Raw genomic sequence first — 57,671 nt, 5'->3', positions numbered from 1 at the left:
GCAGCACGATGTTGCCGGCCTGGTTCAGTTGATGGGAGGACGAGACAGCTTCAACGCCAAGCTGGATCAACTCTTCGTCGAACAATATGGAACGTCGAAGTATCAATATTTAAATCAATTTCCTGACTCGACTGGTCTGGTGGGGCTTTATGCGCAGGGCAACGAGCCTGGCTATCACATTCCGTATCTCTACGATTTCTCCGGGCAGCCATGGAAGACGCAGCGGCGCGTGCGCCAGTTGATGAACGTCTGGTATGGAGATGGTCCGCTTGGGATTCCCGGAGACGATGATGGGGGCGAGACCTCGTCGTGGTATGTGCTGAGCGCGATGGGATTCTATCCCGTCTGTCCCGGCAGTCCGGTCTACGAGATCGGCAGCCCCATCTTCGCGAAGAGCTCGATTCGCATGGCGAATGGAAAAGAGTTCACGATCATCGCAAACCATGTCTCGGCGCAGAACAAGTACATTCAGTCCGCGCAGTTGAATGGAAAGAGCCTCAACAACCCGTGGTTTGCTCATGCAGCGATTGCGAATGGCGGCACGCTGGTGCTTGAAATGGGAGATAAGCCCAACAAGCAATGGGGAAGCACGCCGGAGGATGCGCCGCCTTCCATGTCGCCGATTGCAGGAGGCGCGAGTGCAGCAGCGTTGTAAAAATCTGGAGAAAATGATTCTGCTCTACTGGAGGTTTGTGTGAAATATCTTGTTGCCTCGATTCTGTCTCTCTCGCTGTGCCATGGTGGCTTTGCGCAACAACCATCAACTGGAGACACGCGCTCCAATCAGACGACAGCATGGCACGCAGGGGGATTTCATGTTGACGTAGCGGGTGTGATTGGCCGTTCGGATATCGTGCTGGGGCAAGCGAATAAAGATGCCAGCGAAGCTCTGCCACTCGGCAACGGACGGTTGGGAGCAGCGGTGTGGGCTGCGGATGGACTGACGGCGCAGTTGAACCGTGCCGATACGCTGCCAGATCGACTTTCTCCGGGGCAGGTTCTCGTTCCGGGGCTTACGGCGATGACGCAGGCTGAAGATTTTTCAGGACGACTGGATCTCTACAACGGCGAGATAAAGGAGCAAGGCGGTGGGCTGCACGCAACGGTCTATGTACAGCCCGGCACGGACACGCTGGTCATTGATGTGACCGGCGCGAATGCTGAGGTGCAGCAGACAGCAAAGCTGATGCTCTGGGAGCCGCGCGTACCGCACGCAATCGCCAAGAAAAAAGTGGGATTGCTGCGGGAGGCGTGGATCGATAACCAACAGCCTGAGTCTTCAGGACGGCGCTTCGGTTCTTTATCTGCAATTACTGCACAGGGAAGAGATGTCTCGGCTTCGGTTGTCGATGCGCGCACTGTGGCTGTCTCCTTCAAGCCTTTTGCCGATGGTCATTACCGCATTCTTGTCGGATCACCTCACTTCAACGGGCAGCAGGATGCGTATGCGACGGCGGTTCACGCGCTCACGGATGCGTCTCCTGAAGCGCATCGCATCTGGTGGCACGATTACTGGCATCGGGCCGCGCCTATGAAGATCGAGTCTGCGGATGGCACTGGCGAGTACATGGAAAATTTGCGCGCCATCTATCTTTTCGCCGCTGCGGCGGAGAAAGGGACGGAGTATCCAGGATCGCAGGCAGGTGTTGCCGATATGTTGTCTTCGGCGCGCGATGCGCATCGCTGGGCGCCATCGGCCTTCTGGCACTGGAACCTGCGGATGATGGTGGCGGCGAATCTGGGCGCAGGTGTGGAAGGCTTGAACGCGCCATACTTCAATCTCTATCGAGAAAATCTTCCAGCGATTGAAAGCTGGACTCGAACCCGGATGAAGGGAAGTCCAGGCATCTGTGTGCCGGAGACGATGCGCTTCAACGGTCGCGGCATAGAGTATGAGGGGAATTGGAAGCCGGCTACGATCGGTTATAACTGCGACGCTGGTTTCAAACCGTACTACAACGCGCGGACACTCTCTACCGGTGCCGAGGTTTCGCTTAGGATCTGGCAGCAGTATCTGGTGACGGGCGACCTCCGTTTCCTGGCCGAAAATTATCCCGTTATGCTCGCATCGACGCGCTTTCTGCTTGCGTACCAGAAGGTCGGAGCCGATGGCTTGTTGCATACCAGTCCGTCGAACGCGCATGAGACGCAGTGGGATGTGATCGACCCGACGACCGATCTCTCTGCCGAGAAGGCTCTCTATCCGGTCATGATTCAGGCTGCCACGTTGCTTCATCGAGATACGGATCTCGTGCGCCAGCTTGAGAGTGCGCTACCGAAGCTGCCACCGTTTCCGCGCATTCCAGAGCAAGGGGCGCGCACGCTGCTGCCTGTCTCGGCGGACGCCGATGGGCATGATGTTATCGCGGAGTCCTATGTTCCGTCCGCAGCGATTCATAACGTTGAAAATATAGGGCTCGAGCCGGTCTGGCCTTACGATTTGATCGGCGAGAGCTCTCCAATGTTTGAACTGGCGAAGCGCACTTATGCGCATCGGCCATCTGTGGCCACCGCCGATTGGAGCTACGATCCGGTGCAGGCGGCGCGGCTGGACTTGGGCAGTGAGGTGCGGTCCATGCTGCTTAAAATAACGGAGAGTACGCAACACTCCATCAACGGCTTTGCCAATTGGGACAAGGAGTATGGCGAGTTTTACGTGGAGCAGACTGGTGTCGCGGCGGATGCGTTGCAGGAAGCTCTGGTGCAGGACTACGACGGATTGATTCGACTGGCGCCTGCTGTGCCGCAGGGGTGGAACATCGATGGAAGTGTCAATGTTCGCGGGAGGACTCGTGTCGATGTTCAAGTGAGAGAAGGGAGCGTCACAACTGCCGTCATCGAAGCCGGTACGACGGGACCTCTTCGGGTTCGTAACCCCTGGCCTGGTGAGGCCGTCGACGTTGTTTCAGGAGCAGCAATGGCAAAGGTTGTGAACGGTACCACTGATTCGGTGATCGCATTTCACGCCGTGGCAGGCACAAGCTATTTGCTCAAGCGACAGGGAACTAGTATTGACGACGAGAGCTTTGGGCCTGTGACGGGTACCCCTGCGGTTACGGCGAAGAGATTGGGAAGAGTCCAGATCGGTTTGTTCTCTTCAAATTCCACTTCAATGCAAGAGGCTCACGGCACTGTGGTGACGCTTGGTGCTTCAATCACGGCAGGAGTGAAAAGTACGCCCGATACAAGCCGCGACTGGCCCTCGGTCCTGGCTGCGAGGCTGGCAGATGAGGGATCGCATATCTCGGTGCTCAACAAAGGGATCAGCGGAAACCGGTTACTGGTCAACGGTGCTGGCCCGAGTGCGTTGTCTCGTTTTGATAGAGATGTGCTTTCGCAACCCGATGTTCATTGGGTGATCTTCTCCGACGACCCGATCAACGATTTAGGGTCGACCCGTCCAGCACCAACGGGCGACCAGTTGATTGCGGGTATCCAGCAACTCATCGCTCGGGCTCATCAGAAGGATATCCAATTTTTCTGTTCGACTCTCACACCATATGAAGGGGCTAATTACTGGACATCTTCTGGAGAAGTTGCTCGCGAACAGGTCAATGCGTTTTTGCACAGTGAAAAAAGCGGCTGCGATGCTGTCATCGATCAGGATGCCGCAACCCATGATCCCGCTCATCCCACCCGCTATCTCCCTGCCTATGATAGCGGCGACCATCTTCATCCCAATGATGCCGGCCATCGTGCGATAGCAAACGCGATCGATCTTTCCCTCTTCTCAGATTCGGACGAAAAGAAAAAATGAATGAGCAGTTATCAGGGCTGCAATGTGCGAACCGACGATTCATCCTCTATCTATCACTTGCCCAGATCATCCGAATCGCAAAGTCCCAGTCCGGCACAGGAATCTGCTCCACCTGTGTCGTAACGACACGAATTTCGGGCGAGTATCCGGTGATGGCTGGCCAAACTCCTCTGGCCGGTGGCTGTACATTCAGGGACGCTTGCGGTTCTAAAAAATAGCGCTGTCAAGCCGGTGCGGTGCGAGCGTGGAGCATTTGCTCCACGCTCGTATTATTTTCCCGAGCTTATTTATTCCTTGGGAATGTGTCGTATCTGATTGATCCTCGCATGGTTAAAACAGCTCCCGATCGCCTCGGTTGAGACTCAGCGAGCAATGCTTCCCATGAAATAGCAGCCTTGTTTGCCATGATTTGGGCCATCCAGACTGATTCTGACTAACAGCTTGGGTGAAGCTGTGCAGCAGTATTCCTAAACCCTATGACAACAATAAAAAAGCGAAATAGATGTAATTATTTCTAAAACGCTTCAAGAAGATGGAATAAACTCCTTGTCAAGAAACAAAAGATAACATAAGCTTACTCGCATTCGGATTTCTCTCATTACCCGTCAGCGCTATTCCTGGAGGTTCCCCCATGCACCTGCGACATAGAAGTGATTTCTCCCAGCGATTGAACCTGTCCAAAGTCATTCGGTATTTTCATTCCGTCGCCGTTCTGGCTTTTCTATCCTTCGCATTGAGCACAACTGCATCTGCTCAAACGGTCAATGCTGTTTTGCGCGGAACCGTGACCGACGTGTCCGGCGGAGTCATTCCGAATGCCGAACTTCGTCTGTTGGAGCCGGCCACAGGTCAAGTGGTACGGCAGGCAACGTCCACATCAACCGGCGATTTCGAATTTGATGAACTCAAGCCTGGAACGTACGAGCTTCGCTGTACGTCGGCTGGGTTCAAGCAGTTTGTTGCGAGTAGCATCCTGCTCGATAGTGGACAGATTCGTCGTGTCGATGCGCACCTTGCTGTTGGAGGGGCCACCCAGGAGGTCAACGTCACTGCTGGGGCCGCCGTCATATCGACCGAGTCAGCAACACTGGATGGTACCTACAGCTCAAAGCAGCATGACGAGTCGCCACAGGTAACCATCTATCCCACAAGTTACGCCATGCTGACGACGCAGTCCGGCGTGCAGGGAGGCGATGGAACAACTGTAGTTGCCAACGGCCAAACCCGCTCGCAGCAGACATTGACCTTCGATGGCATTCCAAATGATCTCAACGGAGAGCAAAGCAACAACGCAAATCTCTTCTCGGAAGTATCCGCGACCTTGTTCAATGCTCCGGCTGAGAGCGCGGTCCCAGTACAGATCAATCAGATCACCAAGCGCGGCACCAACTCGATTCATGGAAGTGCGAGCTATCGAATCTACGACTCTCTGTTCAATGCAGAAGGGTACTTCGATACGCAGAAGACTCCATACCTCCAGCATGAATGGAATATCGAGGTCGGTGGCCCCATCTGGAAGGATCACACCTTCTTCTATGGACAGTGGTTTGCTCAGCGGATTCCGCTTGGCACCGCATATCGTGCCAGCGTGCCAACTACCGATTGGAGAAACGGTGTCTTTGCCACAACGATCATTGACCCAACGACAGGACAGCCCTTCCCCAACAACACCATTCCGGCGAATCGAATCAGCTCTGTTGCCAAGGCGTTTCAGGATAACTATCTTCCCGCTCCAAATGTTCCTGGCAATAACACGTCTGTAGACAACTACGCGTTCCACTTCCCATTCAATAGCGACCTTTATCGCGGCGACTGGCCGATGGGGCGTATCGACCACAACCTGACGAAGAACAATACAATCTTTGTGCGTTGGCTGATGCGCCAGACACCGTATGTGCTCAACAACGGTCTGCCAAGCTTGATTTGGACACGATTGAGACGCGATCAGCAATGGGCGGCGGGAGACACTCATATCTTCACTCCACAACTGCTCAACAACTTCAGATTTGGATATTCCACGGATTACGTTTCGGACGGACAACAGGAAGGCGGCCAAACTCCTCCCGATGGCAGTAAAGTGCTTGCGACGACGGGCCTCGAAGGATCGAATCCCAGCGGTTTGACCGGACAGGGATTTCCTTCCATCACGATTAGCGGCTTAACTGCTCTGAGCAATGTTCCCGGAGGTACGAAGGCCAACGATCATATCCTCAGCCTTAATGATTCCATCGATTGGCAGGTCGGGCGCCATGTCATGAAATTTGGCGCAAGCATCGAACGCTATACCAACTCAGAGGGCGTTGTACCTGACTATGGAACCTTTATCTTTGATGGTTCGATAACAAGCAATGCATCTACAACAGGAAATGCATATGCGGATTTTCTCTTAGGCATTCCACAGACCAGCCAGCGAACAGATCCGCTGGGTACTCGGGAGCAGGTGCTTACGGAATACGGCTTCTATGCTGAAGATTCATTCAAACTCACCCCGCGTCTCAATATCAATTATGGAGTTCGATGGGATATATACGGAACACCGAATGAGTCGGACCATCTTATGTATAACTGGGATCCATCGACCCCCGATGAGGTTCTCGTTGATCCTGCGGCAATATCAAAAGTCAGCCCTTTATTTCTAAAACTGAACATTCCAGTAAAAGCAGCTAATGTAAGGGCCGTCACCGATAAAGATGATATTGCCCCACGGGTCGGCGTAGCGTATCAACTCTCCGATCACTCAGTAATACGTGGAGGGTACGGCATTTATACGTCGCGGCTGGACTCAGCGAAATACTTAGGGAGCTTTCTGCCGATCAATCCTCAACTGGGTTCCACCGGCCCCTTCTCACTTAGTGAAACCTATCAGAATCTACGCGGTAACAACCAACCGTATGTGACCTTTCCAGACCCTTATCCGCAAACTACCTCTTCGGCACAGGTATCAAGCCAGAGCGTGAGCGGTTATCCGCAACATATCAGCCATGGGCGAATTCAACAGTTCAGCGTTACTTATGAGCGAGAAATCAACAAGACTGGCTTGCGGGCTTCCTATGTCGGGTCTCGCAGCTCAGGCCTTAATTACTCCCTGAATACCAATCTGCCTGCTCCGAGTCTAACGTCGTTCACGGTGGGCAGAAGGCCCTATCAGAATTTCGTTGACACAACACTTCTTCGTTTCGACGGCGGCGCAAAGTATGACAGCTTACAAGTCGCGGCCAATCGTCGGATGAGCAGTCTCACTTTCAATGCAAGTTATTCTTTTTCTCGCAGCCTTCTCAACTACCTGGATACGGAGAACCCTTATGACGTTCTAAGTCACTGGTCCAATGATGGAGTTACTCAAAGGCACTATGCATCTGTCAGTGCAGTTTGGAACCTGCCATTTGGTAAAAGTCATCGCTATCTGTCGAGCGGTGGAGGCGTAATGGAGAGGGCTGTTGGCGGATGGTCGACGAATGTGATGACCTATCTTGGATCCGGCGAGTGGTTTTCTCCGTCGTTTGATAGCCTTGACCCATCAAACACTGGAACTCTTGGCGGCCTCCCCGATAAGGTTGGAGATCCCAATAACGTCCCAGGTGGCAAGAGCAAAGCGAACTGGTTCAACGTCGCTGCCTTTGCGGTGCCGCAACAAGGTCATTTCGGTAATGCGTTACCAAATAGCCTTGAAAGCCAGCGTCTATACGTGACGCATATCTCGCTGATCAAAGCAGTTCCCATTACCGAGCGCGTCAAGTTCAACTTTGTGGCGCAAGCCTCTAACCTCTTCAACCATCCCTATTTTCTGCCACCCAGCGGAGACATATCGGTGGATGGAGGAAACCAATTTACAAGCCAGGTCGATACCTTCAGCTCGTTGGAGATTGCGAAGCCACGGCAGATTACATTCCAAGGAGTGTTTGTATTTTGAAATCTGCAACCTGTAGCTGATTTCAGTTCCTTGTGATGAATCCACTGCGGTGGATTCATTATAAGGAAACTGAGATTTCATTTTCAATAACAGCAAATAAGATGGCAAAAGGCTATTAGTGATTTTGTCATCACTGAAGAGGCTTGTTAATGAGCATCCTTACACGTCGTGAGTTTATCCAGGCAGCGGGAGGAGCCACAATGAGTCGGGCTATTGTTCCTCATGTTCCTTTTGGTACGCGAGCGGCGATAGCTCCAGCTATGAACTTCAGTCGCAATGATAATACTGCAAACACCCCAATCCAGTTCCTTATCTTTCCAGAGCCAAGAGAAATCTCCGCTTCGCAAAATAATTTTGTTCTCGATAGCCAGGCACGTGTTGTTATTCCGTCTAATGCGTCAGATGAAGACCTATTCCTTGCGAGTTCTCTCGTCAACGAAATAGGTGATCAGTTTGGTCTTTATCTTAAAATTGAGAGGGTGGAAAATCTCAATGGTCAACAGCGCACCATTCTAATGGGATCAATAAGCAATCCCTTGGTACAGCAATGCTGTTCTCATCTCTCGCCGTCTGCAAACATTGATACCCTTGGCCCAGAAGGTTATATTCTCCGCAGTGAAGAGAACACCATTCTTGTGGCTGGCAGTGACGAGCGCGGTGCATTTTATGGAATGCAGTCTCTTCGTCAACTACTTATTAGCCAGGATAACCGTCTCTCCTTTAAAGGTGTCCATATACGGGATTGGCCCGATAAGCCTTTTCGGGGAATATATTTGTTTCTTCCTGGCCGCGACAATATAGCTTTCTTCAAGCGGTTCGTGCGCGACTACATGGCGTTATATAAATTCAATACCCTAATCATGGAGATGGGTGCGAGTATGCGCCTCGATAAGCACCCTGAGCTGAATTATGGATGGGTGCAGTTCGCAAGGGACGCAAACTATAGCTGTAGAAATTATCCTCCTAGACCTTTTCACGACATCGAACAGAACTCTTCTCACCAGGACACGGCTGATGGTGGATTTTTAGAAAAGGAAGAGGTCGCAGATTTGGTGAGATGGATTGAAAAGCACCATATAGAACTTATACCAGAGATTGCTTCGTTTACTCATAGCTACTACCTTTTGACACGACAAAAAGAACTGGCTGCGATTCCGGAAAACAAATGGCCAGACATCTATTGCCCCACAAATCCGAAGGCCTACTCTTTGGTATTTGAGGTCTATGACGAGTACATCGATCTTCTTAAGCCGAAAAGTATCCACATTGGCCATGATGAATTATTCCTACCTGTAGGAGCATCTCCGCATTGTGCAGATGTAGACATCGGCGAACTCTTTGGAGAAGATGTTCGCAAGATTCACGACTATCTAGCTTCGAAGGGTATCAAAACACAGCTTTGGGGCGACATGCTGCTTGAATCAGTTCGCGGTGTAGGTCTAAAAAAACAGGTCGCCCCGGACGGTTGGATTTATCAGACTCCCGGCGGCATGACACCAGAACAGGTGGGTCGGCTCATCCCAAAGGATTGTCTAATCTTTAATTGGTTTTGGAGTAAAGGAGAGGGGACTGAGAGCAACGCAGAATTAAACGAGGCTACTCTCGACAAGATGGGCTTCCAGCAAGTATTTGGGAACTTCACTCCCGACATTGAAAATTATGAGTCGAGAAAAAAGCGCACCACTCTTTTAGGGGCAGCTACATCCTCATGGTCCGCGACCAATGAATTCAACTTTGGCAAGGACCTGATGATCAATTTTTTAGGATCCAGCAGTATTCTTTGGTCTGGTCAGGTCATGCAGACTGAAAAATTAGTCGATCGAATCCAATCGATGCTTCCAGGTATCCGGGGACGACTATCAGGAATAGTTGTTCCAAGTCTCACTGAGAAACTCATCATTCCCATAGATATTTCAGAGAAATTTAATACAAGCGAGACTTTAGCTTCGCTAGGTACGGATTTAGCCGGCCTAAAAACAGGATTGGTGTATCTTCAAAAAATTCCATTCGACTTGAAATCGGTGAATGGAAAATGCGCGATTGCTGTAGGAGTAGAGGGAAGAGGCAATTCTGGACTAGCTGACGCTGTTACGGGCATTCGTGTCGGAGAAGCAGCAACCAGTCTGATCTTTCTTCATGCAGCAGCAAAACCTGCTTCTAACAAGGAGAGCTTCAGACTCATCTGGGACCAAGAAGACACAGCGGATCTATTGGGATGGTATGAAATCGTCTATGAAGATGGATTTATTACTAGTATCCCGATTCGCTACGGTGTCAATATTCTCGAATGGGATTGGGGACGAAGACCTACTGCACATAATTATTGCTATGGCGCAGATGCCCTGTCTGTTGGAAGCCATCCAGACAGTAATATTTCATTTTTCGCTTTCGAGTGGATAAATCCTAGATTAGGTAAAGTGATTGAAGAGGTCCGACTAAAAGGAACTAAGGATTTCCGCGGTGGCTCGAATGATTTTAATAACAGCTACGGTCCAGTGATAGAAAGCAACGCTGTGATCTTAAAGGCAGTCAGTGTAGTCAGGAAACGGACTTGATTGCGCCTTTCATGTTGAGTAGCAATAAATTGTAGTTTGACGGAATTAGCACAGAGGAGAATCGATGGTTATCGCACATGTCCGCAAGTTTATCCTGATTGGCGGCTTCGCAATTTGTCTTGCTCTCGGCACGTCTGGGACTGGAAATGCCGCACCTGTGGCAGGGAACACAACTCCCGCGTGGAACGGTCTTGCACCCACTCCACCCATGGGATATAACAATTGGTCGTATTACCAGTGCAATATCAACGAAGCGTTGATTCTGGCGCAAGCGAAGGCATTGGTCAGCTCCGGTCTTGCCAAAAAAGGATACGACACCATCACCATTGACGATTGCTGGATGGCAAAGAAGCGCAACAGCGATGGAACGCTTGCTGGCGATCCACAGAAGTTTCCTCACGGGATGGCATGGATGGGGCAACAGGTACACGCACTAGGCCTCAAGTTCGGCATCTATGAAGATGCGGGTGACAAGACGTGCGCGGGATTTCCGGGCTCGTGGAATTTCTTCCAAAAAGATGCGGACACCTTCGCAAAATGGAATGTGGACTACATTAAGCTCGATGGCTGCAACGTACCAGCGGTGCCGGGTAAAACAAACGAAGAGGCATACCATTACGCATATAAGGCGTTTAGTGATGCCATCCTACATACCCACCGGAAGATGGTGTACTCCGAGTCTGCGCCCGCTTATTTTCAAAATACTCCTGATGACTGGTATCTGGTGTTGGGGTGGGTTGCGAAGTATGGAAATCTGTGGCGCGAAGGTGACGATATCGCGCTGGGACAGTACTCTGGCGCAAGCAAGTGGAAGAGCCTTAACTATAACTACAGCTACAACGTTGGCCTTTGGAAGTACGCCGGCCCGGGGCATTGGAATGATCCGGACTTCCTGTTAGTTGGTGACAGCGGTCTCAGCGGCGATGAGATGCAATCTCAGATGTCCCTATGGGCAATCATGGCTGCGCCGCTCATCAGCAGCACAAATATCGCAAAGATCAGTCCAGCGGCGCTCTCTATATTGAGCAACGCGGATGTAATTGCAGTCGATCAGGACCCGGCAGGCGTTCAGGGCCACATTGTGCAGTTCGGGGAGACCTATGATGTGCTTGCCAAGCCGCTCTCAAACGGGGACGTGGCAGTGGTGCTGTACAACAAGGGGAGCGCTCCGAAGAAGATTGCCACGACGGCTACGCTCGCGGGATTCAAGAGCCCTTCATCCCTGAAGCTCAAGAATCTGGTATCGAAATCGATCACGACATCGAAGGGGACGATTGAGGCAATTGTGCCGCCGCACGGTTCCGTCATCTATCGGGTCACCGCACAATAAATCCAAGGGTTCTGCGTTTCTCCATGGCACTTCTTCCTGAAGTGCCATGGAGAATCGCTAATCCTGGCGAAATGCCGATCCAATCCTGTTGAAACAATTTGTATTAGAATGACTTTATAGCGGAGAGGTGGCAGAGTCCGGCTGAATGCACCTGACTCGAAATCATCCTCCCGGTCCCCTGATATCTAAATCAACCAATTCAAAACAAACGCTTTATAAGCCAATGCCTGCACGGACTGTTGCATCATAAATCCCAATAAGTATGGGTACGAACGGATGCGTTTGGTCACACTTTTGGTCACAGCGGCACCGAGGATTTGCTGTAGTTGCTGTAGTGAACTAGACGCACATCGTCAGTGCGGAGCTTGTACTTTCCGTGACCAAATAATGTTCCTGGATCTATTCGACGATGAGCTACACAGCGTTCCAAGTCGACCTCGGGATACTTCACATTCGTGAGCCAAAGTTTGGATAAACGGAGGACTGATCCGTGAACATCGCCAACTACGAGGGGGCTGGTTGCACTCCGAGGAATCAGCTGCATCAGACCAGTCTAGGCGCGATTCTAGTAGAATTCCCCATCGATCTAATACATGATTCAGGAGATGCGAACTTGCTCGAACGCTGCATAAGACGGCTGAGGGGGATCTGTGGCCCTGATGCGAAGGCATTTGTTACAACTTTCTTTCTCTTACTTGCATGCGTTTCAACAGTCAAGGGGCAGGAGCGCCTGATTGACAGCGTCGATCCAATGATCGGCACAACGAATGGCGGAAATACTTATCCGGGAGCAACGCTGCCCTTCGGCATGATCCAGTGGAGTCCAGACACGGACCAGAACTTCTACTTTTATGACCAGAAGAAGATTCGCGGTTTCAGTTTGACGCATTTGAGTGGTGGTGGATGTCCGCTATTTGGAGACATGCCGATACTTCCATTGAGTGTGCCGCCGAACGCGACGCGAGATCCGAAGCAGCTTGAAAGTGTAGCATTCAAGCACACCGATGAAGTGGCGCAGCCCGGGTACTATTCGGTGAAGCTCGCCGATGGAACGATTGTCGAACTAACTTCATCTGACCGTAGCGGGATGGCACGGCTCACTTTTCCTAAAGGGCGTCATGCAGGTGTATTAGTTAATGGCCCCGGCAGCGCTTCGGCAGATGTGCATATATCTTTTCTGCCACCGCTTGGCCGAGAACATGATGGAGAAAGCCTGAGTGTTGGAGGCGACGGCATTCTAAGTGGAACGGTCACGGCAGGTGGATTCTGCGGGTCTCCGACCAAATATACGCTGCATGTGGCCTATGCATTCCAGTCTAAGCCTCGCGCTATATCTCTCTGGCAGGACGATGTTCAGCAATCTTCGAAGCAACATGTTGCCGGGAAGAAGGCTGCCGCGTGGGTTGACCTAGGCGACGATCAGACACAGTTGATAAAGGTGGGATTGTCTTATGTAAGCGAAGAAAAGGCTCGAGCAAACTTACGGGCTGAATTGCCGGGATGGAATTTTGATGCGACTCGGCGGCATGCTCAGGATCGTTGGGAGAATGCGCTTGCGAGTATCAAGATTGAAGGCGCAAATGCGGCCGATCGCAAGATCTTTTATACCGGGCTTTATCATGAATTGATTGGGCAAACTCTCTTCAGTGATGCCGACGGCGAGTACATGGGGCTCGACAATAAGGTTCACCATCTGCACCCGGGCCAGACGGGGCAATACACAAACATTTCTGATTGGGATATCTACCGCAACACGGTACAGCTTCAGGCGCTTCTGTTTCCTCAGGAGGCCAGCGACCTTGCACAGTCGTTGGTGAACGACGCTGAGCAATTAGGGTCTTACCCGCGATGGGTAACGGCGAACGATGGTTCTTACGTTATGGGCGGCGATTCGCCACCGATCATCGTCTCGTCCATCTATGCATTTGGAGCGAGGAAGTTCGATGCGAAGTCAGCCCTGAAGTATGCAGACAAGGTGGCAACGATTCCCGGCCTTGGACAGCATGGCCGTACCGAGCGCGATAATCTGGCAGACTATCTAAAGCTGGGGTATATCCCGTCGAGCAATGTCATCTCAGTCTCTGAGACACTTGAGTTTGCGAATGCGGATTTTGCTGCCTCGCAGTTGGCTAAGTCTCTCGGCGATAAGGCGTCGTATAACCTCCATCTGAAGCTCGCGAGTAACTGGCGCAATCTTATGGACCCGACTACGCACTGGATGAGGCCGAGGCTCGCCGATGGCTCGTGGCTGCCTGGGTTCGATGCAGAGAAGTCGTTGCCGCATAGACCCAAGGCCTCGGTGCCGACCGATCAGCTTGGTTTTGAAGAAGGAAACACCTATCAGTACACGTTCATGCTGCCCTTCGACTACCAGGGATTGTTTGCTTCGATCGGCAGCAATGAGATGGTCGAGAAACGGCTGGATCGGTTCTTCTCCAAGCTGGTGTGTTGGGGAGAGCCATGTTTCAACATGGCGAACGAACCTGACTTCGTGACTCCCTACGCTTATACGTTTTTGGGTAAACCATGGAAGACGGCCAGCCTGGTTACCCGGATTGAAGACGAGACGTTCAACGCGACGCCGGGAGGCATCCCGGGCAATGACGATCTGGGCGCTACATCAGGTGTCTATCTCTGGAATGCTCTTGGTATGTATCCCGCCATCCCTGGGCGCGATGGAGTTGTGCTGGGTACGCCCCGGTTCTCACGAGCGACCTTGCGACTTAGTCGAGGCAGGACCCTTACTGTGGTTCGCAATGGTAAAGGAAACTATGTGGAGGGAGTGAAGATCAACGGCAAGGCGCACCGTAGCTCGTGGCTATCGCTAGACGAACTGCAAGGCTCAAGCGAGGAGATCGATTTCGATCTTAGTGACACGCAAGGCAGCACATGGGCTACTCAACAGCCTGATCTGCCGCCTTCGATGTCAACGGAGATCGCACGTCATTCAAAATGATCTAGGATGGCAGGAAATTAGTGCCCCCATTCCCAGAAAACGACAGGTTCTCCCTGAGCCTGAATCAATGCGGGTTGTTCGAACGGCGCCGGCACGCCAGACACAGGTGAAAATTTTGGCACTAGACTAGCCTTTCCTAACGCACGCGACTGCTAAACTTCACGCATGGAAAATCTTAGGGTTATCGACGAAGCTGGCAATCGACAAGACTACAAGACTGAATTTGTACCGCGTATCGGAGAACGTATCGTTCTGGAATATGGCATCGCGGGCGCGCCCGTCAGAACCCATTACCTGCGGGTAAAAGACGTCGCCTATCACTTGGACCAACCGACCGCAGTGCAGGCCCAGATCTTCGTGATTGAAGAAAATGAGCCTGAACTCTGGCCAAGTTGATATTCTTCCGCTGACAGGTGCAGGGCCCAACTTCAGAAACCAGTCGGAATTGCATCCCGAAAATCAATCCTTAGAGATGTAGGCATTCACGCCAATGGTGACGTTCTTCCCCTCCACCATGGCGTCTGTTGTGACGTTTCCGCGTGTGGTGGCGACAAGCATGGTCTTGCCGCTGCTCGATAGCTTTGGCGTTTCGAGCGGCAAACGGATTACGAGCTCATTTCCTTCGACTGTTACCTGCATGGTGGTCTCCTTATGCAGTTCTGGTGGTGGGTTCGGCTTCGAATAGATCTCCCGGCATAGTGACGGCCGGAGCGGTGATGTATCTGCCTCGATACTCGAGCGGGCATGACAAACACTTTATCCGCTCAGGGAATACGTGGCCGATGATAAGTTCTTTCTTGAAATAGACCACGTTCATATAGCCACATCTGCATACCCAGGTGGCACGATAGGGCGCGACGCGAACCAGATCCTTCTGGCCCGCGACTGAGCGCTGCAGAGTCTTATGTTTTCTAAGGGCTTTACTTGGCATTGCCTACCCCCTTTGCACGTCTGGAGGTGGCGCGGCGGGCATCGGCGGCGTGAGTGCTTGCAATCCCCAATGCTGTAGAGGATTGAAGCTCTTTCGCTGTATTCGGGATGAAACGATCTGGAGAGACTCGCCCCGCGTTGTATCCTCTCCAAACTGCTGTCATGAATGCGTATTCGTCGCCGGCATCGGCCGCCTTCACAAAAGCTTCGCGTAGTTTCCAATATGTGGGTGAACGGAACAAGTCGAAGAATCCTTGATCCATGTCGTCCATGGTCAAATCGTCTTCGGCCTCGCACTGAGCAGCCAAGGTGAAATCAGTATTAATTTGTGACGAGGCGGATAAGAGCGGATCTTCGTTCCCGTAACGCCATCCTCAACTGAGCTGCGTGCCGAGCTAATCAGCGAGAGAATGGCGTGTTCAACCTCCTTATGGTCATCGACCTTGGAATGATGAGAGGTCATGACTCCGACAACGGGAAGAACCGGATCCAGCGGCGCGTATTGTGGGTTTGTAGCGAGAAGTTGATAAGGTGCGCCTAGTGTGCAGGCATACTTGCGGAAGACGAGTGACTGGCCGGGCAGGCCTGCGACTACAAAATCACCATCTTTTGGCTTTCGGTATGGATCGATGATGACGGTGTCGCCGACGTTGAAATTGGGAAGCATTGTGGCGCCGAGGATGTGAAATGCAAAAGGCTCTGTCCAGCAAAAGTAGGTGGCCGAATCTTTGCTCTGTTCAACATACGGAACGGCGTTGCGGACGATCTCGGAGGTCTTGGTTTTGTTGGTGGTTTTTAGTGCAGATGCACTTATAGCGCTGGTATTCTTGGTCTTAGCCATTATGGAGTCCTATCCGACTTCGTTTGGTTAGCCTCGGACTTGTGCTAGTAACACAGGTTCGGGGCGCTTTTGCGTTTACGGGCCAGGAAGAGTTGAAGAATCAATTCACCGAGCACCATCGTGTGTGTATTCATACAGCGTCACATTTGTACTTGTCAACATCATGCGGTAAAGATGTTATATTGAACCTCTAAGGGAGAGCCAAAGTGCGTAAAGGAACTGGCAAAAAGATAGTCAAGGCAACAGCACCGGCAACTGCTACCGAAGGCGGTCCCCCCGAGTTTGTTGCCTCGTCGCTGAGGATAGAGAAATCAATCCATGATCGTCTCAGAAAGCTTGCATTCGATACCCGCATGCCTATGCAGACATATGTGAATCGCGGTATAGAGATGGTGCTTAAGGCTGAAAAATACTGAGGGTGGAAGATATGCGAGACCTGCGTCTATCTCTGGCATCGTGGCAGATGCTACAACGTCTCAATCAGGACGGAGTTGCGATTTGGTATTGCGACACTGACGGCCGCTTTTACTTCACTCTGGATGAACTTACAGTCGATCTGGTGCGCACGAGCACGATGGATACACTCACGCGCCTAGGGTGCGTCAGGAGAGAGCGATCGACTGAGCCATGGTATTCCATCTCGGAAAAAGGCCGAACGGCCCTACAGAAGCGTATAGCGGCCGAAAATATGCTCACATTCGTTGAGGGTGATCTCAGCACGTCAAGAATGGAAGAGTCTTATGGATGACCAAGTGAATCCCCCGAAAAAGAGATCGGCTAAGGTCCCAACATTCCTGACGCCGGAAGAAGCTGCCGCATTGCTCACGAGGCCGGTCGGCACAATCAACCGATGGCGGGCAGAGGGTAGAGGTCCTCGGTACTTCAAGCTGGGAGGCCGCATTCGGTATGATGAAGCCGATTTACTCGCCTACATCGCCGAATGCAGCCATGACCCGTCCGTACGAGCGTGACCGAATTATATGACAAACCGAAATGCTCTCACCTCGAGGCAATCACACAGAAGTGCCAGCGACAGATGCTGAAACCCGCATAGACTAATCGCATTCCCCCACTAGGCAACGCTTAGAGAAAGAACCCGATATGCAACAAGGGCCCCAGTCTGATCACAAAAAACGGAAGAAAGCTAACTCGAAATATTCCAACACTGCGTTGACCTTCGATTCCGATTCAACGCTGGAAAACGCAGCGTTTGCGCTCGCCACAATGCGCGAAGCTTCCGAGGTCGACGATGTAGTCTCCGTCATCACCAACCTTGCATACTCGCCCGCCTTTTTGCTTATTGCCGAGGAGTATCGCCAGGCGCTTCAGGAGCAAATGAAGCTTGGTGAGAAAGACGATAATGGCAATGATTTCGACCTGCGCCTTCTTTGTGCGCGATGTTTCATTGCCGGTCACACTCTGAGACTGTAGCCAAAGCGATTCGCCTTATCTTAGAGCGACGTCTTCTTTGCTCGACGTTGTTCCGTGGATACGATCCGAGATTTGATTAGTTCGGCCGGGTCTATCCTGCGATCCGCCGCATATCGCTCCAAGTCGACCTCGGCATATCGAACGTTTCGCGGGCTGAGTTGAATAAATGGCGGCCCAATTCGCGAACAGCGCCAACTGCGCAGGGTCGCTGGCTGCACGCCAAGGAATGCTGCGGCTTCTTTTGTCGACAACATACGGATCACATCCAGTGGAATTTTTAGCGGGGTAACTGTTCAGCGTCCCAGGGCGAACTTGCCCATTTCTTGCCATCAGATAAGCAAAGGCTGCTGGCCATCTACTCGACGGCAAAGAGTACCACCAGTTCCCAGCGGTGCCGCGATGAAGTTACGTGATCGGCTGTACTTCAAAATCGTCTGGTACCGTTATCGGGTGAATGTCCCTAATAAGGCTGCCGATCTCTCCATCGCGGAGATATCGCTCGCATTCAATAAAAGTCTGCTTGGTGACGGGGTAATGCATTTTTATCCATTCCCACGATCTATTTGGAGTCAGTGCAATCGGATTGCCGCTCCATATTCCGGTGTCGGGATGTTGCGGATAGATAAGAATCCGCACTTCGTCGGGGAAATTGATTGGTTCGATGGCGAGCGTTCCATAGACTTTGATGTCTCTCATATTCCGGGCCTTTCACTTATTGTTCAGCATCTAGGGGCCGCTGGTGCGGTAGCGACCGCACATATATTAGCGGTCCCTGATCAGGGAGATAGTTATGTTTCCCGCCAAAAAAGAGAACTCTCGTCGGCTTACCTCAAATCCTTTGCCATTGATATAAACCGTGTCACCGGGCAACGGAAGTATATGGGATTCGTCTGCGGAAAGTTCTGTTTCGGCAATCGGATGTCCCAGGTTGTCGCTGTATTCAAGGTTGAGTTTTGTCATCCCGAAAGCCTACCACTTCAGAGGACAGCATGAGCCAGATAACCATAGAGCGATTGAAAGAGATCGCTGAGACAGAATACGAAGACGTTGACCCGCTGATCATGGCAGTGCGCGAGATAGCGCTGGGCTTGGCTCAGGTGATGGAGTCAGGATCGAAGCCAGCCTCGGCGCCGCCGGCACAGCAACAGTCGTCTGGCGGCCGCGTGATGGGTAAGCCAATACCTCCGGACTTGAAGCGAACAACCTGCCGTTCCTGTCATGAGGATGTGGTGGTGTTTATCAGCAAGCGAACCCAGAAGCCATATCTCTGCGACGTCCGAGGTCGAGGGGATCTGTGAAGAGACGATGAGATCAGATCAGTAGGGATCCGTACCGTTCGATCGATCAAGGTGAAGAATAGCTTCGTCAATCTTGAGGTCAAAATTCTCCACGATAGCTTCAACCGTGTTGTTAAAGAGATAAGCCAATTCCACGAGTGCAACTACGATGGCAATGCCGACCGCCTCAATGGGTTGAAAACGAAGATACTCCGCGGTGTGAATGACGACGATTGTGAGCATTCCCGCTACGATACCGAGCCAGAGAACATCAAAGAATTTTGTTTTATTCATGCAGGCATCGTCTCAGGGCAAAACACCAGTGGCAAGCCATTAGTGGTGTTCTCTCATGTCACTTATTCGACGGTGTGCCGGTGAGGCGCGTAGGCGGATAACACCCTGCACGCTTCATCTGGATGAGCTCGTAGCCGTTCCAAGGCCAGCCGACGCCGCGTTTGAGCAGGGCGTGTAGCCTAAATACCACGCTTCACTGGCCCCTTCTATTATTTAGCTTGTCTGCTGGTTTAGGCTTTTTGACGGCATACCACTCAGCGTAGTGCTCTCGTGCCCAAACCTTTCGAGCATTTCTAAATTCAGGTGTGTTCTCGCGATCTCGACGACTGCAAGCCTTCGAACAGAATTTCTGATCGATCCGGCTAGCAAGAAACCAATGCCCGCACGGTCGAGGCTTTTTTACTTCACGCTCACCGCGCTGACTTGCAACGGGAGCATTGCATTTCCGGAGCAAGTGAAACCGCTGATCTTGAATAAGCTTGACTAGATCAGCGACTGCCTGTTGTTCCCCGAATGGAAATCTGCCCGTCAACACAAAACTTAGTAAAAGACCGGCGGTTCCGTCGGTGTCTATCTTGCGCGAATCGCGGATTTCGGCCGCCAGGTATTTCTTGGGGATGAACTTGTCGAACGCCGGCTGACGTAGCTTGTGGTGGGTGTCGATGCCGTATTCGCCGCGATAGGCGTGAAGGCGCCGATTTACTTGTCGGTAGGCCGCCAAGAGTTCGGTAGGTGGATTGTCGAAGAAGTCTCGATCTGGCCATTTCTCGAGGCAATTTTTTAGCGTTGCGCCAGCCCAGGCGAAAGCCTCGATGAGTTTTATCACTCGTTGTACAGACACGAGCGTCGGGAGCGCGGTGCGATCCGGGCCTGCATAGATGAATCCTGGCTTTCGCCTAGGTTTTATCCAAGCTGGCGACTGCTTGAGGGCCTCAAAGTTTCGGTTGATCCATTGGAGTAAGTTGGCCGCTCGGGGGTCGCCATTCTCTGCGGATCCAGCTCGAAGGAGCAGATATTCATTGCTCTCATATGGATTGAGTTTCGAGTTCACTTTGCGCACCGTCATCATGGCCTCATTCCGTTTCTTGACATGCTCTTTGGTTAGGATAGAGCCAGTTGAGAATGTTGTAAAGCTAAATACGATATTGAGCGACCATTGCAGTCAATGGAAGTCACGATACTGAGGTGGAAGCATGGATAATCTCTACTCGATAAATGCAGCAGCGGAGAAGCTCGGGGGAGTCAGTCCCGGAACTATAAAACTTTGGCTGTCTCAAGGGAAATTGAAGCGCACAAAAATTGGCCGACGAACGATGATCTCCGAGAATGAACTTCGGAGGTTTCGAAATGCTGGCGGAAGCGCCGCGTTACCGAATATCTGCAAGCCCGCGACAAACGAAACGACGGCGGTGGGATAGATGGGACCCGGTGAGTTCCCCACTCAAACCGGGTCGCCAAACATCCTTGCTATCACAAGCAGGATCGTGCCACCGATCCGGACTCGATGCCGCTATTCTACTGCCTTTATCGGCGTAGATAAACCGCGTTTATTTCAGCAGAGCGAAGTTTGCCAGCGCCAGCTTGCGCGATGGGAGATCTCTGCATGGTGACCTTGTTAGGACTAGCGTTCAAAGGCGGTCCGACGAATAGCAGCGACCTTTTGTTGTACCTCGCCCTGGCAGATCATGCCAACGAAGACGGCGCATGCTACCCGAGCGTAGAGAGACTCGCTATGTGGTGCCGACAGGATTCCAGAAACACGCGGCGCAATATGCCGAAGCTGGCAAGAGCGGGATGGGTGAAGGTGGTGAAAGTGGGACGTCGCAAAGAATACGTTCTGGATGTGCCGAAGCTCTGCCTCTCAGCGTTGGAGAGTGGCATCAAGCTGAGCTCCGAAGAGCTTTCATTCCTTGCGAGAAAGATACCGGGCAAAATGTCCGCAATGGAGCAATCAGCCACCCCTTCAACACCGGACAATATGTCCGCTGTCACCACCGCTTCGGCACACTCAACACCGGACAAAATGTCCGCTATTCAACCGTCGATACCGGACATCCACGTAGCTCGATACCGGACATTCACGTCATCGATACCGGACATTGACGTCACTAATACCGGACATTCACGTCATCCCTATAGAGAACCGTTAAGAACCGTCATAGAACCGTCAAGGGGAACCGTCACGGAAACCAATAACTCCCCTGCGACTGTCGGTGACACTTCTGAAACAACTCTAGCGAAAGCGATGCTCGAGAGACTGGCGATCATCAGTACCGACAAGATTCTTCGATTGGCCGCGGAGGCAATCCGTCTTCAGGCTGGCGCTTTGGCAACGACTGCCCATAAAGCGATGTTGCTGATTGAACGGCAGGCCTCCCTATCGCAGGAACGCGGTGAGCCGGTGAATTCGTTTTGGTTTGAGGATTCGAAGTGGAAGGGTGCGCCATCTCCCGCCGCGGTGGGTGTGTACCAGGGTGATGACAAACCCGCCGAGGTGGAAGCCGAGTCAGCGCCTGAAGGTGTCGACACCGAGCTAGGTGCGCGGATCTGGACGGGCATGAACAAGGCGCTGAAGAGCGAGCTAGGAATCCAGAGCTATGAGACCTGGATCAAGCCGATCAAGCCGCTCGGGGCGATGAACGGAGAACTTTACCTGCAGATTCCATCGCCTGACTTCGCGCATGTCGCGGATCGATACGACATCGCGAGTTTTTTGCCGGCAGGTGTTGAGCAAGTTCACCTGCTGAGTGCGACGGGAGCGGCGGCATGACAGCGAATGAGCGTTGGAAGACGATTAGGCAAATAGGGGAAGGACAGAGATTTGCAGTTTCCTCGCTCGGCAGGGTTCTTGATCTAACCACGGGCAAACTGCACAAACCCACGCGTCTATCCTCTGGTCTGCTCATTGTTCGGGATCGACATGGAGAGATACGGAAAAACTTCACATTACACCGGCTGGTCGCAAAGGCGTTTCTGAGAGGCAAGCCGACGTTCCCAGTGATTTTCAAGGATGGTGATCGATCGAATTGCGCGGTCTCGAACCTGGAATGGGCGCACGGTGACAAAAAGATCATTCGGTATCGCAAGCTGACAGACGCAGACGTTCGATACATCCGCGAGCAATGGCCTGGTATGACTCAACCGGAGCTTGCAAAGGAACTTTCCGTTTGCAGACAGACCATCTCCGAGGTGGTGACACGCAAAACGTTTGATGGACCGAAATGGATGGTTTCAAAATCTGCAGACGATTCGCACGGATTGGAGCAAGCGTGATGGAGCAGCGGAGAGACATAAACGTCCAGTCGGCACATGGAACCCGGCCGAGGTTTATTTCAGGATGTAGGTGCGTGGCTTGCAGGGCAGCGAACGCACGCTTTCGCCAACGCTGCCGTCTGGTGCGTCGTGGTGGTGGTGGTGACAGGCTGGTGTCGTCTGAGCGCTGCCGCGAGCACCTGAGGCGTTTATCGAGCGCTGGCGTAGGTCGTAAGGCCGTGGCTCAAGCCAGCACTCTTGGAGAATGCACGCTGAAGGATATCCGGACCGGCAAAAGACCTCTGATACGCCAAAGCACCGAGGCGCTGATTCTCGCTGTAGATAACAATGCGGCACGCAAGGGTGCGCAGGTGGAAGCATCAGGAGCCTGGGCTCAGATCGACGAGCTCATCGCGGAAGGATTCAACAGAGCACACCTTGCACTGCGACTCGGAATGAGGACGCCGAAACTCCAGTTCCGACGATCTCGAATGACGCAGGCAAACGTCGACAGAGTAGATGCGTTCTATCGGATGATCATGGCAGGAAATTAGAGTCCCCGCCCTCTCCAGAAAACACTAGGTTCTTCCCGAGTCTGAGCCATTGCGGGTAATTCGAACGGCGCCGGCACGCCAGACGAAGCTGTAAATTTTGGCACTTTAGTTTACTTTCAAACCGGACAAAATGTCCGCTATATCGCTGACCTGCAATACCTTGCAGTGAGATAACACCTCAGCGACAGTCGCGACTGAAAGCGCACGTCCCGCCTGTGTCTCCAGTCGGGATCAAAAACCGTACCTGTGGCCGCTCGGGCCCCTATGTCTATTGAAGATTTCGGAATATCGAATCCGCGAAACTTGGGGCGTTTTGCAGGTCTCATGAGACGGCGAAAGATCGTTTTGTGAGGGTTTCAGACGTCACTTTACTTTTATTTGAGGTAGTAACGACAAGGGCTTCAGCGCATTTTCGACTATTCGTTTCTCACATAAAAAGTCCAAACGGAGGATTTGAGCAATTGGGCACGGTGGCTTTCAGAAAGGGACAATCGCTCTTTTTTGACATGCTCTTGAAGCGAAAGAGAGCCGGTTGAGAATGTTGTAAAGCTAAATACGATATTGAGCGACTATTGCAGTCAATGGAAGTCACGAAAGGATAGCCTCGATGTCAACGATAAGCCCAACGCAACTACGCGCCATACTGGCCCAGGAGACAAGCGAAGTCTTCCTGATGTGCCTGACGATATCGCATCCAAGTTTCATCTCGCCATACCTTCTCGTGACCGACACGATGCCGCTGGTTCGTAGCTCCGGAACCTTCGAACCCTTCGCATTCTCGCTCAATCTACCTAATCAGGATGATGACTCACTGCCTCAGGTTCAGCTGGTGATTGACAACGTAGATAACAAGATCTTGCTGGCAATCCGTAATCTGCCCGCCGGCACGCGCCCAAACATCGTCATGGAGGTCGTGACAGCTTCGGAGCCCGATACGTTAGTTTCGGGTCCGATAGATTTCAAGATGCTCTCCATCGACTATGACGACGGCACAATCACCGGCACGATCGGCCTCGAGGATGACATCTTGAATACCGCAATCCCAGGATCAACTTACACACCCACAAATTCGCCCGGACTTTTCATATGAATAACCTCGCAGAAATCGTTGTCCATGCTCGCCCACATCCTTTTTCTATGGAAATTGTTCATGCAGAGTTTCCGGCCGGATTGACTGTAGCGGAGATCCTTGGTCCAGCGGCGACGGCCTGCAACGTCGAAATCGGCGGCATGACGATACCGCCTGAATGGTGGACACACATCCGGCCTAAAGCTGGCCATGCCGTGATGATCACCCGTTTTCCAGAGGGGGGGAACGGCAAGACAATCCTTCGCATCGTTGCGTTTGCCGCTCTCGCTGTCGGAGTCATTCTGACAGCCGGTTCGACGGCTCCTATATTCGCATCCATAGGTTCGTTTCTGCATGTGAGCGCAGCGGTCGCGGCCGGTCTTGCGGCGGCTGGACTCGGCCTTGTAGGTTCGCTGGTGATTAATGCTCTCATTCCCCCGCAGACCTCCAGCGCGATTACGAGCGCATCAGCAAGTACTAACCTGCTGAGTAGTATCACCGGTACAAGCAACCAGGTGAATCGCTACGGTTCTATCCCATGCCCCGTTGGGTACGTCCTCTACTACCCGCCATACGCCGCGCTGCCCTATACGGAGTTGAGCGGAGATGATCAGTACCTCCGGTGCTTGTTTGACCTTGGCTATGGCGATCCTGATCCCTCTGATATGAAGATCGGCGATAACGATCTCGCCAACTATACCGACGTTGAGACAGAGATCGGCACTAGCCCCAGTCTCTTTTCTCAGGACATTACGGAGGCGACTGCCGGCGATGCGCTCAATACTGATGGAACCACGGCCACGCGCACAACGTCAGTCTCGGCAGACGAAGGCTCCATAGACCTTTGCTTCGCATCCGGTCTCTTTGGCCTGGACAAAAACGGAAACGCCGTCACCGTGACTTGCAAGGTAAGGGTGGAATATTCGCTTACTGGTACCGGAATTTGGACAGCCATCGTGCCTTCGTCATCTGGGCTCACAATCAGCACGTCGGCAGCGACAGCGAACGTCGACGGCACAATCCACGTTGTAAACGGAGAGCGGAAGGCTATACGCGTTGGCGTTCGGTGGAAGTTTCCCTCTCAGGATCAATATGACGTCAAGGTGACACGCATCTCGACTGATTGGGGCTCATCCGACTCGTCATCTGAGGTGGGCGACCTGACCTGGACCGTCATCCGCAGCATTCGCTATTCGGTGGTTTCTTCAACCGGAACGAAGAAGCTGGCGATGCGCATCAAGGCGACGGACCAACTCAGCGGCAATATCGATCAGTTCAACTGCATCATTTCCCAGCCCGTTCCCGTCTGGCATGCCGACACGTCGACGTGGATTACAGAGTTTAGCGATAACCCGGCATACGTCTTCCGCTGGCTGTTGCGTGACTGCCCGGCGAATCCGCGCAGGATTGATGCATCGCGCATCGACGATGACGCCCTCATTGCTTGGGCAGTCGAGTGCGACGATAAGGAATTCACGTATTCCAATACCTTCGATCAGTCCACGACACTTTATGCGGTTCTGAAAGACATCGCCGGCGCGGGCCGCGCCAGCTTCAACATCAGCAACGGCAAATATGGTGTGATTCGCGACGAGCTGCAGAGCACTCCGGTGCAAGTGTTCACACCGCGCAACTCTTGGGGCTTTGGGGGCAATCGAGCCTTTCCCGATGCCGTTGACGCTCTACGCGTTCAGTTCATCAACGAAGAAGCGAGCTTTCAGCAGGATGAGCGAATTGTTTACGACGATGGATTCGGCGATGAAGATATGGTGGCAGCGGACCCCACGTTAGCCCTCGCGACGAATTTCGAGCAGATGACCATTGCAGGATGCACCAACGCAAATGGAGCATGGCGTCTCGGTCGCTATCATCTGGCGGTTTCCCGGCTTCGTCCAAATACCTATTTCTGGAACGCCGACGTCGAGAATCTGGTGTGCAGCCGCGGTGACCTCGTCCAGTTCGCAAACGATGTCATTGGCGTTGGACTCGCCCAGGGCCGCATCACCAAGACCGTTGAGACAGATCCAACCGACCCGACTAACCCGTTTCTCTCAGCGATAGTTCTTGATGAGCAGGTGACTGGCGTAGAGGGGACGGCCTATGCGGTCAGGATCCGGAAGCAGGATGGAACTACTGCGCTGGTGTCAGCCACGCCAGGTGTTTGGGGTGAGCCTACAAATCTGATCAATCTGACGACTGCTCTCGAGGGCATCCTCCCAGGTGACTTGGTTCTGTGGGGTGAAGCTGGAAAAGACAGCATCCCGCTGGTGATAACGAAGATCGAACCCGCTGCTGACTTCGCCGCGAAGATCACGGCCGTCGATGCTGCCTACGCCGTGCTTGATGCTGACTCAGGAACGCCGCCGACGTGGACATCGCAAATCACCGGCCAGCCGTGGCTGGATGCGCCAGCGCCGCCCGACCTTCTAATTATCGATTCAAGCCAATTCCTTTCACCTCTTGACGATTCGGGAAATACCACATCGGTGATGAATGTGACAGTTATCGGTCCATGGTCGGGCACTTCGGGAGCATGGCAGCAGTCGAGGGCATAAATGCAGTCCATCAATCGGAGGACGTCGTAGTGAAGCTCGAGATGAAATTAGTACACGGTCTGACACGCATAGGAGCTCACAAGCGCATGGTCCTGTTCGCCCTGGCGTTTGACGCCAGACATGGTGGAGCAGGTATCGCATCCGACAGGCGTCTGCGGAACGCTACCGAATTGGGAGCAGGTACTTTGACGAGAATTCTAGGCGAACTCGAATCAGAGGGCTGGATCTTTCGTACAGACGAGTACTTCAGGCTTGCGATACGCAAGATGGAGGCCAATCAAAGAGTTGTGATATCCGCAGCGCGGGTTGCGGCATTAGGCGACCAGCCAATATTCGATAACCCGGATGCCTCGGCACCCCTCAACCGTTCCACGAAAGGATCACTATGACAATGCTCACCGGCCGTCCTGGCAATTTCGTTCGAATCCCCGAAAGCCAATATACGGCAGACATCGCCGCCGCAGAGGAACGGGGCCGTGCAAGTGCATCCCAAACCGCACAGTCGAGTACTGTCGCAGCAGCAGCGCCGACTGCAGCAGAGGCCGCCGAACCCACAAGAGAGCAAAAAGACGCCGTGGAACAGGTCAAGGTTTTACAAGCGGCGGAAGCAGCTCGCAATGCAGACGATCCAAAGGCGCTCGCCGAGAGAATCACCGCGCACATTGCAGAGCAGAAAAATGGCGGTCGGCGAATCGGCTACGCGCTCGCAGCAAAGGAAGTACTAGCAAATAAGTAAGCGCATCCTGGCGCTGCTCGCACAGGGCGCCGCAATGCTATTCACCTTCATCGCAGCACAAATTTAGAAAGACGGAGTGCAATTATGCAGACAGCTTGGATACGGAAGGCCGCAGAAAACTATGGTCAACATCTGGTTACACAACGCAGAGAGAATGACCAACTGCTTCGCGAAGAGGAGCTGAGACGGTCGCGGGAGAATCGCGTGGCCACGGAAGGTCCCATAGTGGGGCAAAGGCTCTGGGAAGGATTGCAGGCTACTCTCAAGGGCCATGTAGCAGAGTTCAATCAAGAATATGGCGAAGAAATGATGCGGACCAAAGCATTGGGTGACGGGACCTTCGAAGTGCGTCTCGGGGAACTCGGGGGCCCAGAGAGAATAGCCGCTTTGACCTATGTTTCCGCTCCGCCCACGTTGTCATGGCAAGTCTTCGGAGGCGCGAAGTCAGTTCCATTGTCGGTAGGGCTCAAATCCGCTTCTCACGGGACGGCAAGCGTGGACGAACTTCTGTTCACTACCGGGCGAAGCTATCCCAGCCTGGACGAGCTCAGCCAGCAAGTTATTTCGACGCTTTTGCCTTGCTGATGCTTTGAGTGGCGCATTTTGGGACCCAGTGAGGGTTTTGTTGACGTGGTGGAGGCGGGGGATACGGGAAGGGAAACATGGCTACACTCGATGCGACAAAAGCTGCGGAAAGGCTGGGAATACCGCGGGGGCGTCTGAAAAACTGGAGAAATTCCGGAATCGGGCCCCCGTTTATCCGGCTCTCCCACAAGACCGTGGTCTATGATTCAGATGTGCTCGACGCGTTCCTACGTTCATGCACCCGCCAACCGTCCGTGCAGGCATTCATGGAGGAGCGGCATGTCAGTAAAGCCTAAAAAGGGGAGTCGGTTTCTCTGGTACGACTTCTATGTCGCCGGCAAACGCCATAGAGGATCGACCGAACAAACCACGGTCCAGAAAGCAAAGCAGGCTGAAATCCTGCTCATCCAGAAAGCGATGGCCGGGAAGCTTACGACCATCCACAACAAAGCACCATACCTTCGGGACTATGCGGTGACCTTCCTCGATTTTGTTGCAAAGACTCGTTTGAGCGACAAGACGAAGGAGTATTACCGCAACGGCTGGCGACTACTTGAGAAGGAGGATATCTCCGGAATGAGAATCGATGCTATCAAGCGTTCGACGACTCAGATCCTCAGTATCCCTGGCTCTGGGTCGAGCGTGAATTGCGCTCTGCGTACTCTGCGCAGGATGCTTTCGCTGGCTGTCGAGAACGAACTCATCACCAAACGGCCACGGATCACCATGGTCGAAGAGGTAGAGAGGAAACGGCTTGTCGAGGCTGTCGAAGAGTCGCTCATCCTGGCTAAGGCGCCACGGACGCTACGGGATGCATATCTGCTCGTCGCTGACCTAGGCATCCGCCCTGATGATGCAGTGTCTATCCAATGGGACCACGTCGACTTCTCCCGAAATGACATCCTCATCATGGGAGGAAAGACGGGTATCAAGGCGAAGCGTTATATCTCCATGACGACTCGCGTGCGAGAGATGATGCTGGAACGTGCCAAGTTGACCGTCGGTTGTATCTGGGCTTTTCCATCCAGAAAAGGGAAGCGGGCTGGTAAGTCGATGACTGCCCATAGCATCAGCAGCCGCTTTAGCAACTTCAAAAAGAAGGAAGGATTATCTGATGATTTAGTGCTCTACTCGGCCCGTCATACCTTTGCCACGGATCTGACGGAAGCGACCGGCAACCTTTCGAAGACACAGAAGGCCCTCGGTCATACTGCACTTTCAACCACAGCACGATACAATCACAGTCGGAGCGCTGATATTGCTGCCATCATGAACGATCGAAACTCAAGTAGGCACACTTTCGGTCACAGCAGCCAGATGGTTCAGTAGTGGAAGTTTTCCAAGTCGTTGAGTTGATGTAGGATAAAGGTACGGAGAGGTGGCAGAGCCCGGTTGAATGCACCTGACTCGAAATCAGACATAGTCGCAAGGCTATCGGGGGTTCGAATCCCTCCCTCTCCGCCATATCCCTGAGAACCCTTATTGAAACCCATAAAATGCTGAAAATAAAGGCAGATCAGCGACCGTGGATTCGCTTAGGTCGCCCTGATGCTCGGCCTTGCTCCTGATTTGTGGGCCTAAGGCGGAACCGCACGCTGTGCGTGATACTGCTCAGCACCTCAGTTGATCTTAGATATGCTCGAAGGCGGCACATCGTCTCCCGGCTCTATATCTGTCGCGCCCATAGATATTAGATTGCATCCGACTTATTTCGCTAGCGTCCCCCACACCTATAGTGTTGCTGATTTCAAATGGGGATGGGACGAACTTATGGCTGGGAGTAATTTTGACCTCTGGGAAAATTACCTCCTATCGCTTGAAGTGCAAAACAACACGATTTCAAGCGCCTGCATCGGTATGTCGTCCAATGGAAATTCGATCTCGGAAGATGCCGCAATGATTGCGGCATAGATTGCGATTCGCTTTCGGTCATTACCGTACCGTCATCGAACATCTGGGCCGCACCTGTCCTTCGTTGGCTAGATAGAGCTGCTGCCCAATGTCATCCTGTTCCGGTAGCAAGACAATACAAGGTGAAGAATATGAGTGCCATGATGCCACGGAGATGACGTGACCTTGCGATCAAGGAAAGCGAACCGGAATTCGACTATTCGTCGTACCCTTACAGCCCGTCTATACAGAAATTAAATTGGGACGTTTAGAACGTATGCCTATTCGTTTCCAAAGAAGAAAGCTTGCTAGCAATGGGCGCTGTTCTCTCGAAATAGAGTCGAGGCAGGTACAAGTAGGTGGTCTGACCTCAATAGGTTAAGTGTTCCAAAACTGTGCGTTGGCGCCCGGTCTTGATGTCGGCCCGTTTCTATTCGAGCTATAAGGTGCGACGAGACGACTTAACGTAATACAGGCATGTGGCCAGTATTTTGCCGCATTGCAAACGACTGGCAGCGTCGATTTTTTGTAGACCTGTCACGGTCAAACTATAGCAGTGGTCTGACAGCTTGAATGTTGACAGGTACATTGCGACTCCTTGATCAGACATGTTTCTGGATCGCCCTGGTTATCAATAGAAAAACTATTTTTAAGTCTTGACATTGCTAGTTCGTGGCGCTATTGTTGCGCCGTTCCTCAATAGCGAACAAGTTTCGATACGGCAACTCAGGCTTACTTGCTTCCATGGATAGTTCTATTTGTTGAGTAGCCGCTGCCTGTCCAATTACGCCTTCTTCGGAATGGTGTTGCGAAGAGAGCGGCCGGAGCTCCAGGCAAAGAAGTTTTATATAGGGCCATTGGGTAAAGACAGCACCGTTTGCAAGATTGGCGAAGTTATCACCCTTAAGAATTCGGTTCGAAACACTCAGGAGGATCCACTATGCAGGACCACGAGATACTTCAAGAAAACAAATTGACTAAGTCGATATTCTTTTTGAGAGCAGTTCAGGCAACCCTCCTCTTCGTCAGTTTGTTCGCAATCTCTAATAGGCTTTATGCGCAGGCAGGAGCTACGGGAACGATTCTGGGGACTGTGACCGATAGTACCGGTGCAATCATCTCGAATGCGGTTGTGACCGTGACCAACACAGCGACAGATGCCAAGGTTCGTACGACTTCCAGTTCATCGGGAGACTATCAGGCTTCATCCTTGAACCCGGGATCCTACTCGGTGTCTGCGGAGATGGCAGGATTTCAAAAGTCGGTGACCAGCGCGTTCACGCTTGCAGTTGACCAGAAGGTTCGCGTCAATGTGGTCTTGAAGCCGGGAGCGGTAACCGAGACTGTACAAGTGATGGCGCAGGCGTTAGCGCTTGACACTGACAGCTCCGCTATTGGGCAGTTGGTAAGCCAGAAGCAGGTCGAAGAGCTTCCGCTGAACGGGCGCAACTTCATGCAGTTGCTCTTGCTGGGTGCAGGTGCTGTGACGGTAGGCGGCGAGCAAGGCACGATGCGGCAAGGATCGGGCAATGCGATCAGCATCAACGGAGCCCGGCCTGAGTCGAATAACTACACGCTCGATGGTCTAATCAACACAGATACGGCATTGGTAACTCCTGCAGTCATCCTGTCGCAGGACGCGATCCAGGAGTTCAAGGTTGAGAGCGGTAGTTATCCCGCGGAGTTTGGCTTCAGCGCGAACCAGATCAATCTCGTTAGTAAGAGTGGCACGAACAGAATTCACGGAACAGTATTCGAATTCAATCGCAACGATAAGTTTGACGCCAGCCCCTTCCCGACCGCGGCAGACTTTCAGGCAGGCGTGAATACTTCAAACCCGAAGTTGCGTCAGAACCAGTTTGGCTTCGTCGCAGATGGACCGGTCTACATTCCCAAGCTGTACGACGGGCGGAATAAGACCTTCTGGATGGCAAACTATGAAGGTTGGCGCATCATCAACGGAACGATCGAAAAGGCGTCCGTTCCCAATCCAGCGGTTCTGACGGGAGACTTTTCTTCTGAGTCGTTGCCGGCATATGGATCTGCTACCTGCACGGCAAATCTGGCTTCAAACCTGAACTGCCTTCCTGTAGATCCACTAACAGGACAACCCTTTCCTGGAAATAAGATTCCCACAAGCCGCATTAATGCACGCCTTGCGAATACTGCGATTGCCGCTGGATTCTGGCCGACTCCCAATGCAGGTGCGACCAACGCCGCTCCAGGTACGGTCAATTTTGTGAAGTCCGTTGGATTGCCTTTGACCACCAATCAGCAGACCTATCGCGTGGACCAGACGTTAGGAAAGTATGGTCTCATCTTTGGGCGCTACACCTATTCGACGTATCAAAATAGCAGTCTCAATTCCGCCTCGCTCCTCTATGGCCTCGAAACCCAATATGAGAAGCAGAAGAACTGGGAGATCTCCCATACCATCAGCCTCGGCACTCGAAGCACGAACAACTTCCGCTTCGGTTATCTCGATGCTCAGGCCCCGCAGGGAGCTACCACTCCTCCTGATTCTTTCGTTTCCGCACTAGGGCTGACAGGAATCTTTCAAAAATTTGGCCCTCTTCAGTTGACCTATCCCAGCATCGGTTTGAGCCAGTATGCGGGTACAGGCGGTCCGGGGAATGCTTATACCGGTTCTGATCAGCCTGCATGGGAGTTTGCCGACTCGTATACCTGGGTGAAAGGAAGAAATACGTTTGGATTTGGTGGCGACTACAGGCGTTGGCGGCTGATCCGCAACCTCGATGACGATTTCCTTGGGGATTATGGATTTAGTGCCTCTACCATTAGCAACAACCAGATCAGCTGTCCGAACAGCACGCAAGATTGCGGTACTGGCAACGCTGTCGCAGATATGCTTCTTGGTTATTACAGCAGCGCGGCCGGTTACGTTCCAGGCCCGCTGAGCCCGACGGATCAGGCAGGCAATCCACAGACACACATCTTTAGCTATTTTGCGCCTTACGCGCAGGATGACATCAAGATAAGCCAGAGACTCACCTTGAATGTCGGCTTGCGCTGGGATTACCGGGCTGCACCTTATGAAGAGCAAAATCACTTCTTCTGGCTGGACAATCAGAACACGCAGGGCGGTCTGTGCTACGCGGACAAGGCCCTGGGGACAAACGGTGTGGCCACCGGACTTGGCTTAGATGGCAAGACACCCATTCTGCGCTACTGCGGATCAAATGTCCCTCATCCTGGCTCTAAGACTCCCTTCGCTCCGCGGTTTGGCTTTGCATACCAGCTTGGAGAGAAGACGGTTATTCGCGGCGGCTACGGCATCTTCTGGGATTCGTCTGAAGGCCGCGAGATCGACGACTCGGGAGACATCTATCCGTATTCCGTTCGCAACAATCTTAGCCCGGCAACGAATCCCGATGCTGCCAAGCTTACAAATAACCTATTCACGCCTTTCACAACGCTGGGACCGTTCCCTGTATCAACATTGACGTTCCTCGCGGTAATCGAGTCCGACAATCCGTTGAATCCATATGTCCAGCAATGGTCGCTTTCAACACAGCGGTCTCTTGCAAGAAATACAACGTTCGAGTTGAACTATATCGGTTCAAAGGGGACACATCTTCTGACTCGGCATGATATAGCTCAACCAAATTCAATCCCGACAGCAAGTTTAGCTTTTTGCCAGGAACAGGATCCCGCGGACGACAGTTACATAAACCGAGCGAAGGCTCCATGCACACCGAACTCGCGGTTGCCTTATCCAAACTTCACTAACATCTTCATCAACAGTGACTGGCACGGCTACTCCAACTACAACTCGGTCAATGCGAAATTCGAGCATCGCACTAGTTCGCTGGCAGTGACGGCGGTCTATACCTGGGCGAAGAGCATGGATGATAAGTCGGCGGCGGCTGGCGTAGGTGCCAGCGGTGCCGGTTACCAGGGATTTATGGATAACCACAACCCGCAGTTAGACTACGCTCCATCCGACTTCGACGTGAATCAGCGTTTTGTCGCAAGCTATGTCTACGATCTCCCTATCGGTCGAGGCAAAAAATTGATGGGGAAATCTAATCGTGCTACCGACGCATTGGTAGGTGGTTGGGAGTTGACCGGCATTACAACCTTCCAGACTGGATTCCCATTTGGAATCAACTCAGCAGATCCACTTGGCTATACCGGCAGCATCGCACCTCGGGCAAGCTATATTCCGGGATGCAGTATTCATGGCGGTTTGACGGCGCAGTTCCAGCGGCTGAACATGGCCTGCTTCTATCAATCGGCGCCAGGGGTATACGGCAATACGGGTCGCAACTTCCTGCGCCAGCCGGGCATCAGCAACTTCGACATGGGCCTGGCAAAGAGCATTCCGATCACAGAGCTATTGAGAATTTCCTTCCGTTTCGATACGTTCAATACTTTCAACCATCATCAATATGCGATCAACGTTGGAGGACTGGCTACCGGAGGATCGGGTGGTGGCTCTTCAATCGATAACGGTCTGACAGATTCGCTCGCAGGAAAGATTACGAGTGCATCGCCCGGCAGGGTCATTCAGTTGAGTGGAAAGCTGACGTTCTAACCCGACAGAGCTACAGCAGAGAGGAGCTCATTGCGAATGCAGTGGGCTCCTCTCAGTCTTCACGTAAATCCAATCTAACGTTGCGCCCGCGGTCGTTTAATCTGACTGACCACAAATACTGGAGCTCTCATGAAGCCAAAGGTTTTTCCCCGCAGAGTTGGCATGTTCGCCGCAGCCGCATTATTTGTGTGCGGGCCGATCATCTTCGCACAGCAGGCATCGACCGATCTTCAGCAGGGTTTTCAGAGTCCTCCCGAGGGCGCGCGTCCACGTGTCTGGTGGCACTGGATGAACGGCAACATCACCAAGGATGGAATCAATCTTGATCTTGAGTGGATGAAGCGGATCGGGATCGGAGGCTTTCAAAACTTCGATGCCGCACTCGGAACTCCACAGGTTGTGCCAAATCGCCTCGTCTATATGACGCCCGAATGGAAAGATGCATTTCTCTTTACAACGCACAAGGCTGACACGCTCGGCCTTGAGATGGCCATCGCCGGATCGCCCGGCTGGAGCGAGAGTGGCGGCCCCTGGGTAAAGCCCTATCAGGCAATGAAGAAGGTCGTATGGAGCGAGACCGACGTGGAAGGAGGCCAGTCCTTTCATGGCGTTTTGCCTCCGCCGCCAAAAGAGACGGGGCCGTTCGGTGATCTGGCTCAGGCCGATCTGATGGGAGCTATGGGAGGCGTGAAGACACCGCCGCCACCTGTGGACTTTGGAGCTGACAGTGAGGTGATTGCCTTCCGTGCCCCTGCGGATGACATCTCCATGGTTCAGCTCAATCCGAAGGTCACCACCAACGCTGGAGCAGTAACAGACGCGCCCTTGCTGTGGGACGGCGACCTTAATCACTCGATTGAATTTCTCGCGGCGGCTCCAGGACAGAAGAGCTGGGTCCAGTTTGAGTTCGTAAAGGCGCAGTCGATTCAGGCCGTCACCTTTGCAATGGGCGGCCCAGGCAATCCGCTGGCTCAATTCGAGGGAGAGACTGGTAAAGGCCCGGTGCTTGAAAAGAGCGACGATGGCGTCATCTTTGAAGAGGTGGTTCGCATACCAACCGCAGGAGCTGTGCAACACACGATGTCGTTTCCGTCGGTAACTGCACGCTTCTTTCGGCTAAGTTTTCTTGAGGCTGAACCTGCAAAAGGTCAACTTGGCGATATCGACCCCGCCGAGTTGGGTATCAAACCCGAGACCGGTCCGCAGATGCACCACATTGCAGAGCTTGCACTGCATACGGGTGCGCGTGTGAATCGCTTCGAGGAGAAGGCAGCCTTCGCCGCGCTGCTCGACAACTATAGTGCGGCAACGCCGAAGCCGTCCGAAGGATCGGCGATCCCTGTAGCTGATGTCGTTGATCTTACCGCGAAGATGCAGAAGGACGGAACCCTCGATTGGACTCCCCCTGCTGGACACTGGACCATTCTGCGCATGGGCTATTCACTGACCGGCATCACCAATCATCCAGCCTCGCCCGAAGCCACAGGACCTGAAGTAGACAAGCTGAACGCAGGTTATGTGAAGGACTACTTCGATAACTATCTTGACCAATACAAGTCGGCCACCGGCGGCATGATGGGCAAGCGTGGCCTGCAATACGTCATCAACGATAGCTGGGAGGCGGGAACCGAGAACTGGACCAACGATATGATTCCCGAGTTCGTCAAACGCCGCGGTTACGATCCTCGCCCCTGGATGCCTGTACTCACAGGGCGTGTTGTAGGCAGCGCCGCGGACAGTGACCGTTTCCTCTGGGATTTTCGCAGGACACTCGCGGAGCTTCTTGCGGAGAACCATTACGGTACTCTCTCTGCGGAGCTGCACGCTCGCGGCATGGGGCAGTACGGCGAATCGCACGAAGAAGGCCGCGCCACCATCGGTGACGGCATGGAGATGAAGCGCTACGACGATGTCCCCATGGCTGCGATGTGGGTGCAGCGGCCCGGTGTCAATGCCGATCAGCTTGGCTACGATGCTGATATCCGCGAATCGGCTTCGGTCGCTCACATCTGGGGACAAAATCTCGTTGCGGCTGAGTCGATGACTGCTGCCAGCACTCCGTGGGGTTGGTCTCCGAACACGCTCAAGCCTACGGCCGACAAGGAGCTCGCCGAAGGGCTTAATCGGTTTGTGATTCATACGTCGGTGCACCAACCGCTGATTGGAAAAGCTCCGGGGCTCGCCCTGGGGCCGTTCGGTCAGTGGTTCACTCGCAACGAGACCTGGGCCGAACAGGCGCAGCCGTGGATCACCTATCTCGCTCGCGGCTCTTACCTGCTGCAGCAAGGAAAATTTGTAGCTGACATCGCATACTTTTACGGAGAAGACAGCAACCTGACTGCGATCTTCGGTAACCGTGCTCCGGATGTTCCTTCCGGTTATAACTTCGACTACGTCAACGCGGACGCTCTTGAACATAAACTCAGCGTACGTGATGGCGCGCTGGTCACGGAGAGCGGAATGAGCTACCGCGTGTTGGTGCTCGATCAGTACAGTAAGCACATGTCTTTGCCTGTTCTCCGCAGGCTGCAAACACTGGTAAACGAAGGCGCCACCATTGTTGGAAAGCGCCCCGTCGACGATCCCAGCCTGTCAGACGATCAGGCCGCATTTCATTCCATTGTGCAGGACCTATGGGGCAGCACAGACGAAGATCGCAGCGTGGGCAAAGGACGTATTCTGCAGCAGGGAAGTGTAACTGATGCTCTGCTGCAATTGAAGGTGGAACCCGATTTCACTTTCAAGAAGTCGCGATCGGATAGTGAAATTCTCTTTGTTCATCGCAGAACCCCATCGTCAGATCTCTACTACATCGACAATCAGACGGATCAACCGGAGTCCATTGATGCCAGCTTTGCAATCACAGGCAAGGCAGCGGAGCTCTGGCACAGCGATACTGGCAAGATCGAGCCGGCATCCTATGTCATTGCAGATGGCCGCACCTCCGTTCCTCTAAATCTTGACCCCTACGGCACTGTCTTCGTAGTCTTCCGTCATGCAACGCAGATATCCACTCGCCATCTTCCCGCAGTTCAGGAGACGGCAATTACGTCGATCGACGGAGCATGGGACCTCAGCTTTGAAAAGGACAAAGGGGCTCCAGAATCCATCAAGCTGCCGCAGCTCGCATCATGGTCCGACAACACCGACCCTGGCATTCGTTATTTCTCTGGACACGGCACCTATACCAAACACATCAATGTTCCTGCATCGTCATTCAAATCGGGCGACAAGCTATGGATTGACTTGGGAACTGTAGATAATCTCGCTGAAGTAACGGTGAACGGAAAATCCCTTGGCATCGCATGGAAGGCTCCCTACCGTGTCGATGCGACTGGTGCTCTTCATCCCGGAGACAATCTGTTGCAGGTTCGAGTTGTCAATCTATGGGTCAATCGGCTCATTGGAGACCAACAACCCAGCGCGAAGCAGTACACTTTCACCGTGCGCAATCCGTATAAAGCAACGTCGCCTCTCTTGCCTTCCGGCTTGCTCGGACCAGTACGGATCCTGCGCGAAGAACATGTACAGGAGGCCACAGCCGCCGAATGAAGTTTTGTTCCCTTGCCGTCGCCGCTCTCAGTCTGCTGCTACTTCCTGTTCACGTTCCAGCTCAGCAGACTGAGATGCAGCGCGACTACGCCACTGCTCAAAGAGCTCTGGCATCTGGCGATGTCGATAGTGCGCTCAAGCTCTTCGAGCGACTAAGCCGCGCTAATCCGGATATTGCCGAGATACACGCAACAATCGGAGTCATCTACTTTCAACAAGGAGATTACCCGGAGGCTCTCAAGCAACTTGACGAAGCCAGGCGGCTCAAGCCTGCGCTCCCGAAACTTGACGGCCTCATAGCAATGTCGCAGTCTGAGTTGGGAGATTACAAACAGGCATTGCCAAATCTGGAAGAGACCTTCCGCACCACACAGGACGAGCCGGTAAAGCGAATGAGCGGTCTGGAGCTAGAACGCGCCTACACTGCCTTGCAGCAGGACAGCAAAGCGGTAGAGGTGGCGCTGGAGTTGCAACGCATCTTTCCCTCTGACCCTGAAATTCTGTATCACAACGAGCGTATCTTCGGGAACTTCGCCTTTCTCACGGTGCAAAAGCTGGTAGCTGTTGCGCCGGACTCTATCTGGCGACAACAGGCAGCAGCCGAGGCGAAGGAAAGCGAAGGGGCCTTCGATGATGCAATTGCAGCTTACCGTCAGATATTGGTCCTTGATCCGAAGCATCGTGGAATTCATTACCGGATCGGGCGATGCCTGCGAGAGCGAGAACGGCACACGCATCATCCCGAAGACCTGGTCAACGCGATGGCGGAGTTTCAACAGGAACTGAAGCTCAATCCAGACAATGCGAACGCGTCCTATGAGATCGGAGAAATTCATCGGTTGGCAGGAGAGAACGATGCCGCAAAGACATATTTTGAAGCTGCTTTAAAGATTTACCCCGACTTCCCTGAGGCGAATCTTGGGCTAGGGACGGTGCTCGCTACGATGGGACAACCGGCAAAGGCGCTCCCGTACCTCAAGGTAGCCATCGCCAACGATCCGAATGACGATGCCTCATGGTACCGCCTGTCGCTTGTCGAGCGTTCGCTCGGCCACAGAGCTGAGCAGGAAGCCGCCATGAAAGAGTTCTTCAAGCTTCACAGCAATGAAGGAACAAGCCGGGCAGAATCAACCCGGGATGTCAGCCGACAAGAAGTTAAGCAGACAATCCCTGCTCCATCGAACGGCACTCCGTAGAAGAGAAGAGGCTTCTTTAGCCGTTCATAGGCGAGCGGATCGATTTCGACGCTGGCGCGATCTCGCATCGCCTGGCAAGCTCCCAACGGCTGAATAGGCAATAGATGTCAACCTCCGCATCAATACGTTAGGTTTACACCTATGAGGCAATGCTGCTACCCTCATTTCGTTTCTACGAAGGCCAAATCGTCAACATGAAGTAAACGATTTCTCCTTTGTTGGAAATGAATTGTGCCTAGCACAAAGGATCTCTACGATGACCAAGCCAACCCGCCGAGCCTTTCTCAAGAGTGGCGCGCTTGCTGCCGGAAGTGCAGTCCTCCGCAATGCGCCGGCATTCGTTACACCGATGGGCGCCTCTGCGGCTGCGACACCGCTCACCCAATTTCAATACCACGATGTCCAGCTTCTCGACGGCCCCATGTTGGAGCAGTTCCGCCAAAACCATGAACTCTTTCTCAATCTCAATGACGACAGCCTCCTCAAGCCCTTCCGCCAACTCTCCGGCCTGCCTGCTCCTGGCGAAGACATGGGTGGCTGGTACTCTCCGTCGCCCCTCTTCGATCCTCCAAAAAATATGACCGGATATGTTCCCGGACACAGCTTCGGCCAGTATCTTTCAGGACTCGCGCGTGCCTACGCCGTCACCGGTGACAAGCCCACTCAAGCCAAGGTCCAGCGTCTTGTCGCCGGTTTTGCTCCAACGATCAGCCAGAAGTTTTACAGCGACTACTGCATTCCCGCCTACACCTTCGACAAGACGAACTGTGGCCTCATCGATGCGCATCAGTTTGCTCGCGATCCTCAGGCTCTGGCCGTACTCAACCACGCCACCGATGCGGTGCTGCCATTCCTTCCGCCAAAAGCTCTCGATCGCGCTGAAATGATGGCGCGCCCTCACAAAAACATCTCCTTTACCTGGGACGAAACTTACACCCTTCCCGAAAATTTCTATCTTGCCTATCAGCGAGGTGCTGGCTCTCGTTATCGACAGCTTGCCCAGCGCTTTCTTCAGGACGACACCTACTTTGGCCCGCTCTCCGAAAATAAAAATGTTCTTCCTGGCCAGCATGCCTATAGTCACGTCAATGCGCTCAACTCGGCCATGCAGGCCTACCTTACTGACGGCAGCCAAAAGCATCTAACCGCTGCCCGTAATGGCTTCGCCTTTGTTCAGCAGCAAAGCTTTGCCACAGGAGGCTGGGGACCAAACGAAACCTTTCAGGAGCCTAACGGCGATGGACTTGCCGATAGCCTTACTAAGACCCACAGCAGCTTTGAGACTCCATGCGGTGCCTATGGACACTTCAAAATTACTCGGTACCTCATGGGCGTCACCGGCGACAGCCGTTATGGCGACAGCATGGAGACCATCCTCTACAACACCATTCTCGGTGCTCGCCCCATTCGTTCCGACGGAGTGAGCTTCTACTACTCGGACTACAATCGCGATGCGAAAAAAGTAGACTACGAGCAGGAGTGGCCGTGTTGCTCCGGCACTTTTCCGCAGCTCACTGCCGACTACGGTATCAGTTCTTATTTTCGCAGCGCCAAAGGGATCAACGTTAACCTCTACGTCCCCTCACGTATCAACTGGCAGCAGGGAAGCGCACATGTCTCGCTTACGCAGCAGACCCAGTATCCCGCCAACGGCGACACCAGTATGCACCTGGCCCTCTCGCATCCGGAACGCTTCGTCGTTGCTCTGCGCATTCCGACTTGGGCCGGAAAAAGCACAAAGGTGACAGTCAACGGTAAGCCAGTTGACACTGCTCTAACTCCAGGAACATGGGCGAGCATCGATCGCATATGGAAGAACGACGATCGGATTGAGCTCTCGCTCGATATGCCGCTCCGGCTGGCTCCGATCGATGACCGTCATCCTCAATTCGTCGCACTGCTTTATGGCCCCGTTGCCCTCTTTGCCATCGAGCCCTCCGCGGAGATAATCACACAGAAACAGCTACTCGCCGCCCAACGCATCGGCGATTCCTCTGCCTGGCAAGTCGCGACGGATTCCGGCAATGTCCGCATGGTTCCTTTTCCCGAAATCAAGAACGAGACCTACCGCCTCTATCAGCAGACCTAAAGCTCGGCGGGCTACAGGGAGACTTCAGGGAAGAAACTTCTAAAAGCCTCATCGAAAATCAGGAACCACGCCATCTCTCCACTCCACTGCGCTTGGGTCGAGATGAGGCGCATTTTTTTGTGGGATTGAAGGGACAGGAATAACAAAGTATTCTTCACAGCAGTTTCTGGACAATTTCTGAAAGAGAAATACAAGATAAAACATAGCTTGACCGATGGGCGATACACTTCTTCCTGTTATCGTTGCAGGCAAAACGCGGTCAGGGCATTTCTTTCATGAAGCCATAGTATTGTTCGGTTGCACTGTCGGCAGAGAAGCGCGTTTGCATCTTCGCGCTGCTCGCCATCATCCCGGAAAGTTTTACACAGACCAGTCTGTAGTTGTGAGGAGCTAGTTGATGAACGAGAGACACGATGTATCATTCGCATCTTTATCTGGCAAACGCAAGGTTTTCCGCCTTGGGCATATCTGCGTGCTTGCACTCCTGGTCTTGTTCGGCATGCAAACCGTTGCTGCAACGGCTGAGACCGGAGCCACCATCCGCTTCGACGCTGCAACGCACATCTTCCGTATCGATGCCGCCGATACCAGTTATGTTCTCGGCATCAACGAGAACCAGCAGGTACAGTCACTCTACTGGGGTAAGCGGCTGGGTGCTGACGATAGTTTTCCGTCAGCCAAAGCTATGCCCGGCGCAGCGGCCTTCGATCTCCCCATCACAACGACGCCGCACGAGTTCGTCGGCTGGGGTGGTGGCCTGTACGTCGAACCCGACCTCAAGATCACCTTCCCTGACGGCAATCGCGATCTCGCTCTGAAATACGTCTCGCACCGCATCGATGGCAACAAGCTCGACATCGTGATGAAGGACATCTCGCGCGAAGTCTACGTCACGCTGCAATATCAGGCAGACCCCGAGACCGGCATCCTCCGCCGCTCTGCCGACATCGAAAACCGCACCGATGCTCCCTTCACCATCGAGCAGGTCGCCGCCGCGACATGGAACCTGCCCCGCGACACAGGCTATCGGCTACGCTATCTCACCGGCCGTTGGGCCGGAGAGTGGAATGTGCAAGAGCAGGCAGTTCACCCGGGCAAGACGGTGCTTGAGAGCCGCAGAGGCACCACGGGCGCGCAGAACAATCCATGGTTCGCAATCGACCACGTTGGCAACAACGATCAGGACAGCGGCGAGGCATGGTTCGGCGCACTTGGCTGGAGCGGCTCATGGCAGATCTCCGTCGAACAAGATCTGCTCCAGCAGGTACGCGTCACTGGCGGACTCAACGCCTTCGACTTCGGCTACCGTCTCCAGAAAGGCGAGCACTTCCAGACTCCCTACTTCTATGGCGGATACTCCAGCCACGGCATCGGTGGCGCATCGCGTCTCATGCATCGCTTCGAAATCGACTCTCTGCTGCCTCACGCGCCAACTCCGAAGCTGCGCCCAGTCCTCTACAACTCATGGGAGGCAACAGAGTTTCGCGTCGATGAAGCTGGCCAGATGGCGCTAGCAGAAAAGGCCGCCAGCCTCGGCGTAGAGCGCTTCGTGATGGACGATGGCTGGTTCGGCCAGCGCAAGGACGATCATGCCGGTCTCGGCGACTGGTACGTCAATCCGCAGAAGTTCCCCCACGGCCTCAAGCCGCTCATCGATAAGGTCCACTCTCTCAACATGGATTTCGGCCTGTGGGTAGAGCCGGAGATGGTCGATCCCGACAGCGATCTCTACCGCAAGCATCCCGACTGGGTGTTGAACTTCACGGGCCGCCCGCGCACCGAAGGCCGCAATCAGCTAGTGCTCAATCTCGCCCGTCCCGACGTCCGCGCCTATGTCTACGGCTTCCTCGACAAGCTCCTCAACGAAAACGACATCGCGTTTCTCAAGTGGGACTACAACCGCAACTGGTCTGAACCGGGCTGGCCTGCTGTCGCTCCCGAAGATCAGAAGAAGGTCTACGTCGACTTCATCCGCAACCTTTATTCCATCCTCGCGGAGCTGCGCGCGAAGCATCCCAACGTCGAGATTGAAAGCTGCTCCGGCGGCGGCAGCCGTGTGGATCTGGGCATCATGAACCTTACCGACGAGGTCTGGCCATCCGACAACACTGACGCTTACGATCGGCTGCTTATCCAGAATGGCTTCACCTACGCGTACACTCCAGGAGTCATGATGGCGTGGGTCACCGACTCGCCAACCTGGGTCAATCAGCGCACGCTCTCCCTCGAATACCGTTTCCTCTCCTCCATGCAGGGGTCTCTCGGCATCGGAGCAAATCTGAATAAATGGACGCCGGAAGACTTCGCCACAGCGAAAACAATGGTTGCCCAATACAAGTCGATTCGCGAGACCGTCCAGCGCGGCTCGCTGTACCGACTCATCACGCCCGAAAATAACAGTGAGCAATCTGTCACCGAGTCCGTCTCACGCGATGGCAAGCAGGCAGTAGCCTTCGCCTTCCTGCATTCCAGCCGCGAGCTATATCCCTACCCTCGGATCTACCTTCGCGGACTCGATGCCAACGCCAACTATCGCATCACTGTCCTCGATGGAAAACTTGCGAAGGACACTCCAGCCTCCGCCAGCGGAGCCTACTGGATGCACCGTGGAGTGGATGTGGAGTTGCGAGGCGATTTCCAGGCCGCAGCCTTCACTCTGGAGCAAGCCGGCTCCGCAAAAGCAGGGAACTAAACAGATATCAAGAGCGATGCGGGCAGAGGGTAGTGTCACAGGTTGAATTGCCTGGAGCGTTGTACTTCATGCACTACAACCTCGCCCGCATCCATAAGACCTTGCGGATCACACCAGCGATGGCGGGGGCATCTCGGATCACGTTTGGAGCTACGAGGAAATCGCGGCACTAGCCGATATATAGTAGGGCATGAATTTTACCCCTCATCTGGACGCTGCCGACCGTACACGCAGCGCAATAGCTCTAACCAAAGTGCTACTCGCAGCAAGGAATGATAGTGAAATATTGCCTCAGCATCTCAACGAACTGCTTCGCATATTGATGTGGAAGGCCACGCAGGCCGAGTCGTCTTCGCACAGGACTCGTTTTCAAAGCCAGGATGCGCTCAAGTTCCGCGACAAGGGAAACCTGCGGCACGATCATGTTTTTCAGTGCGTCAAAATGAGAGAAGAATTATTGGCGCATCCAGAGAGAGTGGATGAAATCCTAGAGACAGCCGTGGGTTGTACCGTGACCTTGGCCGAACATGAGCATCTGCACGACTTCGACGAAGAGTATGGCTGGAAGCGATATCATAAAGCCGGGATAGTCGTTATGGATACTTCCAAGCAGCCACCGCGACGCGTGGATTATTCAAACTGAGACACTACCGGGCAGATGTATCTCTGCTCGTACCTTCAATCCGGCGCAGCCCGCTTAATTACCACTAGCCAAGTAGTGTGCTACATAGTTAGAATGACCGCATGGCAGGCGAACCTCGGCTCTCTCATACCGCCGCGTTGATTCTTCAGGCTGTCAATGCCGGTTATGTCTACGGCTTCAGCGTCATGGAGGTGACCGGCCTTCCCAGCGGAACGGTCTATCCCGCGATGCGACGGCTGGAGCGCGATGAGTTGATTCGCTCTCATTGGGAGCAGCAATCGATCGCGGATGCGGAACAGCGCCCGCCGAGAAAGTATTACAAGCTCACGCGAGGCGGAAATACCACTCTGGAAGTATCGCGAAAGAGATATCCGCTCCTCACAAAGCTGATCGCATCCACCGAGGTCGAATCCCTATGAAGCTTCTAGCGATTCGAGCGTTCAGGGCGTTTGACCTCGCGACTCTTATGGGGGCGGCATCCTTGGTTCCTCGTTGCCATCGATCGGAATGGCTGAAGGAGTGGCGAGCGGAGTTGTGGCACGTTCGTCAGGCCTGTGGCGCCGAAGATCAAATCCTCTGGCAAGCAGAAAGCCAAGTTGCCGCCTTCTGCTTGGGAGCGTTTCAGGATGCCCTCTGCCTTCGGCAAGATCTGCGAAGCGTCCTTCCGCCGAGGCAACATCTCTCGTCCGCTGCCCGGTGCCTTTTATTTCTGGCGAGCATCGCCCTGGCTACGTGGTGCCTCTTCATGTTTCTTCCTGGTGCTCGCATCGCTGCGCAGCCTTCACCCTATCGCGACCCGCACCATCTGATGCTCATCACGCGCGCAGGACTGTCGGGAACATCCTCTCCGACGATCAGGGCAGAACAGTTTCGCGCGTGGAGAACTAAAAAGCAGCAGCTATTCAGCGACTTCGCCTTCTATCGGCCCACGGTCCGGTCGGTAGCTCTGTCGCCGCATCACTCGATAAAGCTGTCCGTCGCACAATCCAGCCGGAACCTATTCGAACTGCTCGGGCTGCCGGTTCAACTGTTAAATCCCGATCATATCCTGCATGGCGACTTACCCAAACTCGTCGTTACACAGGAGACATGGCAAAAGTATTTTGGCAAAGATCGAGAAGCGACTGCAGAGACCATCGCCATCGGGAACCGCATGGTCGAGATTGTGGGGGTCATCCCATCTGATCAATGGAGGCTGCCCGGCCACATCGATGCCTGGCTGCTTGAACCCGACTTGAATATTGCGACCATACCGGCAGAGGCACGCGGATTTTTAGTCGGTCATCTTGCGCCCTCGCCCGAACACAACCATCTCGCCGATCAGTGGGACGTGTCCGTATCGGCTGGGCCGAATGATACCGACTACCTCACATGCAACTCGCTATCCGGTCAGGCGCGGGGAACCTTCAACATCTTTCTTTTCACGGTCTGTCTCGCGTTTCTTGCACTGCCGGCCACGACGTCTCTGCCGCTGGGCGAGTACGCTGCAACTCATCACAAGCTATCGCGAGCTAAACAATTTCGTCGTTGGGTCTTTTTCGCGACGAAAATCGTATTGATCCTCCCCATCGTCTACTTTGGCTCAATCGACCTTGCCCACCTCAGCGCTTCGATGAGCCAGGAGACCTCCGATTACATTCAGATCGTCGTCTCGTTCTCCATCTGCCTGTTTGCTCTGCGCTGGACACTTCGCGACCAAAGAAAGCGTTGCCCTGTCTGCCTTGGCAAGCTGACAAACCCCGCCCGTGTCGGACAGCCCTCCAGAACCTTTCTCGCATGGAATGGAACCGAGCTGATCTGCGTCGGAGGCCATGGCTTGCTGCACGTTCCCGAGATGCCAACGAGCTGGTTCAGCACTCAGCGCTGGCTCTATCTCGATTCATCGTGGGAGGTCCTCTTTCCCGAAGCCAATCTCGCCGCTCCCGGCACTTAGTTACTAGCTGCGACCCTATAGCTATTCCTCTCAGGTGCAGCTTCCTTCGCTTGTCATTCCCGAATCAGGAGTACCTTTCTTATTTGTCATTCCCGAAGGGAATCTGCGTTTTGCTCGAATCCCCAAAACCACATCTGGAGCAGCACGCTCTAAAGAGATCGGCTATCCAGCATTCGATACAGCGTCGAACGGCTAATCCCCAACAACTCCGCCGCACGCAGCTTGTTGCCTGCGCAGTCATTCAAAACGCGGAGAACATGCCGGTCCACGACCTCCTGCAACCGGGCCGTCTTAGTCAGGTCTTCTCCAGTGGGTTGCCCCCAACTTTTCTCCGGAGATGGAGCGAAGATTAGCTCCCGCGACTCAATCACTCCACCTTTGTTTTTCACTGCCGCATCCTGCAACACGCTTCTCAGCTCCTGAACGTTGCCCGGCCAGCAATGGGACTGCAACAGCTCCATCGCATTCTTCGCAATCGTAATCGTCTGACGGTACTGCCTTTCAAACTCAGCCAGAAAGTGCATCGTCAGCGCGGGCAGGTCATCCATTCTTTCGCGCAGGCAAGGTACACCGATCTGCACCATGGCGATTCGCTGATAAAGCTCCTGGCGGAAGCGCCCTGACGCAACCAGCCCCCTCAGATCCTGCCTGGTCGACGCGATCATCCGCGTGCCCAGCTTCTGCGGAGCAGCCAAACCCTCCTGCGACCACTCGTGCCTTCGCAGTGCATCCACCAGTTCGTCCTGTGTCTCCAGAGGCATCTCGTCGATGTCCTTAAAGAAGAGTGTGCCTCCTCGCGCCATCTTCATCAGGTATGAGATCCGGTTGCCGGGGGCGGCCGTGATGAACGGTTCATCGGTCTTGACGCTCTCCCGGTGCAACGAGCGCGCTACTCTTTCTTTTCCTGTCCCGCGCTCGCCATGGATCAGCACCGCGCGAAAGTGCGGCCCGATACGGCGAATCTGCAAGCGCAGGCGCTTTATGGTTGCACTGTCGCCGACGATCTCACCGTCAGCTCGCTTGAGCAGATAGGGAAAGGTGAGGGGATCGCCTTGCGGTTCTATCCCTGCAACAGGCTGAAAAGGAGAGGAGATGTAGCTGGAGGTTGCCATAGCTACTTCCTTCATCGGCAAAAACTGTCGCAGGATGAGTCAGATTAAATGAAGCGAGCCGAACACCCTTGCGTGGTGTCCGGCTCGCTTTGATCGGTTCTATCTTCTAAGCAGTGGTCGTCGTGCAGTAGGTGTCGAACGCCCGCGTCAACTCCTGAGCAATGGCGGGAGCGGTCGAGGTCTCGATCGCCGAGCGCTGCATCAGGTACACCAACTGGCCGTCGCGCAGAATCGCAATTGCGGGCGAGGTGGGAGGATGGCCGCCGAAGTAGCCGCGGGCCTTCTCCGTCGCTTCGCGGTCCTGACCTGCAAATACCGTTACCGCGTGGTCTGGCTTTGCGCTGTGCTGCATGGCCAGGCGAACGCCGGGGCGCATCTTGCCGGCTGCGCATCCACAGATCGAGTTCACTACCACCATCGTCGTTCCCGGTTGCGCCACGGCAGTGTCTACATCGGCTGCGGTGCGGGCTTCCGTCAGGCCTGCGCGGGTAAGCTCCTCGCGCATGGGAATCACCATAATCTCTGGATACATGAGCATCTCCTTGAAACGGCCGAAACGGCCGCCTGCTTTGATTGTACGGTCTTGCCTGCTGCCACGCCAGTTGGAGCCGGTGTTGTAGTCTCTAAGCCGTGCCGAATCTTTCCATCCGCGTGCAGGAGCAGGTTTTGCTGGCTCCGTTTACCACCTTCCGCATCGGTGGGCCTGCGAGCTACTTTTGCGAGGCTGCTAGCGAGGCAGAGCTTGTCGAAGCGGTTCAGTTCGCTCGCCAGCATGGCCTCAAAATCTTCATTCTGGGCGGCGGCAGCAACCTGCTTGTGAACGATGACGGCTTCGATGGCCTCGTCATCCGCATCGTCATCGACGAGCCAGTCGAGCCTGTCGAACCTTTTCATGATGGCCGCTTCGTCAACTACACCGCCGCTGCCGGAACCGACTGGAACGCCTTTGTGCTGCGCCTGTGCGAGCAGGGAATCAGCGGCGTCGAATGCCTCGCGGGCATTCCCGGCTTGGTCGGCGGAACTCCCGTCCAGAACGTCGGCGCTTATGGGCAGGAGGTCGCCAGCACGATCACTGCTGTTCGGGCCTTCGACCTTGAAGCGGGTGTCTTTGTCACGCTTGCGCACGAGCAGTGCGGCTTCGCTTATCGCCACAGCATCTTCAACACCAGCCAGCGAGGGTGTTATGTCGTCACTGCGGTTACCTTTCGGTTCGACCGCGACGCTCGGCCAAACCTTGCTTATGCCGATCTGCAGCGGCACTTTGCCGATTGGGATGCGAACGGGCCCGCGCCGACACCGCTTGACGTCTATCACGCTGTTCGCGCCATTCGTCATCGCAAGGGGATGCTGATCGTCGAAGGAGAGGCGGACTGCCGCAGCGCTGGTTCCTTCTTTAAGAACCCTATCGTCGCGCCCCCCGCGCTCGACCGTATCGCCGCCAAGTTCCATCTTCCCCTCAGCGAGATTCCTCACTGGCCAGCCGCAGATGGGCAGATCAAACTTCCGGCTGCCTGGCTGCTGGAGAAGGCTGGATTCACCAAGGGGTTTGCCCTTGGTCAGGCTGGCATCTCGTCGCGTCATACGCTGGCGCTCATTAACCGGGGTCATGCTACGGCTGCCGACATTCTTGCTCTACGCGACAGCATTTCTGCCGAGGTGCTGTCCCGATTCGGAATCCGGCTGGAGCAGGAGCCGGTTCAGCCGTCTTCTGGTTCCGTCTAACCGAGGGTACCCCCTGTACTTAAGTCCTAAAGTCTTCGAAGTAGATGCTTTAAGTACAACTTCGGTATGGACCTGGTCAAATGAAAAGTCCGGCACGGGGCCGGACTTTTATGCTTTCTTCGCTGTGTTAATTATAGCGGCGCTGTCAATAGTTTTAGAGGGGTTCTCTTCCAGATGTCGCTTTGGCGATTCGAGCAAAACGCAGATTCCCTTCGGGAATGACAAAGGAGAAGAATCTACGCCTGAGAGGAAATAGCTATAGTAGCTACCTCTGCTGGAGCCGGGAGAGTTGTTCGAGCAGACGTGTCCGCTCTTCGGCCAGAACGGTTTCGACTGGCCCTTGTTCGAGGACGCGGCCGTCGGAGAACTTGATGACCTCGGCGGCCAGTTGGAAGGCTTCGCCGACGTCGTGGGTGACGGAGAGTACAGGCGTCTTTTTGGCGGCGAGCCAGCTTCGCAGGTCATCGAGCAGTTCGTCGCGCAGGGGGAGATGCAACCCGGCGAATGGCTCGTCGAGCAGAAGCAGGCTGTTGCCGGTTACGGTAATGGCGGAGGCTGCCGCGCGGGCTACGGCGACTCGCTGACGCTCGCCTCCGGACAGCTTCCATGGCATGGACTCGGCCAGCCCGGTGAGGCGGAAGCGCTGGAGTGCCTCTTCGACGATTTCAGCCGATGCTGACGGGACGCCGTAGGCGATGTTCTGCTGCACGGTCATGTTCGGGAACAGCGCGGCGACCTGCGCCGCAAGCCGGACGCCGCGGCGATAGGCGGGCAGGGAGGTTCCGGTTGCGCTATCGAACAATGTCGTCGGCACATTTGTCGCGGCGCCATGCAGCACGATGCGTCCCTGATCGGGTCGCATCAGCCCTGCAATTGCTCGCAGGATCGTTGTTTTGCCGCTGCCGGATGGGCCGAAGAGGACCGTCCATGGCTCGGTCAGGCGGAAGGCGGCATCGAAGGAGAGTGCTCCCTGACGGTGTTGCATGGAAAAACTGAGATGGGGCTTGCGCTCAGACAAGTTCGCCTCGCCCCAGTCCGCTGCCGCGCCGCGAATAGATCACGATCAGCGCTATCAGAGAGACGACCACCAGCGCCAGCGCGGTCTGGTTGGCGGCCTTGTATTGGAAGTCCTGCACCTGGTCGTAGAGCGAGATGGAGAGCGTCTGCGTGGCTCCGGGGATGTTGCCGCCGAGCATCAGCACAACGCCGAACTCACCAACGGTGTGGGTGAATGCCAGTACCGCAGCGGTCAGGAGGGAACCGCGGGTCAGGGGCATGACGATGCTCCAGAAGGTGCGCCACGGCGACGCGCCTAGTCCCGCTGATGCTTCGATATAGCCGCGATCTACAACGGCGAATCCGGCTACCAGCGGCTGCACGGCGAAGGGCAGGCTGTAGAGGACCGAACCGACCAGCAAGCCTGAGAAGCTGAAGGCGAGGGAGTGGCCGAAGATTCGCGTCAGGATGCGTCCCGGAGCGGTGAGCGGCCCCAGCATGACCAGCAGGTAGAATCCCAGCACGGTGGGCGGCAGGACCAGCGGCAGGGCTACGAGCGCTTGCACGACTGCTCGCGCGGCTCCTTTGCCGGAGGCGATCCACCATGCCAGTGGCAGCGCGATGACCAGCAGAATCGCTGTCGTGCTCGCAGCCAGCCGCAGGGTCAACCAAAGCGCCTCGAAATCCATACAGCGCCAGTCTACCGTTTCATGAGGTGCAGTCCTCGCCGATTGTTTCGACGATGGTTGCGTTCGTCACCCCAAGGAAGGGCGAGATTTGACCACCCTACTTCTTGTCCACACTGCCGGGAGTGACATTTGCATCCTCAGGCGCGGACGGATTGATATGCCCCAGATTGTTTTCTGGCGTATTCGAGCGGACAGCAGTATGTTCGGCGCCAGCAGTGGAAGGATTATCTCCCGCAGGGCCCGACGGCGTGATGCCTGCCTGCTCCGGCGTTGGCTGTGCTGCGGTCTCCGCCTTACTTTTTTCGTTCTCTGATGTTTGGCTTGGTGATGTCATTGATCCACTCCCGACTTGAATGATCTTCATTGGAAGAGGATGGAGCCGATTTCGGTGCCCTACTGCACCGCACTCAGGCCCAGCTTGCTCATATTTCCCTGTACGGCTGGAGTGAGCAGCCAGTCGAGAAAGGCGTGGGCTTCGGCGCGGTGTTCGGACTTCGCCATGACGACGGCGCACTGGCGCATCTCGGGGTAGACAGTCGGCACCAAGACGTAGGTGCCGATCTCCTTGAAGTGTGCCGTGCTTGCCGTGGTCAACGAGATGAGGCCGAGCTGAGCGTTGCCCGACTCTACAAACTGGGCGGTCTGTGCGATATTTTCTGCAACGACGAGATGGGAAGATACTTTGTCATAGATGTTCAACTTCTTCAGCGCGGCCACTGCTGCACGGCCATAGGGCGCGTGGTCCTCGTTGGCGATGGCGATGCGCGTTACACGCGGGTCGGTCAGTTTGTCCATGCTGATGGGCTGGAGCGGAGAGTCTTTGCGCGCCCACAGCACCAGCGCGCCCTTGGCGTAGGCGGTTGGAGCTTTCATGTCGGAGAGTCCAGCGGCTACTATTTTTTCTGGAAAGATAAAGTCGGCTGCTAAAAAGATGTCCATCGGTGCGCCATTGAGTATCTGCGTGGTCAGCGTGGCGGACGATCCGTAGCTCACCACAAGCTTGATTCCAGTAGCGTGCTCGTAAGCCTCGGCCAGCACCGGCATGACCGGTTGCAGATCAGCGGCTGCCGCTATGTGTAATTCTTTCTGGCCCTGTGCCGCTTCCGCACCGAAGAACCCGCTCAACATCACCAGGCAAAGAAGAACAGCTCTCATCTTTGGTCCACTCCGCTCTTTACGGTAACCTAGATAGAACAATGAAAGTCGCGACCCATCATCTTAGATGCACAGAATGCGGAGCCGTCATCGCTGGCAGCGCCGTAAACAGTATATTTCGCTGCCCGGACTGCAATGGGCTCTACGACGTCATCTATCCGTGGTCGCCTAATACCGGCTCGCCTGACGCGAGCAACAGCAATCTGCCTAATGCGAGCGCTCTCCGCTGGCTGTGGCAGGAGCGCCGCACCTCGACCCTGCCGCTGGACCAGAGCGGCGTCTGGCGCTTCCGTGACCTCTTCCCGATTATCGAGAACCCGGACAATGTGGTCACGCTGCGTGAGGGCAATACGCCGCTCTATGATCTGCCGCGCTGCGCCAAAGCGATTGGCCTGAACTGGCTGACCGCCAAGCATCAGGGCATGAATCCCACCGGCTCCTTCAAAGACACCGGCATGACTGCTGCGCTCTCGGTCGCTGCCGACCGTGGCTTCGAGTGGGTCGCCTGTGCCTCTACAGGGAACACATCGGCTGCCATGGCCGCTTATGCCGCTCGCGCCGGTCTGCGCAGCATCGTCTTCATCCCCGAAGGTAAGATCGCCTGGGGCAAGCTGTCGCAGTCGATGGACTACGGCGCGCTGACGATCCAGCTCAAGACCGACTTCGACGGCTGCGTGCGCATCCTGACTGATCTGGTGACGCGCTTCCCCATCTATCTGCTCAACTCGGTCAATCCCTATCGGCTGGAAGGGCAGAAGACTCCCGCCTTCGAGATTCTTGAACAGCTCGACTGGCAGGTCCCGGATCACATCATCGTTCCCGGCGGCAACCTCGCCAACTCTTCGGCGCTGGGCAAGGGCTTCATGGAGATGCACCGGCTTGGCCTTATCTCGAAGATGCCGAAGATCAGCATCATTCAGGCTGAGGGGGCCAATCCGCTCTATCGCTGGTTTATCGACTCGAACCGCATCATGCGGCCGGTCACGGCGGACACGCGCGCTACCGCCATCCGCATCGGCAACCCGGCCTCGTGGCGCAAGGCGGCCAATATTATCGACCGGCTCGGCGGCTGGTGCGAAGAGGTCTCGGAGCAGGAGATCGCGCTGGCCAAGGCGCAGATCGGAGCCGAAGGCGTGGGCTGCGAGCCGGCCTCTGCGGTTACCTTCGCGGGGCTCAAGAAGCTGGTTGCGCTGGGCAAGGTTGGCCGCGAGGAGCGCGTCGTGCTCATCCTTACCGGGCACACGCTCAAGGACTCGCAGTACACCATCGACTATCACCGGGGCGAGTTGCTGACCGAAGCGGAAAATGCACAGATCTCGGCTTCGGATCAGGCGCTGCATACGGCGCTGCGTAAGCCTCCTATCGTCCTTGAACCGGACTCGGATGTTGTGCTGCGCGCGCTGGAATCCCACATGAAGATAGCCCAGACCGTATGACGCCCCTACATCTGCGCTTACCTGCGACCTCCGCCAACCTTGGCCCCGGCTTCGATGCGCTGGGCCTTGCCATGGCTCTGTATCTGACCATCGATGCGGTGGAGACAGAGGCTTTTAGTATCAGGGCTACGGGACGGAATGCGGACCGTTGCGGCGATGCCGCCCATAGCCTGATCTTCACCACTTATAACAGCGTTCTCGCCGCAAACGGCAAGCCGGTTACGCCGCTGCATCTTGAACTGAATAACGAGATACCACTGGGAATGGGTTGTGGCTCCAGCGCCGCCGCGCTGCTGGCCGGGGTGCTGCTGGCGAATCACTTTGGCGAACTCAACTGGAGCGGACAGCAAATTCTTGAAGAGGCTTGCCGCCGCGAGGGGCATCCTGACAATGTTGCCGCCTGTTTTCTGGGCGGGATGACGGCATCTGCTAACGATGGAAGCCGCATCGTAACAGCAACTTGTGGGCAGAGTCTAAACTGGAAGTTGCTGATTGCGCTGCCTTCGACCAGCCTTGCCACCGAGAAAGCCCGGGCGCTTTTGCCTGCGACCTACTCTCGTGCCGACGCCGTGGCGAATGTGCAGAATACAGCGCTACTGGTCTCGGCATTTGCGCTCAATCGCGGCGATCTGCTGCGGGCGGCGATGCAGGACCGAATCCACCAGCCTTACCGCATGGAGGCCTGCCCTCTGTTGCCACGGCTGTTGCCGCTGAACGGAACGCCGGGTGTTCTGGGAGTGGCGCTTAGCGGTGCTGGGCCGTCGGTGCTGATTATTGCGGAAGAGGCTGCGAATGGGCTGACAGCCGCTATCCGGAAGGCTGCGAATGACCCTGAACTGGAGATTATTCAAACCACGATTGCTGCGGGAACCACCGTTCAAAAGTAGGCAAAATGATCAGGTAAACGGGGTAATCTTCAAGGAGTTACCTCAAAGTTACCTAAGATTTCTTTACCTTTCTTCACTTCCTTCGTACCTTAGCTCCTGTGGGCAGTTCTGGGGAGGGCTGCTACGCCGCCCGTTGACCTCTTTTACAGAGGTCCGGGCGTTTGCTTTTTCAGCCACATACGGCCGTCATGAAACTCTTCCTGGCTCTTAGCATCTATTATTGTGAGGACTGCTCAGTAATGGCAGAACATCCTGGAGGGAAGTACATGGCAGGTCAGTTCGTAACCAACATCAACGATGCATCCTTTGAAAAAGAGGTTCTTCAGTCGGATCAACCAGTATTGGTCGATTTCTGGGCCGCATGGTGTGGCCCCTGTCGCGCGCTTGCGCCGATCGTCGATGAGATTGCCAACTCGTATCAGGGCAAGCTTAAGGTCATGAAGATGGACGTTGATGCCAACACCTCAACCCCTGCGCGTTATGGAATTCGCGGCATCCCCGCACTGCTGATCTTCAAGGGCGGCCAGGTTGCCGAACAGATCGTGGGCTATGTCCCCAAGGACACCATCGACAAGTCTGTGCTTAAAGTTTTGGCATAAGTTTTATCCAAATTCGCAAGCGGCCCGGCAAACCAGCCGGGCCATTTCTTTTTAAATTGCATTCTGCTCTGCTTTACGCCGGTGTCTTCGGATGGAGGGGATTTGGGCTGTCCTTCATGTCGCCAATACCGATTCCCAAATCTAAAGCGATTGAGCAACCGATTTGGGTATTGCTAAAGGAGTGATCGTCTTATATACAGATCAAACTCCATTTTTCGAGGTATCAATGAAACGCTTGCTTATAGCAGTTCTCTGCCTGATGGTCCCTGCCTGCGCTTTTGCAGCCGATAACAGTTACAAAGTTATCTACGATGGAGGTTCACTTCCAGGCATAAAAGCCAGCAAAACAGTAAAACTTTATGTAGATCCCACTGCCGTAAGAATCGTAGAGGACAAGAAGGACGTCGTTGCGATTCCTGCCTCTTCTATCACTGAGATCTCTTATGGTCTGGATGTCCATAGACGCGTCGGTGCTGCTATTGGTCTCGCTGTGGTCAGCCTGGGCGTTGGGGCGTTAATGGCCCTTACGAAGTCCAAGAAGCACTATGTTGGTTTGACATGGGCGAATATTGATCAAAAGGGTGGCTTTGTAATGCAATGCGATAAGAATGAATATCGTGGCATATTAGCCGCGCTGGAAGGAATTACCGGCAAGAAGGCTGTCAACTCGGACGCGATGACAGTAAAGAATTAATAAAGGCTTACTAAAATCCATCCTTTGCTTCTGTGAAGGATAGATTTTCTTGTTTGTTCAAGTTCTTGCTCTTCTTCTCAATTACCGAACCTATCCTCACCCGTTACACTTTGTAAATGCTCGAATGGATGCTCTTCCGCACGATCATGGTGGCCTTCTTCATTTTGGCCAACAGCTTCTTCGTCGCTGCTGAGTTCGCGCTGGTCAGCGTGCGCGAGACGCGCATCCAGCAGTTGATCGCGCTGGGCCGTCCGGGGGCGCGCACTGTGCTTCAGCTTAAGCACAACATCGATGAGTTTCTTCCTGCCGTCCAGTTTGGGGTTACGCTGGCCGCGCTGGCGCTGGGCTGGATCGGAGAGCCTGCCGTCGCGCAGATGATTCTGCAACTGGTGCACAACTGGCTCAACGTTCTGCCTGCGCACGCCGTCCTCTATGCTCACACCCTTGCGGTCATCATCGCTTTCGGACTGATTACTTACTTTGAAGTTCTGCTCGGCGAGCTTGTTCCCAAGTCGCTGGCGCTGCAGCGTGCCGAGCGCATTGCCCTGGCTGTGGCAGGACCGATGGACGTATTCATCCGCATTACGCGGCCGGCGGTCAACCTGATGAACAACTCCGCGACGCTTGTGCTGAAGCTCTTTCGCGCACCGCTGCATGGGGAAGGCGCTGTCCACTCGCCCGAAGAGATCAAGCTGATTGCTACCGCGACCCGGCGCATGGGGCTGCTGCCTCCCTTTCAGGAGGAGATCATCCATCGCGCCATCGAGCTGAACCACGTCACCGTCCGCGAGATCATGACTCCGCGCGGCAAGATCTTTTCGCTGTCCGCCGACCTGCTGGTCGAGCAGGCCAGCGCTCGCATCGTCGAAGAGCAGCACTCGCGCATTCCTGTGTACGATCCTGCGAATGGGCCGGAGAACATTATCGGCATCGTCTACTCCAAGGACATCTCGCGACTGATGCATTTTCGCGGAGTGGCGCTCGCACTCGGCGGCAAGGGCAGTTCCGGCCTTACGTTGCGCCAGGTCATGCATGGGTTGACGGTGGTTCCCGAGACCAAGCTGGCGGTTGAGTTGTTGCAGGAGTTCCAAGAGCGTCGCCGCCAGATGGCGATTGTGGTCGACGAGTTCGGCTCGACCGTCGGCATCGTGACCGCCGAAGATGCGCTGGAGCAGATCGTCGGCGAGCTGGATGACGAGTTCGACATCGTTCCGCGCAATTTGCTCTTGAGCTCTACCGGAGCCATGTCGCTCGATGGCAGCACGACACTGCGCGATCTTGATACGCAACTTCGTTGGAGCTTTCCTCGGGAGGCCGGAGTGGAGACGCTGGCTGGATTTCTGCTCGCGCATCTCGGCCACATCCCCGAGGTCGGCGAAAGTATCGAGGAGGGAGCACGCCGCTACTCCGTCGCCGAGATGGATGGCCGGCGCATCAGCCGCGTCACCGTGCAAACGCTGACGTCTGCAAAAGCGATTGAATCCGGAAGCAGGGAAGCGACGGCATGAAGCCAGCTCTCTGGAACCCGATTCGCCGCATTCTGCTTACGCTGCCGGTCATCTGGGTGGTGGTCTCGGTCGTCTTCCTGCTGATCCATCTTGTGCCCGGCGACCCTATTGCGCAGATGCTTGGCGAAGGCGCGAACACCGCCGACATCGCCGCGCTGCGCCATGCTTATGGCTTCGACGCTTCTCTGAGCCAGCAGTACATTCATTACTGGCGCGGCATCTTGCATGGTGATCTTGGCCAGTCGCTGCGGCTGCATGACTCGGTGACGCATCTTGTGCTGCAGCGCT

The 57,671-nt window shown here is 54.4% G+C and carries 49 protein-coding genes and 1 tRNA gene (2 of these 50 cut by a window edge); 37 read left to right on the top strand and 13 right to left on the bottom strand.

What is annotated here, in order from left to right; genetic code table 11:
* The 7 genes from GSQ81_RS02625 to GSQ81_RS02595 form a co-directional block, all read left to right on the top strand.
* Positions 1 to 655, top strand: the end of a protein-coding gene (locus tag GSQ81_RS02625; protein WP_158909172.1) for a GH92 family glycosyl hydrolase. It extends 1,670 nt beyond the left edge of the window; 655 of the gene's 2,325 nt are visible here — the last part of the coding sequence; its start codon lies off the left edge, out of view; the stop codon is at positions 653 to 655.
* A 39-nt stretch (positions 656 to 694) separates the two neighbouring features.
* On the top strand, positions 695 to 3,757 hold the full coding sequence (locus GSQ81_RS02620; protein WP_158909171.1) for an SGNH/GDSL hydrolase family protein: 3,063 nt from the start codon (positions 695 to 697) through the stop codon (positions 3,755 to 3,757).
* Between the two features lie 631 nt (positions 3,758 to 4,388).
* Positions 4,389 to 7,667, top strand: a complete 3,279-nt coding sequence (locus GSQ81_RS02615; protein WP_158909170.1) for a carboxypeptidase-like regulatory domain-containing protein — start codon at positions 4,389 to 4,391, stop codon at positions 7,665 to 7,667.
* Between the two features lie 149 nt (positions 7,668 to 7,816).
* Positions 7,817 to 10,222, top strand: coding sequence for a beta-N-acetylhexosaminidase (locus GSQ81_RS02610; RefSeq protein ID WP_158909169.1), 2,406 nt, complete (start codon positions 7,817 to 7,819; stop codon positions 10,220 to 10,222).
* A gap of 64 nt (positions 10,223 to 10,286) precedes the next feature.
* Positions 10,287 to 11,552, top strand: a complete 1,266-nt coding sequence (locus tag GSQ81_RS02605; protein WP_158909168.1) for a glycoside hydrolase family 27 protein — start codon at positions 10,287 to 10,289, stop codon at positions 11,550 to 11,552.
* 490 nt (positions 11,553 to 12,042) lie between these two features.
* Positions 12,043 to 14,508, top strand: coding sequence for a GH92 family glycosyl hydrolase (locus GSQ81_RS02600; RefSeq protein WP_254059949.1), 2,466 nt, complete (start codon positions 12,043 to 12,045; stop codon positions 14,506 to 14,508).
* Between the two features lie 165 nt (positions 14,509 to 14,673).
* Positions 14,674 to 14,904 (top strand): hypothetical protein, encoded by a 231-nt coding sequence (locus tag GSQ81_RS02595; RefSeq protein ID WP_158909166.1) that lies wholly within the window; start codon positions 14,674 to 14,676, stop codon positions 14,902 to 14,904.
* Between the two features lie 63 nt (positions 14,905 to 14,967).
* Here GSQ81_RS02595 and GSQ81_RS02590 read toward each other — a convergent pair whose 3' ends face one another.
* The 3 genes from GSQ81_RS02590 to GSQ81_RS02580 form a co-directional block, all read right to left on the bottom strand.
* Positions 14,968 to 15,147, bottom strand: coding sequence for a hypothetical protein (locus GSQ81_RS02590; RefSeq protein ID WP_158909165.1), 180 nt, complete (start codon positions 15,145 to 15,147; stop codon positions 14,968 to 14,970).
* Positions 15,148 to 15,428: 281 nt separating this feature from the next.
* Complete coding sequence (locus GSQ81_RS02585) at positions 15,429 to 15,710, bottom strand: hypothetical protein (protein WP_158909164.1); 282 nt, start codon at positions 15,708 to 15,710, stop codon at positions 15,429 to 15,431.
* Positions 15,711 to 15,712: 2 nt separating this feature from the next.
* Positions 15,713 to 16,279 (bottom strand): S24 family peptidase, encoded by a 567-nt coding sequence (locus tag GSQ81_RS02580; protein WP_158909163.1) that lies wholly within the window; start codon positions 16,277 to 16,279, stop codon positions 15,713 to 15,715.
* 206 nt (positions 16,280 to 16,485) lie between these two features.
* On the opposite strand from GSQ81_RS02580, the gene GSQ81_RS02575 reads away from it, so the two are divergent.
* The 3 genes from GSQ81_RS02575 to GSQ81_RS02565 all read left to right on the top strand — a co-directional run bounded on the left by GSQ81_RS02575 (position 16,486) and on the right by GSQ81_RS02565 (position 17,710).
* Positions 16,486 to 16,695, top strand: a complete 210-nt coding sequence (locus GSQ81_RS02575; protein WP_158909162.1) for a hypothetical protein — start codon at positions 16,486 to 16,488, stop codon at positions 16,693 to 16,695.
* Positions 16,696 to 17,019: 324 nt separating this feature from the next.
* The gene (locus GSQ81_RS20295; protein WP_158909161.1) at positions 17,020 to 17,250 is read left to right on the top strand and encodes a helix-turn-helix domain-containing protein; all 231 of its coding nucleotides are present in this window, start codon (positions 17,020 to 17,022) and stop codon (positions 17,248 to 17,250) included.
* 130 nt (positions 17,251 to 17,380) lie between these two features.
* Positions 17,381 to 17,710, top strand: coding sequence for a hypothetical protein (locus tag GSQ81_RS02565; RefSeq protein ID WP_158909160.1), 330 nt, complete (start codon positions 17,381 to 17,383; stop codon positions 17,708 to 17,710).
* Between the two features lie 20 nt (positions 17,711 to 17,730).
* Here GSQ81_RS02565 and GSQ81_RS20290 read toward each other — a convergent pair whose 3' ends face one another.
* Positions 17,731 to 17,964: a helix-turn-helix domain-containing protein gene (locus GSQ81_RS20290; protein WP_158909159.1), complete on the bottom strand. Its 234-nt coding sequence runs from the start codon at positions 17,962 to 17,964 to the stop codon at positions 17,731 to 17,733.
* 145 nt (positions 17,965 to 18,109) lie between these two features.
* Between GSQ81_RS20290 and GSQ81_RS02555 the strand changes: the two genes are divergently transcribed.
* Both GSQ81_RS02555 and GSQ81_RS02550 read left to right on the top strand, forming a co-directional pair.
* Positions 18,110 to 18,703, top strand: coding sequence for a hypothetical protein (locus GSQ81_RS02555; protein ID WP_158909158.1), 594 nt, complete (start codon positions 18,110 to 18,112; stop codon positions 18,701 to 18,703).
* Complete coding sequence (locus tag GSQ81_RS02550) at positions 18,700 to 19,008, top strand: hypothetical protein (protein ID WP_158909157.1); 309 nt, start codon at positions 18,700 to 18,702, stop codon at positions 19,006 to 19,008. Before GSQ81_RS02555 ends, GSQ81_RS02550 begins: the two co-directional genes overlap by 4 nt.
* Before the next feature lie 18 nt (positions 19,009 to 19,026).
* Here GSQ81_RS02550 and GSQ81_RS02545 read toward each other — a convergent pair whose 3' ends face one another.
* The 3 genes from GSQ81_RS02545 to GSQ81_RS02540 are packed head-to-tail and all read right to left on the bottom strand — an operon-like array spanning position 19,027 to position 20,350.
* Positions 19,027 to 19,281: a hypothetical protein gene (locus GSQ81_RS02545; protein WP_158909156.1), complete on the bottom strand. Its 255-nt coding sequence runs from the start codon at positions 19,279 to 19,281 to the stop codon at positions 19,027 to 19,029.
* 58 nt (positions 19,282 to 19,339) lie between these two features.
* Entirely contained in the window at positions 19,340 to 19,471 is a 132-nt protein-coding gene (locus GSQ81_RS20215) for a hypothetical protein (RefSeq protein WP_256369650.1), read from the bottom strand.
* 3 nt (positions 19,472 to 19,474) lie between these two features.
* Positions 19,475 to 20,350: a hypothetical protein gene (locus tag GSQ81_RS02540; RefSeq protein ID WP_158909155.1), complete on the bottom strand. Its 876-nt coding sequence runs from the start codon at positions 20,348 to 20,350 to the stop codon at positions 19,475 to 19,477.
* Between the two features lie 124 nt (positions 20,351 to 20,474).
* Here GSQ81_RS02540 and GSQ81_RS02535 point away from each other — a divergent pair, with 124 nt between their 5' ends.
* The 18 genes from GSQ81_RS02535 (at position 20,475) to GSQ81_RS02455 (ending at position 46,585) form a co-directional block, all read left to right on the top strand.
* A complete protein-coding gene (locus GSQ81_RS02535; protein WP_158909154.1) occupies positions 20,475 to 20,699 on the top strand; it encodes a helix-turn-helix domain-containing protein in 225 nt (74 codons plus the stop codon).
* 185 nt (positions 20,700 to 20,884) lie between these two features.
* Entirely contained in the window at positions 20,885 to 22,051 is a 1,167-nt protein-coding gene (locus GSQ81_RS02530) for a helix-turn-helix domain-containing protein (RefSeq protein WP_158909153.1), read from the top strand.
* On the top strand, positions 22,048 to 22,554 hold the full coding sequence (locus GSQ81_RS02525) for an HNH endonuclease (RefSeq protein ID WP_158909152.1): 507 nt from the start codon (positions 22,048 to 22,050) through the stop codon (positions 22,552 to 22,554). The genes GSQ81_RS02530 and GSQ81_RS02525 overlap by 4 nt, the downstream gene beginning before the upstream one ends.
* A gap of 1,140 nt (positions 22,555 to 23,694) precedes the next feature.
* A complete protein-coding gene (locus tag GSQ81_RS02520) occupies positions 23,695 to 24,177 on the top strand; it encodes a DUF1833 family protein (RefSeq protein WP_158909151.1) in 483 nt (160 codons plus the stop codon).
* A 47-nt stretch (positions 24,178 to 24,224) separates the two neighbouring features.
* Positions 24,225 to 26,711 (top strand): host specificity factor TipJ family phage tail protein, encoded by a 2,487-nt coding sequence (locus tag GSQ81_RS02515; RefSeq protein WP_158909150.1) that lies wholly within the window; start codon positions 24,225 to 24,227, stop codon positions 26,709 to 26,711.
* 391 nt (positions 26,712 to 27,102) lie between these two features.
* A complete protein-coding gene (locus GSQ81_RS02510) occupies positions 27,103 to 27,447 on the top strand; it encodes a hypothetical protein (RefSeq protein ID WP_158909149.1) in 345 nt (114 codons plus the stop codon).
* Positions 27,448 to 27,531: 84 nt separating this feature from the next.
* Positions 27,532 to 28,032, top strand: a complete 501-nt coding sequence (locus GSQ81_RS02505) for a hypothetical protein (protein WP_158909148.1) — start codon at positions 27,532 to 27,534, stop codon at positions 28,030 to 28,032.
* A 77-nt stretch (positions 28,033 to 28,109) separates the two neighbouring features.
* Entirely contained in the window at positions 28,110 to 28,328 is a 219-nt protein-coding gene (locus GSQ81_RS20285; RefSeq protein ID WP_371715213.1) for a helix-turn-helix transcriptional regulator, read from the top strand.
* Positions 28,312 to 29,361, top strand: coding sequence for a site-specific integrase (locus GSQ81_RS02500; RefSeq protein ID WP_216846356.1), 1,050 nt, complete (start codon positions 28,312 to 28,314; stop codon positions 29,359 to 29,361). Before GSQ81_RS20285 ends, GSQ81_RS02500 begins: the two co-directional genes overlap by 17 nt.
* 43 nt (positions 29,362 to 29,404) lie before the next feature.
* A tRNA-Ser gene (locus GSQ81_RS02495) sits at positions 29,405 to 29,496 on the top strand.
* 1,399 nt (positions 29,497 to 30,895) lie between these two features.
* On the top strand, positions 30,896 to 34,480 hold the full coding sequence (locus tag GSQ81_RS02490; protein ID WP_158909146.1) for a carboxypeptidase-like regulatory domain-containing protein: 3,585 nt from the start codon (positions 30,896 to 30,898) through the stop codon (positions 34,478 to 34,480).
* A 129-nt stretch (positions 34,481 to 34,609) separates the two neighbouring features.
* Complete coding sequence (locus GSQ81_RS02485) at positions 34,610 to 38,032, top strand: glycosyl hydrolase (RefSeq protein ID WP_158909145.1); 3,423 nt, start codon at positions 34,610 to 34,612, stop codon at positions 38,030 to 38,032.
* Entirely contained in the window at positions 38,029 to 39,228 is a 1,200-nt protein-coding gene (locus GSQ81_RS02480) for a tetratricopeptide repeat protein (RefSeq protein ID WP_158909144.1), read from the top strand. The genes GSQ81_RS02485 and GSQ81_RS02480 overlap by 4 nt, the downstream gene beginning before the upstream one ends.
* A 256-nt stretch (positions 39,229 to 39,484) precedes the next feature.
* Complete coding sequence (locus tag GSQ81_RS02475) at positions 39,485 to 41,317, top strand: beta-L-arabinofuranosidase domain-containing protein (protein ID WP_158909143.1); 1,833 nt, start codon at positions 39,485 to 39,487, stop codon at positions 41,315 to 41,317.
* A gap of 499 nt (positions 41,318 to 41,816) precedes the next feature.
* A complete protein-coding gene (locus GSQ81_RS02470) occupies positions 41,817 to 44,009 on the top strand; it encodes an alpha-galactosidase (RefSeq protein ID WP_158909869.1) in 2,193 nt (730 codons plus the stop codon).
* Positions 44,010 to 44,199: 190 nt separating this feature from the next.
* Entirely contained in the window at positions 44,200 to 44,652 is a 453-nt protein-coding gene (locus tag GSQ81_RS02465) for a hypothetical protein (protein WP_158909142.1), read from the top strand.
* Positions 44,653 to 44,753: 101 nt separating this feature from the next.
* Positions 44,754 to 45,071, top strand: coding sequence for a PadR family transcriptional regulator (locus tag GSQ81_RS02460; RefSeq protein WP_158909141.1), 318 nt, complete (start codon positions 44,754 to 44,756; stop codon positions 45,069 to 45,071).
* A gap of 326 nt (positions 45,072 to 45,397) precedes the next feature.
* Positions 45,398 to 46,585, top strand: coding sequence for a hypothetical protein (locus GSQ81_RS02455; RefSeq protein WP_216846355.1), 1,188 nt, complete (start codon positions 45,398 to 45,400; stop codon positions 46,583 to 46,585).
* A 149-nt stretch (positions 46,586 to 46,734) separates the two neighbouring features.
* Here GSQ81_RS02455 and GSQ81_RS02450 read toward each other — a convergent pair whose 3' ends face one another.
* Together GSQ81_RS02450 and GSQ81_RS02445 are read right to left on the bottom strand one after the other, a co-directional pair.
* Positions 46,735 to 47,697 carry a sigma-54 dependent transcriptional regulator gene (locus GSQ81_RS02450; protein ID WP_158909139.1) on the bottom strand — a complete coding sequence of 321 codons (963 nt, stop codon included), beginning with the start codon at positions 47,695 to 47,697 and terminating at the stop codon, positions 46,735 to 46,737.
* A gap of 106 nt (positions 47,698 to 47,803) precedes the next feature.
* Entirely contained in the window at positions 47,804 to 48,229 is a 426-nt protein-coding gene (locus GSQ81_RS02445; protein WP_158909138.1) for a BrxA/BrxB family bacilliredoxin, read from the bottom strand.
* Between the two features lie 98 nt (positions 48,230 to 48,327).
* On the opposite strand from GSQ81_RS02445, the gene GSQ81_RS02440 reads away from it, so the two are divergent.
* Entirely contained in the window at positions 48,328 to 49,419 is a 1,092-nt protein-coding gene (locus tag GSQ81_RS02440; RefSeq protein WP_254059947.1) for a UDP-N-acetylmuramate dehydrogenase, read from the top strand.
* Positions 49,420 to 49,684: 265 nt separating this feature from the next.
* On the opposite strand, the gene GSQ81_RS02435 is transcribed toward GSQ81_RS02440, so the two are convergent.
* The 4 genes from GSQ81_RS02435 to modA all read right to left on the bottom strand — a co-directional run bounded on the left by GSQ81_RS02435 (position 49,685) and on the right by modA (position 52,259).
* Positions 49,685 to 50,437, bottom strand: a complete 753-nt coding sequence (locus GSQ81_RS02435; RefSeq protein WP_254059946.1) for an ATP-binding cassette domain-containing protein — start codon at positions 50,435 to 50,437, stop codon at positions 49,685 to 49,687.
* Positions 50,430 to 51,104, bottom strand: a complete 675-nt coding sequence (modB, locus tag GSQ81_RS02430) for a molybdate ABC transporter permease subunit (protein ID WP_158909137.1) — start codon at positions 51,102 to 51,104, stop codon at positions 50,430 to 50,432. Before modB ends, GSQ81_RS02435 begins: the two co-directional genes overlap by 8 nt.
* A 97-nt stretch (positions 51,105 to 51,201) precedes the next feature.
* Positions 51,202 to 51,438 carry a hypothetical protein gene (locus GSQ81_RS02425; RefSeq protein WP_158909136.1) on the bottom strand — a complete coding sequence of 79 codons (237 nt, stop codon included), beginning with the start codon at positions 51,436 to 51,438 and terminating at the stop codon, positions 51,202 to 51,204.
* A gap of 59 nt (positions 51,439 to 51,497) precedes the next feature.
* Positions 51,498 to 52,259, bottom strand: a complete 762-nt coding sequence (modA, locus tag GSQ81_RS02420) for a molybdate ABC transporter substrate-binding protein (protein ID WP_174237927.1) — start codon at positions 52,257 to 52,259, stop codon at positions 51,498 to 51,500.
* 41 nt (positions 52,260 to 52,300) lie between these two features.
* Between modA and thrC the strand changes: the two genes are divergently transcribed.
* From thrC to GSQ81_RS02390, 6 genes are all read left to right on the top strand, one after another.
* A complete protein-coding gene (thrC, locus tag GSQ81_RS02415) occupies positions 52,301 to 53,695 on the top strand; it encodes a threonine synthase (protein ID WP_158909135.1) in 1,395 nt (464 codons plus the stop codon).
* A complete protein-coding gene (thrB, locus tag GSQ81_RS02410) occupies positions 53,692 to 54,582 on the top strand; it encodes a homoserine kinase (RefSeq protein ID WP_158909134.1) in 891 nt (296 codons plus the stop codon). Before thrC ends, thrB begins: the two co-directional genes overlap by 4 nt.
* 266 nt (positions 54,583 to 54,848) lie before the next feature.
* Positions 54,849 to 55,181, top strand: a complete 333-nt coding sequence (gene trxA, locus GSQ81_RS02405) for a thioredoxin (RefSeq protein ID WP_158909133.1) — start codon at positions 54,849 to 54,851, stop codon at positions 55,179 to 55,181.
* A 163-nt stretch (positions 55,182 to 55,344) separates the two neighbouring features.
* On the top strand, positions 55,345 to 55,875 hold the full coding sequence (locus GSQ81_RS02400; protein ID WP_158909132.1) for a hypothetical protein: 531 nt from the start codon (positions 55,345 to 55,347) through the stop codon (positions 55,873 to 55,875).
* A 116-nt stretch (positions 55,876 to 55,991) separates the two neighbouring features.
* Positions 55,992 to 57,383 carry a hemolysin family protein gene (locus GSQ81_RS02395; RefSeq protein WP_158909131.1) on the top strand — a complete coding sequence of 464 codons (1,392 nt, stop codon included), beginning with the start codon at positions 55,992 to 55,994 and terminating at the stop codon, positions 57,381 to 57,383.
* A protein-coding gene (locus tag GSQ81_RS02390) for an ABC transporter permease (protein WP_158909130.1) crosses the window boundary here: on the top strand, positions 57,380 to 57,671 show its beginning. It continues 656 nt past the right edge of the window; the window shows 292 of its 948 coding nt (coding positions 1-292); it begins with the start codon at positions 57,380 to 57,382; the stop codon falls past the right edge of the window. Before GSQ81_RS02395 ends, GSQ81_RS02390 begins: the two co-directional genes overlap by 4 nt.

The sequence above is a fragment of the Granulicella sp. L56 genome (genome assembly GCF_009765835.1).
Taxonomy (GTDB): Bacteria; Acidobacteriota; Terriglobia; order Terriglobales; family Acidobacteriaceae; genus Edaphobacter.
Note: the sequence above shows the minus strand (reverse complement) of the source record. Positions and strands in the feature narration are given on the sequence as shown.

What these genes read in the sequence shown, in the direction of transcription:
- GSQ81_RS02615 (WP_158909170.1), top strand. Translation starts at nt 4,389, where the DNA reads ATGCACCTGCGACATAGAAGTGATTTCTCCCAGCGATTGAACCTGTCC.
- GSQ81_RS02610 (WP_158909169.1), top strand. Translation starts at nt 7,817, where the DNA reads ATGAGCATCCTTACACGTCGTGAGTTTATCCAGGCAGCGGGAGGAGCC.
- GSQ81_RS02605 (WP_158909168.1), top strand. Translation starts at nt 10,287, where the DNA reads ATGGTTATCGCACATGTCCGCAAGTTTATCCTGATTGGCGGCTTCGCA.
- GSQ81_RS02595 (WP_158909166.1), top strand. Translation starts at nt 14,674, where the DNA reads ATGGAAAATCTTAGGGTTATCGACGAAGCTGGCAATCGACAAGACTAC.
- GSQ81_RS02590 (WP_158909165.1), bottom strand. Translation starts at nt 15,147, where the DNA reads ATGCAGGTAACAGTCGAAGGAAATGAGCTCGTAATCCGTTTGCCGCTC.
- GSQ81_RS02585 (WP_158909164.1), bottom strand. Translation starts at nt 15,710, where the DNA reads ATGGACGACATGGATCAAGGATTCTTCGACTTGTTCCGTTCACCCACA.
- GSQ81_RS02580 (WP_158909163.1), bottom strand. Translation starts at nt 16,279, where the DNA reads ATGGCTAAGACCAAGAATACCAGCGCTATAAGTGCATCTGCACTAAAA.
- GSQ81_RS20295 (WP_158909161.1), top strand. Translation starts at nt 17,020, where the DNA reads ATGGATGACCAAGTGAATCCCCCGAAAAAGAGATCGGCTAAGGTCCCA.
- GSQ81_RS02565 (WP_158909160.1), top strand. Translation starts at nt 17,381, where the DNA reads ATGCAACAAGGGCCCCAGTCTGATCACAAAAAACGGAAGAAAGCTAAC.
- GSQ81_RS20290 (WP_158909159.1), bottom strand. Translation starts at nt 17,964, where the DNA reads ATGTTGTCGACAAAAGAAGCCGCAGCATTCCTTGGCGTGCAGCCAGCG.
- GSQ81_RS02555 (WP_158909158.1), top strand. Translation starts at nt 18,110, where the DNA reads ATGAAGTTACGTGATCGGCTGTACTTCAAAATCGTCTGGTACCGTTAT.
- GSQ81_RS02550 (WP_158909157.1), top strand. Translation starts at nt 18,700, where the DNA reads ATGAGCCAGATAACCATAGAGCGATTGAAAGAGATCGCTGAGACAGAA.
- GSQ81_RS02545 (WP_158909156.1), bottom strand. Translation starts at nt 19,281, where the DNA reads ATGAATAAAACAAAATTCTTTGATGTTCTCTGGCTCGGTATCGTAGCG.
- GSQ81_RS02540 (WP_158909155.1), bottom strand. Translation starts at nt 20,350, where the DNA reads ATGATGACGGTGCGCAAAGTGAACTCGAAACTCAATCCATATGAGAGC.
- GSQ81_RS02535 (WP_158909154.1), top strand. Translation starts at nt 20,475, where the DNA reads ATGGATAATCTCTACTCGATAAATGCAGCAGCGGAGAAGCTCGGGGGA.
- GSQ81_RS02530 (WP_158909153.1), top strand. Translation starts at nt 20,885, where the DNA reads ATGGTGACCTTGTTAGGACTAGCGTTCAAAGGCGGTCCGACGAATAGC.
- GSQ81_RS02525 (WP_158909152.1), top strand. Translation starts at nt 22,048, where the DNA reads ATGACAGCGAATGAGCGTTGGAAGACGATTAGGCAAATAGGGGAAGGA.
- GSQ81_RS02520 (WP_158909151.1), top strand. Translation starts at nt 23,695, where the DNA reads ATGTCAACGATAAGCCCAACGCAACTACGCGCCATACTGGCCCAGGAG.
- GSQ81_RS02515 (WP_158909150.1), top strand. Translation starts at nt 24,225, where the DNA reads ATGGAAATTGTTCATGCAGAGTTTCCGGCCGGATTGACTGTAGCGGAG.
- GSQ81_RS02510 (WP_158909149.1), top strand. Translation starts at nt 27,103, where the DNA reads ATGCTCACCGGCCGTCCTGGCAATTTCGTTCGAATCCCCGAAAGCCAA.
- GSQ81_RS02505 (WP_158909148.1), top strand. Translation starts at nt 27,532, where the DNA reads ATGCAGACAGCTTGGATACGGAAGGCCGCAGAAAACTATGGTCAACAT.
- GSQ81_RS20285 (WP_371715213.1), top strand. Translation starts at nt 28,110, where the DNA reads ATGGCTACACTCGATGCGACAAAAGCTGCGGAAAGGCTGGGAATACCG.
- GSQ81_RS02500 (WP_216846356.1), top strand. Translation starts at nt 28,312, where the DNA reads ATGTCAGTAAAGCCTAAAAAGGGGAGTCGGTTTCTCTGGTACGACTTC.
- GSQ81_RS02485 (WP_158909145.1), top strand. Translation starts at nt 34,610, where the DNA reads ATGAAGCCAAAGGTTTTTCCCCGCAGAGTTGGCATGTTCGCCGCAGCC.
- GSQ81_RS02480 (WP_158909144.1), top strand. Translation starts at nt 38,029, where the DNA reads ATGAAGTTTTGTTCCCTTGCCGTCGCCGCTCTCAGTCTGCTGCTACTT.
- GSQ81_RS02475 (WP_158909143.1), top strand. Translation starts at nt 39,485, where the DNA reads ATGACCAAGCCAACCCGCCGAGCCTTTCTCAAGAGTGGCGCGCTTGCT.
- GSQ81_RS02470 (WP_158909869.1), top strand. Translation starts at nt 41,817, where the DNA reads ATGCAAACCGTTGCTGCAACGGCTGAGACCGGAGCCACCATCCGCTTC.
- GSQ81_RS02465 (WP_158909142.1), top strand. Translation starts at nt 44,200, where the DNA reads ATGAATTTTACCCCTCATCTGGACGCTGCCGACCGTACACGCAGCGCA.
- GSQ81_RS02460 (WP_158909141.1), top strand. Translation starts at nt 44,754, where the DNA reads ATGGCAGGCGAACCTCGGCTCTCTCATACCGCCGCGTTGATTCTTCAG.
- GSQ81_RS02455 (WP_216846355.1), top strand. Translation starts at nt 45,398, where the DNA reads ATGTTTCTTCCTGGTGCTCGCATCGCTGCGCAGCCTTCACCCTATCGC.
- GSQ81_RS02450 (WP_158909139.1), bottom strand. Translation starts at nt 47,697, where the DNA reads ATGGCAACCTCCAGCTACATCTCCTCTCCTTTTCAGCCTGTTGCAGGG.
- GSQ81_RS02445 (WP_158909138.1), bottom strand. Translation starts at nt 48,229, where the DNA reads ATGTATCCAGAGATTATGGTGATTCCCATGCGCGAGGAGCTTACCCGC.
- modB (WP_158909137.1), bottom strand. Translation starts at nt 51,104, where the DNA reads ATGGATTTCGAGGCGCTTTGGTTGACCCTGCGGCTGGCTGCGAGCACG.
- GSQ81_RS02425 (WP_158909136.1), bottom strand. Translation starts at nt 51,438, where the DNA reads ATGACATCACCAAGCCAAACATCAGAGAACGAAAAAAGTAAGGCGGAG.
- modA (WP_174237927.1), bottom strand. Translation starts at nt 52,259, where the DNA reads ATGAGAGCTGTTCTTCTTTGCCTGGTGATGTTGAGCGGGTTCTTCGGT.
- thrC (WP_158909135.1), top strand. Translation starts at nt 52,301, where the DNA reads ATGAAAGTCGCGACCCATCATCTTAGATGCACAGAATGCGGAGCCGTC.
- thrB (WP_158909134.1), top strand. Translation starts at nt 53,692, where the DNA reads ATGACGCCCCTACATCTGCGCTTACCTGCGACCTCCGCCAACCTTGGC.
- trxA (WP_158909133.1), top strand. Translation starts at nt 54,849, where the DNA reads ATGGCAGGTCAGTTCGTAACCAACATCAACGATGCATCCTTTGAAAAA.
- GSQ81_RS02395 (WP_158909131.1), top strand. Translation starts at nt 55,992, where the DNA reads ATGCTCGAATGGATGCTCTTCCGCACGATCATGGTGGCCTTCTTCATT.